Here is a 56871-nt window from a genome sequence, read left to right on the forward strand (position 1 = left end):
GGTTTTGTGGGTGTGTTATTTTTTATAATATCACTGCAAAATTCTTTAATTTAAGACCCCGCGGTGCTTCGCGCGGGGCTTCTTCATATCGTACAGGGATTTTCCTCGCCGCTACTGGCTTGCTGCAGGTGCCGGATGGTCTCCGAAGATACCGCGCTGGCTGACCTGAATGCCGGCGGGGCCCAGAATGATTGCGAAAAGCACCGGCAGGAAAAACAGGATCATCGGCACGGTGAGCTTTGGCGGCAAGGCGGCGGCCTTCTTCTCGGCTGCATTCATGCGCATGTCGCGGCTTTCGGCGGCAAGCACGCGCAGTGCATGCGCCACCGGCGTGCCGTAGCGCTCCGCCTGGACGAGTGCCTGCGACACCGACTTGACCGAATCCAGGCCGGTGCGGCTTGCCAGGTTCTCGTAGGCCTGCTTGCGCTCCGGCAGATAGGAAAGCTCGGCGTTGGTGAGGATGAATTCTTCCGCCAGCGCTACCGATTGCGCGCCGATCTCGTCGGCGACCTTGCGGAGTGCTGCTTCCACCGACATGCCCGATTCGACGCAGATCAGCATCAGATCGAGCCCATCCGGCCATGCCATCTGGATCGACTGCTTGCGCTTGGTGGCGCGGTTGTTGACATAGATGACCGGTGCGTAGAAGCCGCCATATGCAACGAGGATGCAGACGAACAGCCTGATGACCAATGGCTTGTCGGGCAACCCTCCGAGCACGAAGATGTAGATTGCGGCCAGCGCGAAACCGACAAAGGGAAGCACGAGACGAAAGAAAAGAAAACGTGTCAGCGGATTCTGGCCGCGAAACCCGGCCACCTTGAGTTTCTGCAACGTGCCCTCATCGGCGAGCGCGCGCCTCAGATCCAGCCGGTCGACAATGTTGCGCATACCAACCGACTGTTCCTCGCGCAGGCCCTTGCGACGGCGATCCGCCTCGACTGCTAGCCGGGCGCGCTGTTTGGCACGCAGTTCGTCGCGTTCCAGCGCGACGGTTTTCATGCGTAACTTGAGCTGGTTTCCGCCAAACGCCGGCAGCAAGGTGACGGCGGTCGCAAACACCGCTATTGCGACCAGCAGCGCGATCAGGAAGCTCGGATCCGTCAGGGTTTTGATGACTTGCTCGGTCATGCCAGCATCCTAGACTTCGAAGTTCATCATCTTGCGCATCACCAGGATGCCGATCGACATCCAGACCGCCGAGCAACCAAGGATCAGATTTCCGACGCTGGTGGTGAAAAGCGGCATGAGATAGGCCGGGCTCGACAGGTAGACGAGAAAGGCGACGATGAAGGGCAGCGCACCGATGATCGCGGCGGACGCCTTCGCTTCCATCGACAGCGCCGCGACCTTGGCTTTCATCTTCTTGCGATCGCGAAGCACGCGCGAAAGATTGCCCAGCGCCTCGGAGAGATTGCCGCCGGCCTGCGACTGAATCTGGATGACGATGCCGAAGAAGCTTGCCTCCGTGCAAGGCATGGTTTCGGGCATGCGCAAGGTCGCATCGGGGATCGAGAGGCCCATCTGCTGCGAATCGACGATGCGACGAAACTCGGTCTTCACTGGCTCGGGCGATTCGTTGGCGATCAGGCGTACGGCATCGTTCAGCGGCAGGCCGGATTTGACCGCGCGCACGATGATGTCGAGCGCGTTCGGAAATTCGTTGAGGAACGCCTTGACCCGGCGGGCGCGACGGAACGAGACGAACCAGCGCGGCAGGCCCAGCGCTCCGGCCAGCAGCACGCCCGGCAAGGCGAGCATCGGTGCTCCGGCCACAAAGGCGGCCATCGTCAAAACGAGGCCGCATACGGCGGAATATATATAGAAGCGCTCGATGGTGGTCTTCAGGCCGGCCTGACGGAGTTGGGCTTTCAGCGGCGGCTTTTTGACGGCGCTGTCCTTCGTTCTCTGCTTTGCGTCGAGTTCGTTGAGCGAGTCCTGAACCGACTTGCGCCGCTTGGTGGCTTCCGCCACGCGGTCGCGCGAAGCCTTGACGACCGAGCGATCCGTCTCGGCGGTCCTGATCGTTTCGAGCCGCTTGCCGACCTGTTTCTCGTTGCTGATCCGGGTGAACAGAAATGCATAGGCGACGGCGCCGGCGCTGAAGCCGGCGAGCACGACAAACGCCAGTACTGTGCCGTCAATTCCAAACATTGGCCCGAACCCTTACGCCCCAGGATGCGTCAGTCAGCGCGTTTCTCCATCGCCTCGAGCGCAATGGCGAGGCGCTGCTCCTCGCCATAGTAGCGGGCCCGCTCCCAGAAATGCGGCCGACCGATGCCGGTCGATACGTGCTCTCCCAGCAGCCTGCCATTGGCGTCCTCGCCCTTGATGTTGTAGAGGACGATATCCTGCGTGATGATGACGTCGCCCTCCATCCCGATCACCTCGGTGATGTGGGTGATGCGGCGCGATCCGTCGCGCAGACGCGCCGCCTGGATGATCACGTCGATGGAACCGACGACGATTTCGCGCACTGTCTTCTGCGGCAGCGAATAACCGCCCATGGCGATCATGGATTCGATACGGTTCAGGCATTCGCGCGGACTGTTCGAGTGGATCGTTCCCATCGAGCCGTCATGGCCGGTGTTCATCGCCTGCAGAAGATCGAACACTTCGGGTCCGCGCACTTCGCCGACAATGATGCGCTCGGGCCGCATGCGCAGACAGTTCTTGACCAGGTCGCGCATCGTCACCTCACCCTCGCCCTCCAGATTGGGCGGACGGGTTTCAAGGCGCACGACATGCGGCTGCTGCAATTGCAGCTCGGCCGAGTCCTCGCAGGTGATGACGCGTTCCTCGCGGTCGATGTAGTTGGTCAGGCAGTTGAGCAGCGTCGTCTTGCCAGAGCCGGTACCGCCAGAGATGACGATGTTGCAGCGAACACGGCTGATGATCTTGAGAACTTCGGCGCCCTGCGGTGAGATGGCGCCGAACTTGACCAGCTGATCGAGCGTCAGCTTGTCCTTCTTGAATTTGCGGATGGTGAGCGTGGCGCCGTCGATGGAGAGCGGCGGCGCGATGACGTTGACGCGGGAGCCGTCGGGAAGGCGCGCGTCGCAGATCGGGCTGGATTCGTCGACACGGCGGCCAACCTGGCTGACGATGCGCTGGCAGATGTTGAGGAGCTGCTGGTTGTCACGGAAGCGGATGCCGGTCTGTTCGACCTTGCCGTTGACTTCGATGTAGACGTTCCTGGAGCCATTGACCATGATGTCGGCGATGTCGTCGCGTGCGAGCAGCGGCTCGAGCGGCCCATAGCCGAGCACATCGTTGCAGATGTCCTCGAGCAGCTCTTCCTGCTCGGCGATCGTCATCGCGAAATTCTTGATCGCGATGATGTCGTTGACGATGTCGCGGATTTCCTCGCGCGCGCTTTCAGGATCAAGCTTGGAAAGCTGCGACAGATCGATGGTGTCGATGAGCGCGGAAAAAACCTGGCTCTTGGTGTCGTAGTACGTTTCGCTCTTTTCGCGCTGTACCCGCTTTGGTTCAGGCGCCAATGGCGGTGCCTCGACCGCACGGCGCACCGGCGGCGCGACAGGTGCGCTTAGCGCAGCCGCGGGCCGAGCCAGAACCGCCGTGTCCGCGGAACTTGCAGCTGGCGGCGCAACAGGCGCCGGTGCCGGCTGGCGAAATTCCGGCGTGAACCGGTTGCCGTCGTCGTTGCCTCTTTTACCAAACATGATCGACTACCGATTCCACTGCTGAAGCGTCACTTCTTGTTGCGCGAGAGCTTGCCGAGCAGGTTGCCGAGCCCGGCCTTCTTCTTGACCTTGATTTCGCTGCGCCCGGTCAGCACATGCGCCATTTCGTTGATTATCGCGACAACCGGGTTCTTGGCATCCATTTCGCCGAGCATGCGTCCGTTGTTGGCGGCATTGCCGAACAGCAACGGATCAAAACCAATGACCGACATCGGCGACAGGCCGAGCGGCTCGGCGAAATCGGACGGCGAAATCTCCGGGCGCTTCGGGACGCCGGCCTGGTTGATGATCAGCTTCGGCGGCGGGTCGTTGGGACGAAGCCGTTTGAGCATGTCGACGAGGTTCTTGGTGTTGCGCAGATTGGCCAGCTCCGGCGTCGCCGTGATGACGACTTCGTCGGCCTTGACCAAGGTGTTTTTGGTCCAGCCCGTCCAGGCATGGGGAACATCGAGCACCAAAAGCGGCACGCTGCGCTGAGCGGTGTCGATGAGCTGCGCGAAGGCCTCGGGATCGAAATCATAGACCCGTTCGAGCGTCGAAGGCGCTGCCAGCAGTGACAAATGCTCGGCGCATTGGGTCAACAACCGATCAAGATAGACTTCATCGATGCGCTCCGGTGAAAACACCGCCTCGGCGATGCCTTGCGCCGGATCCTGGTCGAAATTGATGTTGGCTGTGCCGAAAGCCAGATCGAGATCGGCGACGACCACTTCGGATTTGAACAGGGAGGACATCGCCCAAGCCACATTGTGGGCAATCGTCGAGGAGCCGACACCACCCTTGGCGCCGACAAAAGCGATCGAGCGGCCGAGCGGCTCGGCTTCCGGATCGATGAAAATCGACGACACCACGCTGACGATGTCGGCCATCGACACCGGTGCGATCACATATTCGGAAATGCCGTTGCGGATGAGTTCGCGGTAGAGACCGACATCATTGTAATGACCGATCACCACCACCCTGGAAGTCGGATCGCAATATTCCGAGAGTTGGGCGAGTTGCTCCAGCAATTGCTTCGGCTCGCTGCGCGATTCCAGCAGGATCAGGTTGGGCGTTGGCGCCGATTGGTAGAATTCGATGGCGGTAGGGACGCCACCCATATGGACCTTGAGATGCGCCTTCGTCATGCGGCGATCCTCGCCGGCGCGCTCGACCGGATTGGCAACGCCCTCGGTCTCGCAAAATGCCTGGATCGAGATGCGCGGGATCGGCCGCAACGCCTGCATCGCGGCGATATCCTGTTGCGAGGTATCGCTGCCGTCCACCGGGGCATCGTAGGCAAGGTTGCTCATCGTCATGCTCTTTTCCGTGGCCTGTTCAATCCGAGACTGGCGGCTCAGTACGTCACTTCCGAATTGCCGAGGAACTCGTCCGAAATGCCTCTTGCACGATAGACATCGATCACCGCGCCGCGATTTTCAGCATCGATTGTGGAGGGTTTGCGCGGGCCGAGCAGATCGGCCGGATTGGCCATCTGGGAGGCAAGATTGTTCTGATAGGAGCAGCCGAAATCGGCATAGTGCTTGTTTTCCGACGTATCGACGAGGTCGTCGGGCCAGCGTCCGCATTTGTCGGTCTGGGCTCTCACCGAGATATAGGAGACGCGAACCGGGGCGGATGTCTCGCTCGAGCCGGCCTGATAGGAGACCACGACGATGCGGTTGCGCTTGATGCCGCTGGCGACTGCGAGCCTGGCGAAATCACGGCCGGCCGCCGTCGCGGCAATCTCATTGGCCGATCCGCTCGGGACCTGGATCGTCAGCGTCGGGGCGGCGCTCTTGTCATAGCCGTCGAGGAAGCCAAGAAGCGTATCGCGCTGCGAGCCGGTCATGCCGCGGTCACCGGCCCCGACAGGCAGGTCGATCTTCTGATTCTTCTCCGCGATCACGATTGGATGGTTGGTGCGATAGTCATCCGGGATGGCGCCAACCGTGATGCTGTCGCGATGGGCGCAGCCGGCGAGCAGCGCCGCCACTGCAACCGCCACGACCGGAACGGCTCGCCGGCAGACCTGCGAACTGCCAAGGCGCATCCTAGTGGCGATGGTGCTTGCCTTCAATGCTGACTGAGACATGTCCGCTTCCCCGCTTACTTGTAGATGAAGCCGACGACGCCGTGGTAGCGGCCGTTAGGCTTGTCGGTCTGCATAGTGCCGTAGACGCGATTGACGCGGCCGAGGAACATGGCGGCGCCGTCGCTGGCGGCGTTGAAATTGTCGTCCGGCTTGGCAAGGTCGTTGCGCGCCACCGGCTTCACCAGATAGGGCGTGATGATGATGACGAGCTCGGTCTCGTTGCGCACGAAGTCCCTGCTGCGGAAGAGCGCGCCGAGCACCGGTATCTTTGTCAGCCCAGGCAATCCGTTGACGGCTTGCCTGACATCGTCGCGAACCAGGCCGGCGATCATCATGGAGCCGCCAGATGGCAGTTCCACCGTTGTGTCGGCAAGTCGCTTGCGAAGCGAAAGGGCGTTCATGCCGGCACTCGTCACGCCTTCGGACAACGATACGGATCCCTCGGTTGTTGGCTCGGAAACCGAGGTTCGTACTTTCAGGCTTATGCGGCCGGGAGACAACACTACCGGCTGGAATTCCAGGCCGATGCCGTACTCGATCTTTTCGACGGTGTAGGTCTTCAACCCAGTCTGGTTGTCGGTGGATACCTTCTGGTCGACATTTGTCACCATGTTGTATTCACCACCGACCTTGAAGGTCGCCTTCTCCCCAGACACGGCGGTCAGGGTCGGCTCCGCCAAGGTCTTCATGACCCCGGACTGCTCCATGGCGTTGACATAAGCCTGCAGCCCCGACGCGCCGATCTGAAAGCCCGAATTCGACAGTTGCTTGCCGAGACCGGTGAAATTGTCGCTGATCGCGCCATAGCTGATGCCGTTGCTGCCACCGCTGCCGACCATGTTGACGCCGAGCTGCTTCATCACCGAACGGCTGACTTCGGCGACCGTCACCTTCAGCGTGACCTGATCGTCGCCGATGATCTGGAGCAGGTTGACGATCTTGCTGGTTCGGCGCTCCTGGTCCGGATTATTGATGTCGACACCGCTCTGGGCCGAACCGCCGGCCGCGGTCTGCGAATATTGGCCCGTCGTCGCTTCACCGCCCGAAACGAAGATCGTCGCCAGGTCGACCGCGCGTTTTGCGTCCAGCGGCGTGTCGACCGTTCCGGTCAGGACGACGTTGTCATTCAGCAGTTCGACCTTGATGGCCGACGTCGGCAGGAAGCGCCTGATATAATCCTCAAGGCCAGCAACGTCGCGTTCGACGGCCAGATCCAGGCTGACGATCTGCTCGCCATTCGGGCCAAAGACAAAGATGTTCGTATCGCCGACCGCCTTGCCGAACAGGTAGATGCGCCTTGCGGTGCGGGTCACCGCATCGGCCACCGCCGGGTTGGCGACGAGAATGTCATAGGCATCGCTCGGCAGGTCGATGACCACCGACTTGTTGAGACCCAGCTTGACGCGCTGGGTGGCCGTCGATGCCGTGACCTGCGCGTTCTTTGCTTCGACAACGCTGCCTTGCACATTCGTTCCGACGAGCAGCAGGCCGAATGCCGCGGCTGCGATTGCCGGCAGTTTACCACTTAGCCTCATTTCCTTGCCCCTACTTCGGAAACTTCGCCCGACTTGATCAGCCTCACAGTTCCCCTGCGGCCATTGCCGGAAACGAGATAGTCGGCCTCACCCAGATTCTTTTCCTGCGTGTCGGCGACCGCGCGCAGTGCCAGGGTCAGGCGATCCGCCATTTGTTGGGCGACGGTGATGATCTCTGCCTGCTTGGGCGTCAGTTCCAGCGTGGCGGTCTGGCCCACCCTGGTTTTCTTGCCTTCCTCGTCCTCCTGAATGGTCTGGTCGATGGCCAGGACCCGGATGTTCTTGAGGATGGTCTCAGTGTTGAAACCGGCGCCAGCGGCGCTGGCATCGGCCCTGCGAGTCATGATGACATCGACGAAATCGTTCGGAAGAATAAAGCCGCCGGCCGACGTGTCGGCCGAGATGGCCGTAGCGACCGCCCGCATGCCGGAAGGCAGGATCGACGACATGAAGCTTTGCCCCTCGCCAATCAGCTTGGAACGCCGCAGAGGCTCTCCGGCATACATCGCCACACGGGCAATGGAACTTTTCAGCTTGTCCAGCGCCTCTGGCTCGGCGGCGCGGGTGATGAAATTCGCATTGACGCCGTCGGCGGGCCAGGATTGCCAGGCGACGTTGTTTTCGATCGGGTTGCCCATCGGAACGTCGCCCGAAAGCACAAGCACGTCCTGCAGAGCCACCGCCGGGGCCTGGGGGCCGGAATCGACGACGACCTGTGGCGGCGGTGCCACCATGTTTTTCGCGACATAGCCTGCGCCACCCGCCGCGGCCACCGCCACGCTCAGAATTATCAATCGCGATGCTGGCATCTGTCCGAACCCCTGCCCTGGCAAACCACGTAGCCAAGCCGGACTTTGCAGCGGCAATCGTCAAAACAAGGTTAATGTAATACTTACGATCGTGATTAATTTAAGGTTTACATAAATTAGCCGGAATGTGGCCTGGCCGGCCAAAATGGCCGGGCCGGCCTGTTGAGAACCGGTTGCGGCAATGCTGACAGACAACGAAATTAAATCGCGCTCAGGCCGACAGCCTGGTGAGCGCCCATACCATCAAAGGCGAATCCGGATAGGTCAGCAACCCACCAAGGCCGAGCGCTACGCCGTAGGGAACACCTTTTGCCTCGTCAGCGAAATGACGGAGAAACGGATTCTGGCCAGTAACAGCGGCAAGCAGTGACTTCCGGTAGAGGATGATAGCGAGCGTCAGCAGGCCACCGATGATTGTCGAGGCGACAAGATACTCGACGAGATTCACATTGAGACCCATCCACATCGCGGTGGCAGCCAGAAGCTTGGCGTCGCCGCCGCCCATGCCGCCCATTGCAAACAGCCCGAACGTCACGGCCAAGACCAGGGCGCCAGCGGCGAAATGTCCGCCATAGGCCGCCCAGTCCATACCCGTCAGCGGCGCGACCAGCGCGAAGACAACGACAAGCAGCACCGGCACGCGATTGGCGATCGTCATCGACAGCATGTCGGAGATCGCCGCAAACAGCATGCAGAACGGAAAAACGACGAAGATCAGGGCTTCAAGCATCGGCGCCATGCCTATTGTCCGATTTCACGGGGCTCAATCTAGGCATGTTCGATTAACGATTGATGAGGCCCGGAACGAAAAGACGACTGATGTCGGCAGCGGCATGGAAAAAGGGCCGCCACGTGGCGGCCCTTTTCCAAAACGTAATCCAGCGCTCGGCGATAAGGCCGATCAGCTGCGCGTCGTTCAAGGTGCGTCGTTCAAGCGATCGCCGATGTTGGTGAACTTAGCGTTGAGCGCAGTGCCAAGCGTGCCGGCGCCAGTGATGATGGCGAGCGCGATGAGAGCGGCGATCAGACCATATTCGATAGCGGTCGCGCCGGATTCGTCCTTCACAAAACGTGCGATGAGATTAGACATTCGAGAGCTCCTACTCCACGTGTTACAGCACTTCCGTCAACTTCTGTGATGGTTGATCGGATGCTGCCAATCTAGGGAGAAGCTCTTTCGATCGGCTTAATAAACAGCCTTACCGATTCCTTTCCCGGTTCGAACACATTGCGTGGTTAACTTCGGGCTAAAGTACCGCCTAACCTTCCAGATCGGGGTTTGGTGGGCTTGCGACGCCGGCTGGACCGCGTCTCGCGGGCGGCCTTGTCGAGCATTAGACCATTGGCAACATCGCGCGCTTAACCGTTGGTTCACCAATCTCGTTCATGTTCCGTTGATCAGTCTGCCTGCGTGGAGCGCCTCAATGGCCCAGCCGAGATCGTCAATCGTGATTGCCGCGCTTCTTGCCGCCACGACCTTCGTCGCGCCAGCCATGGCCGGCGCCGGCATCGAGGTCACGATGAACCAGGCTAAAATCGTCAAACTGTCGCGTCCCGCGGACACGATCGTGGTCGGCAACCCGGCAATCGCCGACGCATCCGTGCAGGACGCCTCGACGATCGTGCTGACCGGCAAAGGCTTCGGCGTCACCAATCTGGTCGTGCTCGACACCGACGGCAGCCCGATCGTCGACGAGCAGGTTACCGTCGTGCGGCAGGCCGCCTCGTCCGTGCGTATTTATCGGCGCGCCGAAATACAGACGATGTCCTGCACGCCTTATTGCGAAAGCTCCTACAAGAGCGATGCGGAGAAGTCCTCCGAAGCGGAGATGAGCGTCGCCCGGTAGGATGGTGTAGCCGAATGCCGTTCAGGTTATCGGCTGGTTAAAACGCCAGCGCCGACTTTAACGGTCATTCGAACCGGACCTCAATTGGTTTGCGCTAATGCTCCTTCCGAGACCGCATAGAGATCGGCAGGATCAGACATGAGCAAGGAATTCGGCTCCGCAAGCGAACACAAGGCGAGACGCCCAAGGTTTTTCGCCCGTTTTCTTCGCGACCGGCGCGGCGCCACGGCAATCGAATTCGCGATCCTTTCAGTCCCGTTCGCATTGCTTGTCTTTGCCATTCTGGAAAGCTGCATCTCGTTCGCCGCCCAGGAAGTGATGGCCAACATCACCGACGATGTCGCGCGCCAGTTGCGCACCGGCCAGTTAAAGGCAGCCACCGTCACTGAAGACGGGTTGAAGACCACGATCTGCAACAAACTGCAGATCATCGTCGCCCAGGATTGCAAGCTTCAGCTGCTGGTGGACCTTCGCCAATATGCGACATTCGCCGACGCGGCCTTGGCCGGCTTCAAGATCAAGGACAACGATGTCAAGCTGACGAACGGCACCACCGAGCAAAACTTTGTCGTTACGGCGGGTGCGGCGGAGTCGCGGAACATGCTTCGGGTCTTTTACAAATGGCCCATCATGACCGACCTGTTGGCCCAGTCGATGGGCGGCAACAAGACTCTGCATTTCGCGTCCGTGACCTGGCAGAACGAGCCGTTCGACAACTGAGTTCGAGGCGGATGCGCGAGCAGTAAAAGAAAAAGGGCAATGGGCATGATGCGTGCGGGGGCACATCTTGGGACTACGGGAATTTGGCGGAAAGCAAGTCGATTCTGGTCCGATCGCCGCGGCATCGCGGCGGTCGAATTCGCCTTGATCATGCCTATTCTGCTGATCATGTATCTTGTGACAATGGAGGCGTCACAAGCCATAGAGACCAGCAAGAAGGTCAGTCGTATCGGCAGCATGGTGGCTGATCTCGTCACCCAGCAGCCGACCGCCGACCAGACGACTCTCAAAGCCATCATGGAGATCGGTTCCGTCACCCTTCAGCCCTACACCCGCTCGAAACCGAAAATCACCATCACGGCAATACAGGTCCCGACCGACATAACGAGGCCGCTGCAGGTAAAGTGGTCGCGCCAGCTGATCGATGGCCGCGACGGCGCTGGCCCTACCACCACCACAGTTCCACCAAAACTCTTGGTCGCCGACACCTTCCTCATCCGCGTCGACAGCATTCTCACCTACAAGACGGTCCTGGGCCTTGGCTTGGGCTCGACTTTCAACAACCTATCGATGAGCGAAACCTACTATCTGCGTCCGCGCAGAAGCGCGACGATCCCTTGCACCAACTGTTGAACCGAGACGCCGCCAGGCGGTTCGAAGGGCGTTGCGGACGGAGTTCTATTGCCGCGAACCACTGCCCGAGACGAAGCGCACGATAGAAGCCGCCATCTCGTAGTCCTTCGGCGCGACGATAGCGAAGCCGCCGGAATGCTCCGATTCCAGGAGGTCGTAGATATCAGGCGTGGTCGACTTGAGGTTGGTGAGGAACACGGTGAGCCGGCGCTTGGCTTCCGGGTCGAGATCGCTGCGCACCGCGTGGGGGCCATATCTCAGCAGGCCCGACGACCATACGACCCGAAGTGCCGCCGCCGAAAGCCCTGCCGCTTCAAGCCTTGCCTGCGTACCCGATGCTTCCCGCTGGCCGTCGGCAACGGCCGTCACCCAGCCGAACAGGCCATCGGCCTTGCCATCGACCAGCATCGTTTCGGCTGCCGCGGCCGAGTCGGCATGGACCAGAAACGGTGCGTCTTCCGCGACCTTGCGACCTTCTTCGGCCAAGGCCGCCAATGGCAAGAGAGAACCGCCGACGCTGTCCAAAGGCGCCATGGCGATGCGATGGCTCTCCATAGCCGCCAGGTCGGGCGGCTTGCCGTCCCGCGTCAGCAGAACGGAGCGGATGCCGATCGCGCCGTCGGAATCGACCGGAGCCACAAGCGGCTCGATACATAAGCAGCGCTGCGAAGCTGTCGCATAGGCGGTCGCCGAATAGATCGCGTATTCGATGCGGGCATCGGCCTGCGCCTCGATCAACGCGGCATAGTCACGCGCAACGACAAACTCGACCTTCATGCCCAAGGCCTTGGTGTAGGCGTCGGTCAACACAGCCAGCCCCGGAACGGTGTTGCCGGCGCCTGGCTCGGCAACGATGCCGATGCGAAAGGTGCCGATATCATCACGCCAGTCGGCATGCGCCGGATTGGACCAGAACGCGACCTGAACCAGCATGAGGGCAGCAGACGCCTTCAGCGCAACGCTCATGACAAAACCGCCGTCTGTTTTTCTAGACCCATGCCCATGTCCGTCGCATCGTTGCGACACGCCTTCTTGTTTGTGCATGTCGTTGCCCAAAACCGCTGCATCAGACGACGTCACTGGACTATCACGCCTAGCCGTTGCCGTTTGGTTTCCGAATTGCCAATGAAGTCGCGGAACCCTATGTCTGGTCGTTCAAACTGGCAACAACTCGATGGCGCGCGCTTTCCTCTTCGTTCTGGACTCCTTCGGCATCGGCGGCGCGGCCGACGCAGACCGCTACGGCGATGCCGGCGCCAACACATTCGCCCACATCACAGAAGCCTGTGCCGAAGGCCGCGCGGATCGCGAAGGGCTTCGCAGCGGACCGCTGTTTGTCCCCCACATGGCCTCACTCGGGCTTGGCAAGGCTGCCGAAACGGCGACCGGACTGGGCTTTGCCAGCAGCGGGCCGGATCTGCTTGCCACTGCCTTCCACGGCGCGGCGCAGGAGGTTTCGAGCGGTAAGGACACGCCGTCGGGCCATTGGGAAATCGCCGGCCTGCCGGTGCGCCTGGACTGGGGCTATTTCCCGGATACGGTTCCCGCCTTTCCGGCTGAACTGACCGAGGCGATGATCCGCGAAGGCAAGGTGCCGGGCATTCTCGGCAATTGTCATGCGCCGGGCACCGAGATCATCGAGCGCTTCGGCGAGGAGCACATCCGCACCGGCAAGCCGATCTGCTACACGTCCGTCGACTCGGTCCTGCAGATAGCCGCGCATGAAGTCCATTTCGGCCTCGAGCGGCTCTATGAATTCTGCAAGGTGGTGCGCAGGCTGGTTGATCCGCTGAGGATCGGACGGGTGATCGCGCGGCCGTTCGTCGGCGAAACCACCGCCACTTTCGAGCGAACCTACAACCGTCATGACTACGCCGTGCCACCGCCGGAGCCGACCCTGCTCGATAGGCTGACGGCGCGTGGCAGCCGTGTCATCGCTGTCGGCAAGATCGGCGACATCTTCGCCCACCGTGGAATCTCGGAAGTGCGCAAAGGGGCGGGCAACATGGCGATGTTCGACGAGGCGCTGGGCGCGATGGACGATGCCGGCGGCGGCGATCTCGTCTTCGCCAATTTCGTCGACTTCGACACCGAATTCGGTCATCGCCGCGACGTTGCAGGTTATGCTGCCGCGCTCGAAGCCTTCGACCGGCGACTGCCTGAGGCATTTGCAAGGCTGCGGCAGGGCGATCTTCTCATCCTGACGGCCGATCACGGCAACGATCCGACCTGGCAAGGGACCGATCATACGCGCGAGCGCATTCCGGTGATCGGCACCGGACCGGGTTTCAAGGGCGGCGACATCGGGTTGAGAACGACATTCGCCGACATCGGTGAAACCGTGGCCGAGCATCTTGGGCTGGCGCACGGCCGTTACGGCACTTCTTTTTATGCGGCGATTGGCGGTCATGCCTGAATTGCCGGAGGTCGAAACCGTCCGGCGCGGACTGCAGCCGGTTCTGGAAGGCGCCACCATCGCCCGTGTCGAGGCGCGCCGACCGGATTTGCGCTTTCCATTTCCCGAGAAATTCTCGCAGCGGCTGACCGGCAAGACGATCACGGCACTCGGCCGCCGGGCCAAATATCTGACGATGGATCTGGAAGGCGGTCCCGTGCTGATCTGCCATCTCGGCATGTCGGGCTCATTCCGCATCGAGACGGCGGACGGCAGCGGCATGCCCGGTATCTTCCAGCACGACCGCTCGAAGAACTCCAATCACGACCACGTCGTCTTCCATGTCGTATCTCCGGCAGGCGCCCGATCCCGCGTGATCTTCAATGATCCGCGCCGCTTCGGCTTCATGTTGTTTGCGGAAGGGCCGCCGGACGTTCATCCAATGCTGGCCGGGCTCGGCGTCGAACCAACGGGCAACACGTTGGACGGCATGCTGCTTGCCTCGTTGATGAAAGGGCGGCGATCACCGCTGAAGGCAGCGCTTCTCGACCAGAGGCTGATCGCCGGGCTCGGCAACATCTATGTGTCGGAGGCGCTGTGGCGCGCCAGCCTGTCGCCGCTGCGCGAGGCGGGCACGATCGCCAAGCCCGGAAAGAAAGCCAAGGCCCAAAGCGAACACCTCGCCGAAGCCATTCGCTCGGTGATATCAGATGCGATCGCGGCTGGCGGGTCCTCATTGCGGGACTATATGCAGACCGACGGGTCACTGGGCTATTTCCAGCACTCCTTCGCCGTCTACGACCGTGAAGGAGAGGCCTGCTCGAAGCCCAGCTGCGGTGGCCACATCGAACGGATCGTGCAGAGCGGCCGATCGACCTTCTATTGCCGGACATGTCAGCGGTGAGTTAGACGAGCGCGAGCGAGGAGAAGCAGCCATGACCTATGAAACGATCATCACCGAGACGCATGGCAAGGTCGGGCTGATCAGGCTGAACAGGCCGCAGGCGCTCAACGCGCTGAACTCGCAGGTCCTGACCGAAGTGGTCGCTGCCGTGAACGGTTTCAGCGCCGATGCCGGTATCGGCGCCATGGTCATCACCGGTTCGGAAAAAGCTTTCGCCGCCGGCGCCGACATCAAGGAGATGCAGTCGATCTCCTATGCGGACGCCTACGCCCAAGACTTCTTTGTCGGTTGGGAGGAGCTTACCCGGGCGCGAAAGCCTGTTATCGCCGCGGTAGCAGGCTATGCGCTCGGCGGCGGCTGCGAACTGGCGATGATGTGCGATTTTATCATCGCCGCCGATACGGCAAAGTTCGGCCAGCCCGAGATCACGCTCGGCGTCATTCCAGGCATGGGCGGGTCGCAACGGCTGACCCGCTTCGTCGGCAAGGCGAAGGCGATGGACATGTGCCTGACCGGGCGGATGATGGATGCCGCGGAAGCCGAGCGTTCGGGTCTGGTGTCGCGGGTCGTGCCTGCCGGCGACCTTGTCGAGGAGGCGCTGAAGGCGGCAGCCAAGATCGCCAGTTTCTCGCTGCCATCGGTGATGATGGCAAAGGAGGCTGTCAACCGCGCCTTTGAAACGACGCTTGCCGAGGGATTGCGATTCGAGCGCCGCCTGTTTCACTCGCTGTTTGCACTGGACGATCAGAAGGAAGGCATGGCGGCGTTCGCCGAGAAGCGGAAGCCGAATTTCACCAACCGCTGACGCCAATCCTTCGGCTACGAAGAAGAAGGCCGTTGGCCGCCAAAAAGAAGGCCAGGCAGCGTTGACGCGCCGGAAAAGCTGAACTATAAGCCGCACCAACCGAGGTGGCCCCGTGGCTGCCCGTATGTTTTTTGCGCCCTGCGGCATCCCGCATGCGCCCACCAGATCAGAAGAGAGGCATCATGGCCAATACATCCTCGGCCAAAAAGGCAACGCGCAAGATCGTACGCCGCGCAGCGATCAACAAGAACCGCCGCTCCCGCGTCCGCACCTATATCCGCCAGGTCGAAGAGGCACTTGCCTCCGGTGACAAGGCCGCCGCGCAGGCTGCCTTCAAGATCGCGGAGCCGGAATTGATGCGCGCCGCAACCAAGGGCGTGATCCACAAGAACACGGCGTCCCGCAAGGTGTCGCGACTGGCTCAGCGGGTCAAGGTTCTGTCGGCCTGACATTACGTCCCTAGACTGTCGTTCTTTCGAACCCGGCCGTTTGTGCCGGGTTTTTTCGTTTGCCGGCAAGCACTTAAAAAGAATGTCCGGAAACGGCGTCTTATGCGGATTTCACCATTAGGAATACTTTGCCGGCATATGCATGCCTGCTGTTGGTCGGCATGCTTGAAAAGGACTGACCTGAAGATTCTTGGCTATCAGAAATAGTCTATATTTTTCAGATGCTTACAGGCGGTGATCCACAGCTTGTCCACATAGAGCCGGGGCGATGGGGGACAAGTGGCTGTCAAGTAAAATATTTCAGAATATTTCGCGCCGCGCCGGGTTTTTCATATTCGCCGGAAAAGGGTTTGAATCACAATGGCTTTGTTAAAATGTGCCGTTGCGGCACGCCATTCGAACCCGCCTCCACTGACCAGATTCCTTAAAAATCCGTTAGACGTGGTCTTGCCCTATCCACAGCGATTTCGGTAATGTCGATCTATCGAAAGGGACGGGCCTCTGGCCCTTAACCCAGCCTGAATCGGCCAGCTTAAATTGGCGGGATTTGCAACGCGGATCAAGTCCGCGGACGGGTTTGGTTTGTCTTTTTCGATACGGTAGGGGACTGGCGTAACTAGACATGGCAGGTAGACAGCGCGCCGGCGCTCTTTTCGCCGGACGGCTTTGTATTGCCCTGACATACCCAACGCGGACTGGCTTCCATGAGCCGGCACCGGTTCCCCCGGATAATGGGCGACGTTCATCTGCCGGCGGCCGCAGCGGACATCGTAGCAAAGACGCAGTCGCCGGAACCGGATGCAGGAGGCGCATCCCCGGTGGAAAACAGGTACGGAAGGACAAGGAAAAGATCATGCAGAGCGGCATCGAAAGGGAGCTTGCGAGCGACCTCCCATTTCCTGGAACTTTGATCGGAGCAAACGGCATGGCGGTGTCCAGCGACGCGGAACAAAAATTCGACCGGGTCAAGACCCAGTTGAAGGCGCGCCTGGGAGCCGAAGTCTATTCGAGCTGGTTCGGCCGCATGAAGGTCGCGGAAGCTTCCAAGGGCATTGTCCGCATCTCGGTGCCCACCGCCTTCCTGCGCTCATGGATCAACGGCCACTATCTCGACCTCATCTCCGAGCTGTGGAAGCAGGAGGATCCCGATCTCCTCAAGATCGACATCGTCGTGCGCACGGCGACCCGTCAGGGACGCAGCCAGGCCGAGCCGGAGGCGGTGCCGGCACGCAAGATGACGCGGCAGACGCTGACGGCGCTTGCCGCCGGCACGGTCAGCCCCGGCCGGACAGAGCGTGCACCGGTTCCGCGTCCGGGCACACCGGTCGAGAGCGAATTCCGGCACAATGTGCTGGGGTCACCGCTAGATCCTCGCTATACATTCGGCTCCTTCATCGAGGGACCGTCGAACCGGGTGGCCTTCGCCGCCGCCAAGGCAGTGGCGGAATCGCAGTCGAGCGCGGTGCGCTTCAACCCACTTTTCCTTCACGCGACCGTCGGGCTCGGCAAGACACATTTGCTGCAGGCCATCGCCGCGGAATCGCTCAAGCAGAATCCCAAGTCGCGCGTCGTCTATCTCACGGCCGAGTATTTCATGTGGCGTTTTGCCACCGCGATCCGTGACAACAACGCGCTGACGCTCAAGGAACAGCTGCGCGACATCGACCTGCTCATCATCGACGACATGCAGTTCCTGCAGGGCAAGTCGATCCAGCATGAATTCTGCCACCTGATCAACATGTTGCTCGACAGCGCCAAGCAGGTCGTCGTTGCCGCCGACCGGCCGCCGTCGGAACTGGAGTCGCTCGAACCGCGGGTCCGTTCGCGCCTCAATGGCGGTGTCGCGCTTGAAATGTCGGCGCCCGATTTCGCCATGCGCCTTGGCATGCTCAAATTGCGCCTTACCACCGCCAGGATCGATGATGCGTCGCTGAACATTTCGGAAGAGATCCTCAATCACGTTGCCCGCACCGTGACCGGCAGCGGACGCGAACTGGAAGGCGCATTCAACCAGCTGCTGTTCCGTCAATCCTTCGAGCCGCAGATCACCATCGATCGGATCGACGAGATACTCGGCCACATCTATCGCACCGGCGAACCGAAGCGGGTCCGTATCGAGGACATCCAGCGCATCGTCGCGCGCCACTACAATGTGTCGAAGACCGAATTGCTGTCCAACCGGCGCACGCGCACCATCGTCAAGCCGCGGCAGGTGGCCATGTACCTGTCGAAGGTGATGACGCCGCGCTCGTTGCCCGAAATCGGACGGCGTTTCGGCGGCCGCGATCACACCACGGTGCTGCACGCCGTGCGCAAGATCGAGGACCTTTCCGGCAACGACAACACCCTGGCGCAGGAACTCGAGCTCTTGAGGCGGTTGATCAACGACCAGGCCTGACCGGTTCGGGCGAGCCCGAACCGGAACAACACCGGAATTCAATGGCTTGCCAGGGCGGGCCGGTGCCCGGAATGGGCTCGCGGCGCCACCTGGAAGCGACCCGAATTTCGGTTTTACAACACCGGCTCGCGGGCTACGTGCCCTTTATCCCCAGAAAGCCCGCGCAGCCGACCCTAACCGGTGGCGCGGGCTTGCGTTCGCCGGTTTTTTCCTGTCAGTTTACTTAGATTCTGAGCCTGTTCAGACCTTTCACGGGACGCCGCTCATTGGTGACCCGTCATTCATTCAAGCGAGCCTGTTTCGTCATGCGTGTTATCCTGGAACGGTCAAATCTTCTGAAGTCGCTCAACCACGTCCACCGTGTGGTCGAGCGGCGCAACACCATACCGATCCTGTCCAACGTGCTGCTCAGCGCCGAGGGCGCCAGCCTTGAAATGAAGGCGACCGATCTCGACCTCGAGGTGACGGAAGCGACGCCCGCCAAGGTGGAGCGCGGCGGGGCGACGACGGTTCCGGCACATCTGCTCTACGACATCGTGCGCAAGCTCGCCGATGGCGCCGAGGTGATGCTGAAGACGGACGAGGACGGCAACGCCATGACGGTGACGTCAGGCCGCTCAAGCTTCCGCCTCCAATGCCTGCCACAATCCGACTTCCCCGAGCTTTCGGCCGGATCGTTCTCGCATATCTTTCGTCTCGACTCGGTTGCCTTGAAAGGCCTGATCGAGAAGACCCAGTTCGCCATCTCCACCGAAGAGACACGCTATTATCTGAACGGCATCTACCTGCACACGCATGAGGTCGGCGGCAAGCTGAAGCTGCGCTCGGTGGCGACCGACGGCCACCGCCTGGCGCGCGCCGAGATCGACGCACCGGCGGGTTCCGAGGGTATGCCGGGCATCATCATTCCACGCAAAACGGTGAGCGAGCTGCAGAAGCTGGTCGACGATCCGGATGTCGCGGTCACCACCGAACTGTCGGACACCAAGATCCGCTTCACCATCGGCAGCGTGATTTTGACCTCGAAGCTGATCGACGGCACCTTCCCCGACTATCAGCGGGTCATTCCGACCGGCAACGACAAGAAGCTGATCATCGACCGCCAGAGTTTTGCTGCCGCTGTCGATCGCGTCTCGACCATCTCCTCCGAGCGCGGCCGCGCGGTGAAGCTTTCGATCAGCGAGGGCCAGGTGACGCTTGCGGTCAACAATCCGGATTCGGGCAGCGCCACCGAGGAACTGGCCGCCGACTATTCGTCCGATCCGATCGAAATCGGCTTCAACGCCAAGTATCTGCTAGACGTTGCCGCGCAACTGACCGGCACGGAGGCCAAGTTCATGCTGGCCGATGCCGGTTCGCCGACGCTGATCCACGATATGGCCGACGAAACCGCACTCTATGTGCTGATGCCGATGCGGGTGTAGCCGGGGTCGAGTCATCGATCCGGCTCTGCGGCCGGGACCGGCCCTGAGAACGATGGTTACGGCTACTTCCAGAGCAATTCCAGGAAAAGTGTGAAACGGTTTTCCGTCCGGAATTGCGTCAAAACAAAGAGATAGAGCGGCTTGGCGTTTCCTTGAAACGAGGAATCGCTCGACAGGCGGATAGCGGTTGCCGGCACAGACCCACATAAGTAAGCTTACGCTTACTAATTTTCGCAACTACGCGGCGCTGACGATCGATCTGGCGCCGGGTGCTGTGGTTTTTTCCGGCGACAACGGTGCCGGCAAGACCAATCTCCTCGAAGCGATCTCCTTTTTGACACCGGGCCGTGGCTTGCGCCGCGCCCCTTACGCTGATGTCGCGCGCGAGGGTGGCGACGGCGGCTTTGCCCTGCATGCCCGGCTCGACGGGCCTGATGGCCAGGTCGAGATTGGAACAGGCATTTCCGGCGGCGACAACCCCGGCGAAGGCGGCAGGCGAGTGCGCATCAACGGAGCTCCGGCGCGTTCGGCCGAGGACATGCTGGAATGGCTGCGCGTGGTGTGGCTGACGCCGGCGATGGATGCGTTGTTCACCGGACCGGCCGCGGATCGCCGGCGCTTTCTCGACCGGCTGGTGCTGGCGATCGACCCAGGACACGGGCAGCGTGCGATCGACTACGAGAAGGCGATGCGCGGTCGTAATCGATTGCTTACCGAAGGATCCCGGGACGACCGCTGGTTCGACGCGATCGAGACGCAGATGGCCGAAACCGGTGTGGCGATCGCCGCGGCGCGGGCCGAGATGGTGCGTCTGCTTGCCGCCATGATCGACAGGCTGCCCGATACGGGGCCGTTCCCGCAGGCCGATATCGGCCTTTCGGGCGACCTGGAAGCCGAAATTGCCGCCGCGCCGGCAGTCGATGTCGAGGAGCGCTTCCGCCGGACGCTTGCCGACGGCCGCGACCGCGACCGTGCCGCCGGGCGCACGCTCGAAGGACCACATCGTTCGGACCTGGTGGTTCGGCACCGTCCCAAGGCGATGCCGGCCGAACTCTGTTCGACAGGCGAACAGAAGGCGCTGCTGGTCGGCATCGTGCTGTCGCATGCCCGGCTGACCGGCGAAATGTCGGGCATGACGCCGATCCTGCTGCTCGACGAGATCGCCGCGCATCTCGATGGCGGGCGCCGCGCGGCGCTGTTTTCGATCCTGGAAGAATTGAACTGCCAGGTGTTCATGACAGGAACCGACGCGGCGCTGTTTTCCAGTCTCACGGGGCGTGCGCAATTCCTGACCGTCGACCACGGTACGGTTGGGCCAACCGAAGGCCCCTGACAAGGTTTTTCCGGCACTATATGATCCGGCAATGACCCCTGCCGCCCTGACCGCCGACGAGATCGAACGCTATGCCCGCCACATCGTGCTGCCCGAGATTGGCGGCGCCGGCCAGCAGAGACTGAAGCAGGCGCGGGTGCTGCTCATCGGCGCCGGCGGCCTGGGCGCGCCGGTGCTGGAATATCTTGCCGCCGCCGGCGTCGGCACGCTCGGCGTGGTCGATGACGACACCGTTTCGCTGTCCAACCTGCAGCGTCAGGTCATTCACGGCACCGATACCGTCGGCATGCTGAAAACCCAGAGCGCCGAAGCGGCGATCGCCCGCATCAATCCCAACACCATTGTCGAAACGCACACGTTCCGGCTGACCGCGGATAACGCCGCTGCCCTCGTCGCCGGTTATGACATCGTCGTCGACGGTTCCGACAATTTCGAAACCCGCTATGTGGTGGCCGATGCCTGCGCGAACGCTGGGAAACCGCTGGTGCATGCCGCCGTCGGACGCTTCGATGGCTCCGTCACGGTGTTGAAGCCATTCGAGGACGGCAAGGACGGCAGCCCCAACCCGGGCTACCGCGATCTGTTTCCCGAGGCGCCACCGCCTGGCCTGGTGCCGTCCTGTGCCGAAGCCGGCGTGCTTGGCGCGCTGACCGGTGTCGTCGGCACGCTGCAGGCAATGGAGGCGATCAAGCTGATCACCGGCGTCGGCGAGCCGCTGGTCGGCAGGCTGCTGCTCTATGACGCGCTGGCGGCGCGCTTCGACACGATCCGCTACAAGAGAAACTGACCCGTGGAGCAGGCCGAAGCTGTCTCCATCACGCAGATCCCGGCCGATTTCGACCGTTGGAACGATGTGCTCGCACTGATCATGCATGCCTTCGCCTCGATGGACGGCGTCATCGACCCGCCCTCCTCGGCCAACCTGCTGACCGCCGACATTCTGCGGGACAAGGCGCGGCAGGAGACCGGCTTCGTGGCGCTCAACGGCGACAGGATCGTCGGCTGTGTCTTTGCTCTTGAAAGGGTGGCGGAACTCTATGTCGGCAAGCTCGCCATCGCGCCGGATTGCCAGGGACAAGGCATTGGCCGGCGGTTGATGCAGGCGGTCGAAGATCTTGCCCGCAGCCGCGGCAAGGTGGCAATCGAGCTTCAGACGCGGATCGAGCTGACCGCAAACCATGCAGCCTTTAGCCGCCTCGGCTTTCACGAAACCGAGCGGACGGCGCATGAGGGCTACGACAGGCCGACCTCGATCACCATGCGCAAGGCTGTTGAGTAACCCTTATCTTACGCTCAGGATCGTGCGCGCAAACAGCATTACGTCCGCAGCGGCAGCACGCGGTCCGGTGGGCGGTGGCCATCGACGAAGGCGCGGATGTTGATGATGACCTTTTCGCCCATGTCGATGCGGCCCTCGAGCGTCGCCGAGCCCATATGCGGCAGAAGCACGACCTTGTGCTTGGCGGCGAGCTTCAGCAGCTTGCCGTTCAGCGCCGGCTCGTGCTCGTAGACATCAAGGCCGGCGCCGGCAATCTTGCCGTCCTGGATCAGCTTGACCAGTGCTTCCTCGTCGATGATGTCGCCGCGCGCGGTGTTGACGATATAGGCCGTGGGCTGCAGCAACGCCAGCCGCCGCGCCGAAAGCAGATGGAAGGTTGCCGGCGTCGATGGGCAATTGACCGAAATGATGTCCATGCGGGCCAGCATCTGATCGAGGCTTTCCCAATAGGTCGCCTCCAGCCCGTCTTCGACGGCCGGCAGCACGCGATGGCGGTTGTGGTAATGGATCGACAGACCGAAGGCCTTGGCCCGCCTGGCGACGGCGGTGCCGATGCGCCCCATGCCGACAATACCCAGCCGTTTGCCCCAGATGCGCCGGCCAAGCATCCAGGTCGGCGACCAGCCGGCCCATTTCTTGTCGCCGGTGAGCACGTTGGCCCCTTCCGCCAGCCGCCGCGGCACCGCCAGCATCAGCGCCATGGTCATGTCGGCGGTGTCCTCGGTCAGCACATTGGGCGTGTTGGTGACGGTGATGCCCCTCTTGGCCGCGGCCTCGACATCGATCTTGTCGACGCCATTGCCGAAATTGGCGATCAGCTTGAGGTTGTCGCCGGCCTGGGCGATCAGTGCCGCATCGATGTGATCGGTCACCGTCGGCACCAGCACGTCGGCCTCCTTGACCGCCGCAACCAGTTCCGGCTGCGTCATCGGCCTGTCCTCGACATTCAGCCGGGCGTCGAACAGTTCGCGCATGCGGGTCTCGACCGGGTCGGGCAGCTTTCGCGTGATGACGACGAGAGGCTTCTTTTTGCCTACCATTGTTTCCTCGTACCCCGATCTCGTTGAGACCTCTTTAACCAAGACCGGCGAAACTGAAAGCCGGTCGCGGTGCCGATTAACCCATGTAACAAGCGGTGCCGCCGAAGACAAAGAAAAAGGGGCGCCGATGCCGCCAGGCAAGCGCCGAAAGGAATGAAAGTGTCTGGTTTCGCGTCGTTTCGCCTGACCCTCAGCGGAGCACTTCTCGGCGCTTTGCTTTATTCTCCGCTTGCCGCGGCGCAGAGTGCCGCAGCACCTGCCCAGAGCGTCGTCACGCTCGGGCCGAGCGGTTTGCCGCTGCCGCGATTCGTCAGCCTGAAATCCGGCCGCGTTAACTCGCGCGTCGGCCCCGGCGCCAACTACTCGGTCGACTGGATGTATATGAAGGCCGGCCTGCCGATGGAGATCATCCAGGAATTCGACACATGGCGGCGCGTGCGCGATGCCGATGGTTCGGAGGGCTGGATCAACCAGTCGCTGCTTTCCGGCCGGCGCACGGCAATCGTCGCACCGTGGCAGCGCGGCAAGGGCGCCCAGATCAATCTTCTCAACAGCCCCGACAAGGACGCAAGGGTGATCGCGATGGTCGAGCCTGGTGTCATGGGCACGATCAAATCCTGTGACGGCCAGTGGTGCGAAATGACGTTGGATGGTCACACCGGCTGGCTTGCCCAGTCGGTTGTCTGGGGTGCCTATCCCGGCGAACGGGTCAAGGACTGACCACCTCACCGAGAGAGTCAGAAGGACGCGGTATCCGATATAGGCCCGGCAATCACGGCAACGACAAGAGGCGCTTCGCGCTCTGGCTTCGCGCTCTGGCTTCGCGACGCCATCGCTGCTGCCGAGCTGTGGATCATCCATGAGATCGATCCGCAGGCCCTGCTCCAGAAAGGCGGGATCATCACCATTCGGCTTCGTCAACTGCTTTGGTTCCATCCCCGATACATGGCACGCCTGTTGCTGACCGATCCCAGCGCCGTGCCAGAAGCGCCGTTGAAGTTCGTGGTCAGCGAACAAGCAACCGGCGTGATGGTCCGCGCCTTGAACCCGGTTTTGGTGTTCTCGCCCTATCCCCGGCTTTTTGGTCTCGCACAAGAACTGTTCGACACGACGGAACGAATGCTACAGACGGTTTCCGCGATGCCGGTGTCGAGCGGCGGTATCTGACGGAGCAACGAGCGGTATGGCCGCCTGTATCAGACGGTAGTCGTTTGGCGCCCGATGCGGCCGAGATGGGTGTCCTGAAAGCCGGTTGGCAGCTTCAGGCCGTAACCCAGCGCACGGTCGATGGCGATGTGGGCGATCCAGATCAGCGCAACCGCCATCGCGGCCGCATTGCCCCCCATGTGCCCGGCGAGCAGCAGCAGCACGGGCACGATCAGAATATGCAACGCGTTGTAGGCAAGGGCACCGACGCGCGGTCCCGCCAGATAGCCGAACATCGACAGATCCGGCGCCAGGATAAGCAACCCGAAGAGCCACCAGGAAACGCCGGTCGACGCATAAAACACGACGGCGCCCACCGTAACGATTGCCCATTCGAGCCGTATCGTCAGATCAAGCGGCTTCAATCCCTCGCCGGTCATTCGCGGCGCTTGGGGCGCAGCCTCACCACGATGTCGACATTGGCGATCTCCATGCCCTCCGGCGGCTCCGGCAGGTTGGCAACGGTCACCGGACCGCTGTCTATGTCGAATATGCGGTTCTCGCCTTCGATGTAGAAATGGTGATGGTCGGAGGTGTTGGTGTCGAAATAGGTCTTCGCGCCCTCGACGGCGAGGATGCGCAACAGTCCCGCCTGGGTGAACTGGTGAAGGGCATTGTAGACGGTGGCCAGCGATACTGGCACGCCGGCGGCGACGGCCTCCTCGTGCAGTTCCTCGGCCGACAGATGACGGTCGCCCTTGGCGAAAAGCAGGTCGGCCAGCGCAATGCGCTGACGCGTCGGCCTCAGGCCGGCTTCACGGACCCGCTTGTCCACAGCGACATTTTCCTTCCGGCCGTCCAGGTCCATCTTCTCGTCGAACCCCACAGTTCCGCCCCAAGACACGTCCAGAATGGCAAAATAATGAACTTCTGCCGATACCGGACCTTTCAGGAGATATATTCTGTCGTCCGAATGCGATCAATAGCGCGCATTGACCCAGGCAGACGAGCAGGTTAAGCGCAAACGCCGGTTTCCGGCCTGAAACAGATTGTGTTAGGAAGCCAACGACAAGGGCACCCGATAGCCCGAAACGGTATGGGGATGAGGTTGATGACGGGTAAATCCAGCTACGAGTATGACGAATTGCTGGCCTGCGCCCGCGGCGAGTTGTTCGGACCGGGCAATGCCCAGCTTCCCTATCCTCCCATGCTGATGTTCGATCGTATCACCGAGATCAGCGAGACGGGCGGCGCCTTCGAGAAGGGTTTCATCCGCGCGGAATTCGACATCAAGCCGGACCTGTGGTTCTTTGCCTGCCATTTCATCGGCAATCCGATCATGCCGGGGTGCCTCGGCCTCGATGCCATGTGGCAATTGACGGGCTTCTATCTTGGCTGGCTCGGAGAACCCGGCAAAGGAATGGCGCTGTCGACCGGTGAAGTGAAATTCAAGGGCATGGTCACGCCCTCGGTGAAGAAGGTCGAGTATGGCATCGACTTCAAGCGCGTGATGCGAGGCCGGCTGGTGCTCGGCATCGCCGATGGCTGGCTAAAGGCGGATGGCGAGCCCATATACGCGGCAACGGATCTGAAGGTCGGTCTGTCCAAGCAGTCGGCGGTCGTTTGACCGCAGCCCTGGCCGCCCCCCCTGGCCAGCATCCCTGGAAGGAGTTGCGAATGAGACGTGTCGTAGTCACAGGCCTCGGCATCGTGTCGTCGATCGGCAACAATGCCAACGAGGTGCAAGCCTCGCTGTATGACGCCAGATCCGGCATCAGCTTCTCCGATTCGTTCGCCGAGCATGGCTTCCGTTGCCAGGTCTGGGGCGCGCCGACACTCGATCCATCGGCCATGATCGATCGCCGGGCGATGCGCTTCCTAAGCCAAGGTGCGGCCTGGAACCACGTTTCCATGGATCAGGCGATCGCGGATGCGGGCCTCGAAGAGAGCGACATCACCAATGAGCGTACCGGCATCGTCATGGGATCGGGCGGACCATCCACCCGCACCATCTTCGAGGCGGCCGAGACCACTCTGAAGAACGGCAGTCCCAAGCGTATCGGTCCGTTCGCGGTGCCGAAGGCGATGTCGTCGACCGCATCGGCAACGCTTGCCACCTGGTTCAAGATCCACGGCGTCAACTATTCGATCTCTTCGGCCTGTTCGACCTCGGCGCATTGCATCGGCAATGGCTACGAACTGATCCAGTGGGGCAAGCAGGACATGGTCTTTGCCGGCGGCCACGAGGATCTCGACTGGACGATGTCGGACCTGTTCGACGCCATGGGCGCCATGTCGTCGAAATTTAATGACAAGGCATCGACTGCTTCGCGCGCGTATGACGCCAATCGCGACGGCTTCGTCATCGCCGGCGGCGCGGGCGTGCTGGTGCTGGAAGAGCTCGAGCATGCCAAGGCGCGCGGCGCCAAGATCTACGCCGAGATCGTCGGCTACGGCGCGACCTCGGACGGCTACGACATGGTTGCCCCTTCAGGCGAGGGCGCGGTCCGCTGCATGCGCCAGGCACTGGCCACCGTTTCCACGCCGGTCGACTACATCAACACCCATGGCACATCGACGCCAGTGGGCGATTCCAAGGAAATGGGCGCGATCCGCGAGGTGTTCGGCGAAAAGATGCCCTACATCACCTCGACAAAATCGCTGACCGGCCATTCTCTGGGCGGGGCCGGCGTGCAGGAATCCATCTACTCGATCCTGATGATGCAGGGCGGTTTCATCGGCGAAAGCGCCCATATCGAGACCCTAGACCCCGAATTCGAGGGCATGCCGATCGTGCGAAAGCGCATCGACAACGCCAGGATCGACACTGTTTTGTCTAATTCGTTCGGCTTCGGCGGCACCAACGCGACGCTCGTTTTCCAGCGCTATTCCGCATAAGGCCAGCGTTGTTTTTTAATAAGGATTGCCGGCCATGGACGGATTGATGAAGGGCAAGCGCGGGCTTGTCATGGGTGTCGCCAACGATCATTCGATCGCCTGGGGCATTGCCCGGAAATTGTCCGAACATGGGGCGGAGCTTGCGTTCACCTATCAGGGCGATGCCTTCGGGCGCCGGGTCAAGCCGCTGGCCGACAAGCTCGGTGCCTCGCTGGTGGTGCCGTGCGACGTCGAGGACAGCGCTTCGGTCGCCGCCACGTTCGAGACCCTGGGCAAGGAATGGGGCGGGCTGGATTTCGTCGTCCACGCCATCGGCTTTTCCGACAAGAACGAGCTGAAAGGCCTTTACGCCGACACCAGCCGGGACAATTTCGTCCGCACCATGGTGATCTCCTGCTACTCCTTCACCGAGGTCGCCCGCCATGCCGCCGCACTAATGCAGAACGGCGGATCGATGATCACGCTGACCTATGCGGGATCGGTCCGCGTCATGCCGAACTACAATGTCATGGGCGTCGCCAAGGCAGGGCTGGAGGCCAGCGTGCGCTACCTCGCCAACGACTACGGTCCGCGCGCCATCAGGGTGAACGGCATATCGGCTGGACCGGTGCGCACGCTTGCCGGCGCCGGGATTTCCGACGCCCGCCACATGTTCTCCTACCAACAGCGCAACTCACCGCTGCGCCGCACGGTGACCATCGACGAAGTCGGCGGCTCCGCGCTTTATCTGTTGTCGGATCTGTCTTCCGGCGTTACCGGCGAAATCCACTATGTCGATTCCGGCTATCACATCGTTTCCATGCCGACGCTCGACGAATTGAAGCAGACCGACGGCGGACGAGACTAATGCATGTCGCCCAAGAGTGCGCAGCGGTCTTGGGACAACGACATTAATAAAACAAAAGCTTAAAATGCGCCGACGGAATCCGTTTCAACGCGACGCGCTTTAACCCTCTCAAGAAATACTTTCGGTCCAATAAAATTGGACGCATTCGCGGAAACTCATTTTAAGGAGATATCCGCTAGAAAGCCTCGTACTCTGGGGATCTTTCAATGTCCGCCGCCAGCAACCCGAAGCGAACACCGGTGTTCCGACTGCTTACCATAGCAAGCTCGGGTCTCGGCAGTTTCGTCCTCGGACTCTGGGGCCTGAAGCTCGGTCTCGGCGATGGCTTTGCCGGCATCTCGGCGGACATGATGGTCGCGATGTTGGCCGCCCTTTGCGCACTGGCGGCGTCGGTAGCCGCGATGTCCTTCTTCGCCGGCGTCGATGAATCGGTGGATTTCGTCTTCAAGGAAACCCATTTCGACAAGCTGACCGGCCTTTTGGCGCGCCCGGCAATGGTCGGCAAGATTGCCGAGGCGGCATGCGCGACAAGCCGGACCGGCGAGCCGATGTTCCTCATCGATATCGATATCGACCGGTTCAAGCAGATCAACGACGCCATCGGCTACAGCCAGGGCGACGAGTTGATCCGCGCCTTCACCAAGCGCTTGAAGACGTGCATGCCGCAGCGCGCGCTGATCGGACGCATCGGCGCCGGCGAATTCGCGATACTGCTCCCTGACAACCAGGTTTCAGGGTCATTGGAAAGCACCGTCGAGAGGCTCATCGACGAGATGATGGAGCCCTATGAGCTCACCACCCACATGCAATCGGTCAGCCTGTCGGTGGGCATCGTAGCGATGCCAAAGGACGGCGTCGATCCCGTCCTCATCCTGCGCCGCTCCAATCTGGCGTTGCAGAATGCGCGCGCCAGCGGCATCGGCAACTGGTCTGTCTTCCATGCCGAAATGGGTAGGGTCGCCGATCATCGCCAATGGATCGAATCCGAACTGAATACAGCTTTCGAGCGCGGTGACTTCGATCTTCACTATCAGCCGCAGCTCGATCTCCCGACCGGCCGCATCGTCGGCTACGAAGCGTTGATTCGCTGGCGGCATCCCGAACGCGGCATGATCCCGCCGATGGAGTTCATCCCGATCGCCGAGGAAACCGGCATGATCGGCCCGATCGGCGAATGGGTGCTGCGCAAGGCCTGCAGCGACGCCCGGCATCTGCCCGACGACTGTTTCGTCGCCGTCAACATCTCGCCCGTGCAGTTCATGACCAAGGACTTCGTCGGTATCGTGCGCGACACCATGACGAGCACCGGCATCAAGCCGTCGCGGCTAGAGCTGGAAGTGACAGAGACGGCGATGATGCAGGATCGCGACCGCGCCGCCGCCATCCTGAAGCAGCTTGCGGACATGGGCATCTCGGTCGCAGTCGACGATTTCGGCACCGGCTATTCTAATTTGAGCTACCTGATCGACTTCTCGTTCGGCAAGCTGAAGATCGACCGGTCCTTCGTCAGCCGCCTCGATACCGATTCCAGCTCCGGCGCGGTCGTCTCGACCATCGTCGGGCTTTCGCGGGCGCTCGGCGTCAGCATCATTGCCGAAGGCGTCGAGACCGAAAGCCAGGCGACGCTGCTCAGGGCGGCTGGCTGCGAGGTAGTGCAAGGCTACCTGTTCGGCCGGCCGGCACCACTCAAGTTCAGGGTTGGCGACGCGCATGTCACCGACGAAGTCCGGCGCGTAGCCAATCTGCATTGACGCCAGGCGGAAAATCTGGCGCCGCAGACGTCCTTCGCGGGCCTCGATCAGCGATGTCATGATTCCAGCCGTTGCAGGAGTGCATCTCGATTGAAACGATATCCTCTTCTCCAGGGCTGTCTCGGCATACTGATGGTGTCCGTGCCAAGTGCACTTCTGCTGCTTGCGCTGGTTCGGCCTTGGAATGGGACCCTCGCCGCATCCGATCTTTGGACCGTGTTCGCCGCAAGTCATGGTCCAGGTTTGCTTTTTCTGGGCATTTTCATTTCGCTTTGTTCGTTTCGACTTCACGCCAAATGGGTATGAGCGATCGGCTTCGTCGGCTGTGCTTTGCTGAATGTCGTTTTGTGGGGAGGACTGGCGCTCATTTCGCCTCCCCCTCCACCTAGCGCGTGGGAGCACTACATCGACTTGACTGGCGTGCTGGCCATAGTCGCCATTCCAGCTGTCGCAATTTCTGCGATAGCCGGTGTCCTCTTCAGCAAATTGAAATCGTCGCGGCGCTTTAGCGGCGCGCCGACAATATCTTGAACATGCCGTCGCGAGCGAGTTCGGCATGGCTCGAAAAGGCTGCCGACAGGATCGGCTCATAAGGAAGCTGGCGGTTGGCGACCATGAACAGCCGCCCGCCGGGTTTCAGGGCCTTGGCCGCCGCGCGTATCATCCCGGCCCCGATCTCGGGCTCGGCCGCACGGCTGCGGTGAAACGGCGGGTTCATGGCGATCGCGTCGTAGCGCTTCTCGACCGGTTCCTTCAGCAGATCGGTCCAGAAGAAATTCCTGGCGATCGACTGGCTAACCCCTGCCAGATTGAGCTTCGCGGCTTCGAGCGAAGCGAAATCGGCCTCATGGAGGTCGAGCGCCAAAATGCCGGGTGAACGGGCGGCGATCTCGGCGGCCACATAGCCCCAGCCGGCGCAGAAATCGGCAACGCTGCCACGCAGATCATTGGGCAGGTTCTCGACCAGCAATCTCGAGCCGGTATCGATCCGGTCGAAGGAAAACATGCCGGGCGCGGTATGGAACCGGCCTTCGACCAGCAAGGCGGGATTGGCGGCATGCAATTCTTCCGCGGCGGCCAGATCGGCGGGACGGCGAAACCAAAAGGCGATGCCGTGATATTTCGGCAGATGACCTTCAAGCGGCACAAGCTCGTCAACGCGCTTGCGCAGGCTGGCAATGCCATCGTCCTTGCCGCCGGCAACGACGACCAGGCCGCCTGGCGCCACGCGCTCAAGTGCCTGCGCAATGCGCACTTCGTTCAGCCCGCGATGCCTTCCGGCTAGCACGAGTGCCATATCAAAACCGTCGCCTTCCGCTTGTGCGGTGACGATGACGCCGGAGGTCTGCAGCGCGCGAAAATGCGGCCGGAAGCCTTGCACGAGATGAAGCGCGGCCTGGAAACCTTCGGGCAACCGAAAACCCGGTTCGGCGCCGAGAAAGAGAACGCGCTCACCCTTCTGCGGCAAGGCGACAGCCTCGGCCTCGAACGGATGAAAAAGCGTCTTCAACGCCTCAGCAGACATTCCCATGCCCCCTTCAAATGAAAACGGGCGCGACCTACCGGCGCGCCCGCTTCGATTGTGTGTTCAGGCCGATCAGGCGGCGTTTTCTTCGCCTTCGGTCTTCTTGTCGCGGGCGAGTTCCTTGCCGGTGGCCTGGTCGACGACCTTCATCGACAGGCGGACCTTGCCGCGCTCGTCGAAGCCCATCAGCTTGACCCAGACCTTGTCGCCTTCCTTGACCACGTCCGAGGTCTTGGCGACCCGGTCGTTGGCAAGCTGCGAGATGTGGACGAGGCCGTCACGCGGACCGAAGAAGTTGACGAAAGCGCCGAAGTCGGCGGTCTTGACGACCGTGCCTTCGTAGATTTCGCCGACTTCCGGCTCGGCGACGATGGTGTGGATCCACTTCTTCGCCGCCTCGATCTCCTTGGCGTTGGACGAAGCGATCTTGACCGTGCCGTCGTCCTCGATGTTGATCTTGGCGCCGGTCTTCTCGACGATCTCGCGGATGACCTTGCCGCCCGATCCGATAACGTCGCGGATCTTGTCGGTCGGAATGTGCATCACTTCGATGCGCGGCGCGAACTCACCGAGTTCCGCACGCGCGCCGGTCAGAGCATGCGCCATCTCGCCGAGGATATGCTGGCGGCCATCCTTGGCCTGGTCCAGCGCGATCTTCATGATCTCCTCGGTGATGCCCTCGATCTTGATATCCATCTGCAGCGAGGTAATGCCGTTGGCGGTGCCGGCGACCTTGAAGTCCATATCGCCGAGGTGATCTTCGTCACCCAGGATGTCGGACAGAACCGCGAAGCGCTCGCCTTCCTTGATCAGGCCCATGGCGATACCAGCGACTGGCTTGGCCAGCGGCACGCCGGCATCCATCAGCGCCAGCGAGGTGCCGCAGACGGTGGCCATCGACGACGAGCCGTTGGACTCGGTGATCTCCGAGACGACGCGCAGCGTGTAGGGGAACTGGTCGGCACTCGGCAGCATCGGGCGAATGGCGCGCCAGGCGAGCTTGCCATGGCCGATTTCGCGACGGCCTGGCGAACCCATGCGGCCGGTCTCACCGACGGAGTAGGGAGGGAAGTTGTAGTGAAGGAGGAACTTCTCCTTGTACATGCCGGTCAGCGAATCGACATACTGCTCGTCCTCGCCGGTGCCGAGCGTGGCAACGACCAGCGCCTGGGTCTCGCCGCGGGTGAACAGCGCCGAACCATGGGTGCGCGGCAGGACGCCGACTTCCGAGACGATCTTGCGGACCGTGCTCAGGTCGCGACCATCGATGCGCGAGCCGGTGTCGAGGATGTTCCAGCGCACGACCTTGGCCTGGAGTTCCTTGAACACGGCACCGATCTGCTCGGAGGTGTACTTGGCGTCTTCGCCTTCAGCCGGGGCAAACGCGGCCTTGACCTTCGCCTTGACGGCGTCGACGGCGGCGTAGCGCTTCTGCTTGTCGACGTTCTTGTAGGCAGTGCTGAGCTCGTCGCCGACGATCTTCAGCATCTCGGCTTCAAGGGCGGAATAGTCCGGCGCGGTGAAGTCGCGCGGCTCCTTGGCGGCAACTTCGGCCAGCTTGATGATGGCGTCGATGACCGGCTGGAAGCCCTTGTGGCCGAACATGACGGCGCCGAGCATCAGCTCTTCGCCGAGTTCCTTGGCTTCGGACTCGACCATCAGCACGGCGTCGGTGGTGCCGGCGACGATCAGGTCGAGCTTCGATTCCTGCATCTCATCGACATGCGGGTTGAGCACATACTCGCCGTTGATGTAGCCGACGCGGGCGCCGCCGATCGGGCCCATGAAGGGCACGCCCGAAAGCGTCAGGGCAGCCGATGTGGCAACGATCGACAGGATGTCGGGATCGTTCTCGAGATCGTGCTGGACGACGGTGACGACGATCTGGGTGTCGTTCTTGTAGCCCGCGGCGAACAGCGGGCGGATCGGGCGGTCGATGAGGCGGGAAACCAGCGTTTCCTTCTCGCTCGGACGGCCTTCACGCTTGAAATAGCCACCCGGGATCTTGCCGGCGGCGTAGGTCTTTTCCTGGTAGTTGACGGTCAGCGGGAAGAAATCGAGGCCGGGCTTCGGCTCCTTCATCGAAACGACGGTAGCGAGAACCTTGGTCTCGCCGTAGGTGGCGAGCACCGCGCCGTCAGCCTGGCGGGCGATCTTGCCGGTTTCGAGGATGAGCGGACGACCGCCCCATTCGATTTCCACTTTGTGGTGATTGAACATATCTTGTCCTTAATATGAGGAAAGGGCCGCGCCGTTTCACGGTGCGCGGATGCCCTTTCCCTGGCTTCCTTTCTCGGGCAGCCACGGGCAAGACAACGGGAGGCTCGGGTAATTTCGGCGCGGGCGAGCGCACGAGCGTCCTGCAATCCTGCCCCATGACCGTCCATGGGCGGTTTCGAGTGCCCTCTGCACGATCGAAACCGGGTCTGGCCAGTCGATGCGACTGGCAGAATGCGCGACCGGCGGACTCTCCGAAGAAAGCCCGCCGGTCAATTCGTCAACGGCGCAGACCGAGCTTCTCGATCAGCGTCTGATAGCGCGCGTCGTCCTTGCGCTTGAGATAATCAAGCAGGCTGCGGCGCTGGGAGACGAGAGCGAGCAGACCACGGCGGGAATGGTTATCCTTCTTGTGGTCCTTGAAATGGTCGGTCAGGTTCTTGATGCGCTCGGAAAGGATGGCCACCTGGACTTCCGGAGACCCGGTATCGCCCTTGGCGGTTGCGAATTCACCCATCAATTCCTGTTTGCGCTCGGCAGTAATCGACATCGTGTTTTTCCTTATCTGTTTGAGGAAACGGGTCGCCCTCAGCCGGGATGTCGTCCAGCAGGGGCCGGTGCAGGCAAAGCGTCTTAGCGCTATGCTGCGGCGCATATAGTGCAATTCCCCGGAAAACACCAGCCCAATTCACAAGCCGGCTTTTCAGGCAAAAATGGCCGGTTCTATCCTTGTCAGAGCCATTTCTTCCATTTGAAGAAGGCAATCAGCCCGAACGCGACAAGCGCCATGAACAGAAGCGATAAGGGATAGCCGTAGTACGCCTTCAGTTCCGGCATGTTCCAGGGCGAAGACCCTGGATCGAAATTCATGCCCCAGATGCCGACCAGGAAGGTCAGCGGCATGAAGATGACCGAGACGATGGTGAGATAGCTGATGACGTCGTTGGTGCGCGCCTGGCTCAGCGACAGATGCATCTCGATCAGGCCGGTCAGCATGTCGCGCTGGGTTTCGACCAGTTCGATCAGCCTGAGCGAATGGTCGAGCGTGTCGTTGAGGAAGATCTTGGTTTCGGCCTTCACGTAGGGCACGTCGTTGCGGATCAACGTCGCCAGCGCGTCGCGCATCGGCCACAGCACCCCTTTCAGCACATTGGCATCGCGCCGCAATTCATGCAGCTGCCGCATTTGATGCTTGTGCGGCGAATGCAGCATCTCGTCCTCGATGCTGTCGACCATCTCACCGGCCGACTCGATCGGCGGGAAATAACTATCGACGACGGCGTCGATCAGCGCATAGGCGAGGTAGTCGGCACCGCGCGCGCGCAACCGGTTGGGCGCCGAACTTTCGATGCGCTTGCGCACGGGATTGAAGGGATCCCCTTCACGTTCCTGGAAGGTGACGACGAAGTTGCTGCCGAAGAAGACGGCGATCTGCTCATAGCGGTGCGACGTGACATCGTCGATCATCCTGACGACGACGAAGGCATGGTCCTCGAAGAAGTCGACCTTGGGCCGCTGGCCGGTGTTGACGACGTCCTCCAGTGCCAGCGGATGCAGGCTGAAAATGCGGCCGATCTCCTCGATCAGCTGGATGTTGGCGAGGCCGGTACAGTCGAGCCAGATGACCGGCCATTTGTCGCAATGGGTGTTGAGGTCGTCGATGCTGGCATTTTCGATGGTCTTGAATTTTTCGGGCGAGATCAGCGTCAGCCTGAGTTCGCTGCGCCGCGCCGACGGGTCGGCGATCAACGTGCCCGGCGACGCGCCGACCGGCGGCCGCCGCGTCTTCACCGGCGCCCGCTTCTTGATCGCCTCAGCCTTTGCCATGGAGCCCCTCTAACGCTATGTCCCGCAGACATTAGATGAGTGCGCTCAGCCGGCAAAGACCCGCTTGGGCTTGAACATGCCTTGCTCGATCGCTCCGATGGCGACCAGCTTGCCGCGCGCCGTGGCGCAGGCTTCCTCGGCTTCCACCGGTGCGTCGCGGCCACGAATGATGACCGGATTGCCAAGGCGGATCTTGGTCGCCGCATCGTCGCTGATGGCGATTTGCGGCAGGCAGTCGAGGGCAGCCGATGTATCGACCAGAAGCGCGTCGATGGCGTCGAAGTCGATTGGCGCTTCCACCGCGTCAGCGACTTCTGTCGTGTCGGCGGCTTCTATCGTGTCGGCGACATCCGTCGCCTCCGAGCTGTCTTCATCCTGTACGCCGAAACGGGCGGCTTCCAGCTCGGCGATGGTGACGAAATCCTCCGAGGTGAACGGCTCGACCTCGACCCGGCGCAATTCGGAAATATGGCCGAAGCAGCCGAGGTCGCGGCCCATGTCGCGGGCCAGCGAGCGCACGTAAGTGCCCTTGCCGCATTCGACTTCGAAAACCGTATGGTCGGCGTTGTGCCCGACAATATCGAGCCGGCCGATCTCGACCTCGCGTGGTGGAATATCGACTGTCGCGCCATCGCGGGCCAGATCGTAAGCACGCTCACCCGCGATCTTGATGGCCGAGAATTGCGGCGGCGTCTGCATGATGACGCCGGTGTATTTCGGCAGCAGGGTAAGCACCTCGGCTTCCGACGGCCGCAGGTCGGACTCCTTGGTCACCGGACCTTCTAGGTCATCGGTGGAGCGCTCCTGCCCCCACGCCACGGTGAAGCGATAGATCTTGGCGCCGTCCTGCACGTAAGGCACGGTCTTGGTGGCCTCGCCAAGCGCGATCGGCAGCATGCCGGAGGCGAGCGGGTCGAGCGTACCGGCATGGCCGGCCTTTTCCGCCTGGAACAGCCATTTGATCTTGGAGACGGCTTCGGTCGAGCCCATGCCGACCGGCTTGTCCAGGATCAGCCAGCCCGAGATCGGCCGGCCTTTCTTCTTGCCGCGACGCGCCACTATTCGATGTCCTTGTTGTCGTCTTTGTCCTGGTCTTCAGGACCCAGATCGCGCGCTACCTCGGGCGACTTCAACAGGTCGTTGATCCTGGCGAAATTATCGAAGGAGGTGTCGAGCTTGAAGCGGAACTCCGGCATGAACTTCATCTGCCGCAATGCGCCGGAGACACGGCCACGGACGAATTTCGCATGCTTGTTCAGAGCCTCGACCACCGCATCGGTATCCTTGGCGCCGAGCGGCGAGACGAAAGCCGTGGCGACCTTCAGGTCGGGCGACATGCGCACTTCCGAGACCGACACCACGGTGTTCTCGATCAGCGGATCGATGATCTCACCGCGCTGCAAGGTTTCGGACAGCGCATGGCGCACCTGTTCGGCGACGCGCAGCATGCGCTGGGATGGGGTGGATGCTGTTGGACGGGGCATTTTTCTCAATCCTGAAAGCGTGAAGCGCGGGATGGGACCGCGCCGCATGTCTCATATGGGCCATTCTCAATAGACCTTGGGCGGCGGCCTTTCGACCACCGCCCGTATAAACAGTCACTCCAACTCAGAGCGTCCGGGTCACCATCTCGACGCGGAAGCACTCGATGACGTCTCCGACGCGCATGTCCTCGTAGTTCTGGAAGGCCATGCCGCATTCCTGACCGCCTGGGACTTCCGAAACTTCGTCCTTGAAGCGCTTCAGGGTCTTCAGCGTGCCTTCGTGGATGACGACGTTGTCGCGGATCAGGCGCACGCCCGCACCACGCTCGACCTTGCCTTCGGTGACACGGCAGCCGGCGATCTTGCCGACCTTGGTGATGTCGAAGATTTCGAGGATCTGCGCATTGCCGATGAAGGTCTCGCGACGCTCCGGCGACAGCAGGCCCGACAAAGCCGCCTTCACGTCATCGACGAGATTGTAGATGATCGAGTAGTAGCGGATCTCGATGCCCGCTGCCACAGCTGCGGCACGCGCCTGGACGTTGGCGCGGACATTGAAGCCGATGATCGCGGCACCGGAAGTCTCCGCCAGAGAGACGTCGCTTTCGGTGATGGCGCCGGCGCCGGCATGGACGATGCGCGCACGCACTTCGTCGGTACCGAGCTTGTCCAGCGCCGCGTTGATCGCCTCGATCGAGCCCTGCACGTCGCCCTTGATGACCAGCGGGAATTCCTTCAGCCCGCTCGTCTGCAACTGCGACATCATCTGCTCGAGCGAACCGCGCTGGCCGGCATGCTTGGCAACCGCCTTCTCGCGCGCCAGACGCTGGCGATATTCGGTGATCTCGCGGGCACGGGCCTCGTTGTTGACCACGGCGAAGCGATCGCCGGCCTGCGGCGTACCCTGCAGGCCAAGCACCTCCACCGGCATCGCCGGCGGCGCTTCCTTGATCTGCGTGCCACGATCGTTGACCAGCGCGCGCACCCGGCCCCATTCGTTGCCGGCAACAAGGATGTCGCCTGGCATCAGCGTGCCGGTCTGCACCAGCACGGTGGCGACGGGACCACGGCCCTTGTCGAGCTGGGCTTCGATGACGACGCCTTCGGCGGTACGATCCGGATTGGCCTTCAGGTCGAGAATTTCGGCCTGCAGCAGGATCGCCTCGAGCAGCTTGTCGAGATTGGTGCCCTTGGTCGCCGACACTTCGACGTCCAGAACTTCACCACCCATGGATTCGACGAAGACCTCGTGGCGCAACAGTTCGGAGCGCACTTTCTGCGGATCGGCATCATGCTTGTCGATCTTGTTGATCGCCACGATGATCGGAACGCCGGCCGCCTTGGCATGGCTGATCGATTCGATCGTCTGCGGCATGACGCTGTCGTCGGCCGCAACCACCAGGATGGCAATGTCGGTCGCCTGGGCGCCACGAGCACGCATCGCCGTGAAGGCGGCGTGGCCGGGCGTGTCGATGAAGGTGATCTTGTGACCGTTCTTCTCGACCTGGTAGGCGCCGATATGCTGGGTGATGCCGCCGGCTTCGCCGGAGACGACGTTGGCGTTGCGGATGGCATCGAGCAGCGAGGTCTTGCCGTGATCGACGTGGCCCATGATCGTCACGACAGGCGGACGCGACACCAGGTCCTCGGCATTGTCGGCGATGTTGAACAGGCCTTCCTCGATGTCGGACTCGGCAACGCGGCGAACCGTATGGCCGAATTCGGTAGCAACCAGTTCGGCCGTGTCGGCGTCGATGACGTCGCCCGGCTTCAGGATCTGGCCTTGCTTCATGAAGAACTTGACCAGGTCGACCGCACGCTCGGACATGCGTTGCGCCAATTCCTGGATGGTAATCGTCTCTGGCAGGATCACTTCGCGCATGACTTTCTCGCGCGGCTCATTGTGCATCGCGCGCTTGAATTTTTCCTGGCGTCGACGCATCGACGACAGCGAACGGGCTCGCGCATCTTCGTCGGACAATGCTGAATTCAGCGTCAGCTTGCCACGGCGGCGGTCTTCCTCGCTCTTGGTCGGCTTGGCCGGGCGCGCCACTTCGGGCGTGACCGGACGGCGCACCGGCACACCGGCACCGGTCCGCTTCGGCTTGACCTGTTCCTCGTCATCGGTCGTCGCCAGTTCGGCGGTCAGCGGCGCGCGGCGGCGCGCCTCTTCCTCGGCCCGACGGCGGGACTCGGCCTCGGTCTGCAACCGCGCCTCTTCCTCGGCCTGGCGGCGTGCGGATTCATCGCGTTCGCGCTTGCGGCGCTCTTCATCCTCGGCACGGCGCTTGGCATCCTCGGCGGCGCGCTGACGGTCCTCGACCTCACGAACCTTCGAGCCCTCGAGCGCCCTGCGGCGTGCTTCCATTTCACTGCGCGACAGTTCGTTGAGCACCATGCCGCTGCGCTCGACCGGGGCCGGTGGCGGGGGTGGCGGCGCCTTCGGCGCTTCCTGCACGACGGGTGCGGCCACGACCGCCGGCTTCGGTGTGAAGACGGGGGCTCCAACCGGCTCCGGCTTGTCGCCGGGCATCGAGAACTTGCGCTTCTTGGTTTCGACGACGACCTGCTTGGTGCGGCCGTGCGAGAAGTTCTGGCGCACAGTGCCCTGTTCCATACCGGGGCGCTTCAGCGTCAAGGTCTTCTTCGGCGTCACACTCAGCGTATTGTCGTCACCCGATTTCGTATCGCTCATTCCATATCCTCTGCGGCATCATCTTCGTCAGCAACAGCCGCAAGCATTGCCAGATCGTCCGGGGAACCGCCCCGATACCGGTCGAGCGCAACCATGCGCTTCTGGACCGCCCTGCCCGCGTCTCCCGCGAGAACGGCAGCATGTATCACATTTGTACCCCCCAATGCCAAGCTCAACTCGGCCTCGGAGAAAAGTTTGTAGGCAAGGATAGCAGGGCCGCCGAGATGGACTGTCGCCCGTCGCGCTTGGCTGATCTTGCGCACACCGTCGTCGGACGCCTCGGTCGCGTGAAGCACGAAAAGCGCCAATCCGCCGCGTACAGCGCTCTCGACCTTGGTGGCACCCAGCGCAATCGCGCCCGCCTTGCGGGCAAGACCAAGCATGCCCAAGGCGTATCTGGAAAGCAACCCGTCGACCATGCCGCCAAGATCGAGCGGCACGACCACCTGTGCCTTGAAGGCGCGAGCGAAAAGGTTCTTCGCCGCAGCCTTGTCGATATGTAGGCGGTCGGCGCTCACCCAGCAACCGCGGCCGGGCAAATTTCTCTTGATGTCGGGAACGACAGCCGAATCCGGGCCGACGACGAACCGGATCAATTCATCCGGTTCGGCCTGCCTGCGGGTGACGATGCAGGTGCGATCGTTCATCTCGTCCAAGGGCGGGTTCGGTGCGATGCGGTTTCACCTCACGCACCAACGGCTTCGTCAGCCGATTCTTCTTCGGCCGCAAGCTCGTCTTCGGTGATCCACCCAGCCTTGAGGCGGGCGGCAAGAACCATCTGCTCGGCATCGGCGCGTGTCACGCCATGATTGGCCAGCACGCCGGGGAATACCTTGGTTTCGCCGTCCTTGCGTTCCTTCCAGCCGGTCAGGTCGTCGGCGGCATAGCCGGCAAAGTCCTCGATCGTCTTCACGCCGTCCTCACCAAGCGTCACCATCATGGCAGTGGTGACGCCGGGGATTTCGCGCAGTTCGTCCGAGACGCCGAGCGCCTTGCGCTTGTCGTCGTGTTCGGCTTCGATCTTCTCCAGATATTCGCGAGCGCGGGTCTGGATCTCCGAAGCGGTGTCTTCGTCGAAGCCGTCGATCGAGGCGATCTCGCCGGAATCGACATATGCGACTTCCTCGACGCTGGTGAAGCCTTCGGAGGCGAGCACCTGGCCGACCATCTCGTCGACGTCGAGGGCTTCCATGAACAGCGACGAGCGCTCGACGAATTCCTTCTGCCGACGCTCGGATTCCTCGGCCTCGGTCAGGATGTCGATATCCCAGCCGGTCAGCTGCGAAGCCAGCCGCACGTTCTGGCCGCGGCGGCCGATGGCCAGCGACAGCTGGTCGTCGGGAACCACGACTTCGATGCGTTCGGCATCCTCATCGAGCACGACCTTGGCGACTTCCGCCGGCTGCAGCGCGTTGACGATGAAGGACGCCGCCGATGGGGACCACGGAATGATGTCGATCTTCTCGCCCTGCAATTCGCCGACGACGGCCTGGACGCGGCTGCCGCGCATACCGACGCAGGCGCCGACCGGATCGATCGAGCTGTCGCGCGATATGACCGCGATCTTGGCGCGCGAGCCGGGGTCGCGGGCGACCGACTTGATCTCGATGATGCCGTCATAGATTTCCGGCACTTCCATGGTGAACAGCTTGGCCATGAACTGCGGATGGGTACGCGACAGGAATATTTGCGGGCCGCGCTGCTCGCGGCGCACGTCGTAGACGTAAGCGCGGACGCGGTCGCCGTATTTGTAGTTTTCGCGCGGGATCAATTCGTCGCGACGGATGATCGCCTCGCCGCGGCCGAGATCGACGATGACGTTGCCGTATTCGACGCGCTTGACTGTGCCGTTGACGATCTCGCCGATGCGGTCCTTGTATTCGTCATACTGGCGATCGCGCTCGGCCTCGCGGACCTTCTGCACGATGACCTGCTTGGCCGACTGGGCAGCGATGCGGCCGAAATCCATCGGCGGCAGCTGTTCGGCGATGAAGTCGCCAAGCTGGGCGTCGGGATTGCGCTCGCGGGCCGAGGAAATGGCGATCTGCGTGGCGTAGTCGTCGACCTTCTCGACCACTTCCATCAGCCGCTGCAGCTTCATCTCGCCGGTGTTCGGGTTGATGTCGGCGCGGATGTTGGTCTCCTGGCCGTAACGCGAACGTGCCGCCTTCTGGATCGCATCGGCCATGGCGGCGATGACGATCGACTTGTCGATCGACTTTTCACGCGCGACCGCGTCGGCGATCTGCAGCAGTTCAAGTCTGTTGGCGCTTACAACCATCGTTTTTCTCCAGAGCCTGTTTGCCGGACCTTTGCGCCCGGCAGCTCAATCATAGTTCCTGTTCGTGTTCTTCGGTGGCGTCCGCTTCCGTACCCGACTCATCGTCGTCCGGTTCGCCGCGACGTTTTTTGGCTTCTTTGCGCGCCCTGTTGTCCTTCGACAGGGCATCGCGGATGAGATCGTCGGTCAGGATCAGGCGCGTTTCGGAAATCGCGTCATAAGGGACACGAACCGTCGGCTCCTCGCCATAGGCGGCCTTTTCGCGCTCGATCAGCACATCGTCTTCGCCGGCCTCGACGATCTTGCCCTTGAACCGCTTGCGGTCGGCAACGACGATCGATGTTTCCATCTTGACCAGATGACCCTGCCAGGTCGTGAAATCCGATTTGCGGACCAGCGGCCGGTCGATGCCGGGCGACGAGACCTCAAGGTGATAGGCCTTTTCGATCGGATCATCGACGTCGAGCGCCGGCGACACCGCGCGGCTGACCTCTTCGCAATCCTCGACGGTCATGGTGCCGTCCTCGCGCTCGGCCATGATCTGCAGCGTCAGCCCGTTCTGGCCCGACAGATGCACCCGCACGAGGCGGAAGCCGATGCCGCGCAGAACCGGCTGGACGATCAGCGCGATGCGCGCATCGATGCCGCTTTCGCGGATGATGCGATCGTCGCCCTCGCTTGCCGTTGCAGTCATTGAGATCCTGTCGCTCTATCCGAAGTTATCGGCAGGTAATAAAAAAGAGCGGGACCGGGTGGACCCACTCTTCGTCATACCGACCAAGAATTTGAGGCTGATATAAACGATCGCGGCCGGTGTTTCAAGCCCGCCGTGCGGGTCGCAGGGCAGAGAACTCGGGTTAACGGGTTCCTTCGCAGCCTTCGCCAGCGCGTTGGCTGACGGAGCATCAAACGAAAAACCCGCCTGTGCGGCGGGTTACTGGCGCAAATCAGCACCATGGATGAATATGTACCATAGCTGAGGGCACGGAGTCAAGAAAAAATTCCTATCGTGAAAGGCTGCCGGCACAAAAGTTGCCGACACCGCCGAACGGGCTGTCGTCAGGTTTTTGTTGACCTGAGTTCGGAGCCCTATGCGGGTCGGGCAATGCCGCCGTCGAGGCGGCCGGCGCCAGCATTGCATGGGGCGCATGGCGCCTATGCGGCAACACCCATGTGATTGGGGCTGAACGCGCCTATTTATGTTGCGCTGCACAAATGTGGCCGCGCGCCACTCGTGCGCGAAAGGACATGATCATGAGCAACCGCAAGATATATTCGGCAATCGGCGATTTCTTCACCGTATTCGGCAGCGCCGTGGCCGCCTCACGGGCCGTCGAAGCCGGCCGCAGGCCGCGCGCCAACGACCTGCGCAACCTCGGCGTCGAACCTGCCGCCTTCGACCGTATCGGCCGCCGTTTCTAAGACCCGTTAGCCCCACGCGGGAACGTGAGGTTCCCTTCGAGGCAAAGCGCCCTTCAAGCCACCGGCTATTTCCGAACGAAGGTAAGATAGGCCGGCCGCCGGCCCTCTCGAATGGCCTTCGCCTCGTAACGCGTGCCCGGCCAGCCGTCATAAGGCCGATGCCAGTCCGCCGCCTCCGAAGCTTGCCATACGAACGCGCCATGCGCACGGCAACGCAGCAAGGTCCAATTGACATAGGTGTCGATATCGGACGCAAAGCGGAATTTTGAACCCGGCTTCAGCACACGCGCGAACCGCTCGAGATTGACCGGGCTGACGAAGCGCCGCTTCCAATGTTTCTTCTTCGGCCAGGGATCGGGATAGAGCAGGTCGATGCCGTCGAGCGAGGCTTGTGGCAGCCAATCGAGCAGCCGGGTGGCGTCGTCGTCATAGACCCGCAGATTGGCGAGCGGCTTCTCCCGCACCGCCATCATCATCTTGGCCATGCCGTTGACGAACGGCTCGACGCCGATAAAGCCGATCGAGGGCGCCTCGGTCGCGCGATGCAGGAGATGTTCGCCACCGCCGAAGCCGATTTCGAGGCGAACCGCCGAAACATCGGCTTCAAACAGAGTGGACAGATCGGCCGGCGGCCCGGCCGATAGATCGAGCCGATATATGCCGAAACCGCTTTCCAATGCGGCTGCCTGCTGCGGACGCATAGTCTTGCCGCGCCGGCGACCGAAGAAGGCTTCGGTCGCGCGGCTTGGTCTGTCCTTCGGGGCCATGGCGGGACTTTGCGGCGCCGCTATCAGGCGGCGACCGCGTCCTTGAGCGCCTTGGCGAGGTCGGTCTTTTCCCAGGAGAAAGACCCGTCGCGGCCGGCCTTGCGGCCGAAATGGCCGTAGGACGACGTCTTGGCATAGATCGGCTTGTTGAGATCGAGATGGCGGCGGATGCCGGACGGCGACAGATCCATCACGCTGCGCAGCGCCTCCTCAAGCTTTGCCTCGTCGACCTTGCCGGTGCCGTGCAGGTCGACATAGACCGACAGCGGCTGGGCAACGCCGATGGCGTAGGAAAGCTGGATGGTGCAGCGGTCGGCGAGTTTCGCCGCCACGACATTCTTGGCCAGATAGCGCGCCGCATAGGCCGCCGAACGATCGACCTTGGTGGTGTCCTTGCCGGAGAAGGCGCCACCGCCATGGGGTGCGGCCCCACCATAGGTGTCGACGATGATCTTGCGGCCGGTCAGGCCGGCGTCACCGTCCGGCCCGCCGATGACGAACTTGCCGGTCGGGTTGATGTACCACATGCAGTTGTCGGCGATCTTCAGCTCGCCCAAGGCCTCGCGGATATAGGGTTCGACGACCTTGCGGACCTTCTTCGAATCCCAGCTCGCATCGAGATGCTGCGTGGACAGCACGATCTGCGTCGCCTCGGCGGCCTTGCCGTCGACATAGCGAACGGTGACCTGGCTCTTGGCATCCGGCCCGAGCCTGCCGGCTTCACCGCTGCCTTCGTGACGGGCAGCTGCCAGCAGTTCGAGGATCTTGTGGCTGTAGTAGATCGGTGCCGGCATCAGATCCGGCGTCTCACGGCAGGCATAGCCGAACATGATGCCCTGGTCGCCGGCACCCTCTTCGCCCTGACGGTCGGAGGCGTTGTCGACGCCCTGGCCGATATCCGGCGACTGGCCGTGCAACAAGACCTCGATCTTCGCCGTTTTCCAGTGGAAGCCGGCCTGTTCATAGCCGATTTCGCGGATCGCCTTGCGGGCGACCGATTTGAACTTGGCCGGATTGACGACCGGATGGCCTGCGGCATCCGTGAGGATGTTGCCTGCCTTGTCCTTCTTCAGCAGCGTCTCGGGGACGCGCACCTCGCCGGCGATAACAACGCGGTTGGTTGTCGCAAGCGTCTCGCAGGCGACACGAACTTTCCATGGGTCCATGCCGGTCTTCTTGGCTTCGCGATAGACCAGATCGACGATCTCGTCGGAGATCCGGTCACAGACTTTGTCGGGATGGCCCTCGGCAACGGATTCCGAGGTAAAGAAGTAGTTCTGCCGCGTCACGGGTGTCCCCTCTTGAAAAACGATCGGCAGGCTGCCGACTTTGGCGCGCCACGTGTTAGCGGGGCAAAGCGCCGCTCGTCAAGCGGTGCTTCGGTTCTGGCATGAATGTCGATGCGGTTATCTTGGGCCACCGGCGGCAAGGCGCCGCCGGCCCAAGCGTGATTGCGGATCAGTCGGCATCGTCGGTGGAGAGGGACTTGACCAGGTCTATGATCCGGCGGCGCACCTTGGCGTCGGCGATCTTGACAAAGGCCCGGTTGAGCTGAAGTCCTTCCGGACTGCCGCAGAATTCGACGGCGAAAGCCATCGACGCATCCTCGGCAAATCCACGGCCCGCCACGGCCTCCTGACCGGGCGCATCCTCGAAAAAGAAGGCGACAGGCACGCCGAGGATGGACGCGATCGCCTGCAGACGGCTGGCGCCGACGCGGTTGGTGCCCTTTTCATATTTCTGAATCTGTTGAAATGTGATGCCGAGATTTTCTCCCAGCTTCTCCTGGCTCATTCCCAGCATGTTGCGGCGAAGCCGGATGCGACTGCCGACATGGATGTCGATCGGATTCGGTTTCTTCTTGTTGTCTTCTGTCATTTTTTCCTCGCCGAATTTTTTCGGCTTCTCTATTTTTTCCTGCCCAAACGACGCCGGAGGCAACTGCCCCAACAGAACGATCCACCGACTTCGAGAAATTTCAGGCGCTTACAGTATGAGTTTCTAATGTGCGGGCTGTCAATTCACCCGTAGCCTTTGCCTTACGTTCAACAGTGTGGCGGCGATGGCAAACAGCAACATGATCAGCATTCCGTTAATGCGCCGTTGGCCGGGAGATATGACCGCCTGTTCGGAAATCGGTACATGGGCATCGATGGCGCCGCGGGCGTCGATTGCCAGCGCATCGACGATGCGCCCGCGCGGATCAACGACGGCCGAGATGCCGTTGTTGGCAGCGCGCAGCAATGGCAATCCATTCTCCACAGCACGGATCTGGGCCTGCCTGAAATGCTGATACGGACCCGGCGTGTCGCCGAACCACGCATCATTGGTAACGTTCACAATAAGCTGTGCTGACGTAGCGTCAACTGCTACGAGATCGGGAAAGATCACCTCATAACAGATAAATGGCAACGCACGGATGCCGTCGGGCAGGGCGATGGCGTGCCGCTCATTGCCGGCCGCAAAACTCATCGGCCCGGCAACCAGTTGCTCGATGCCGAAACGCTCGAGCAGATCGGAGAAAGGCAGGTATTCGCCGAACGGTACCAGGTGAACCTTGTCGACTGCATCAGTGATTTCACCCTTGTCGTCGATCGCCACCACGGAGTTGTAGTAGCGGCTGTCGGCATTCGCGGCCGAGCCGCCTTCCTCGCGGACGACGCCGGCGATCAGCCTCTGGCCGGGTCCCAGCATGTCGCCTAGCGCCGTCAATGCGTCCGGACGCTCGGTGAAGAGGAACGGCACCGAGGTTTCGGGCCACAGGATCAATTGCGGCTTTTCATGGCCCGACACCGGCGCCTTGGCCGATAGCCCCATCAAGGTTGCGAAGATGCGGTCGCGCACCGAGGCGTCCCACTTTTCCGACAGGTCCACAGCCGGCTGGACGATGCGGACATCGAGGCTGCGCGCCGCCGGCTTTTCGGGAGCGGCAAGCCTGACATAGCCGAAGCCGACATGGGCGGCGGCAAGCACGACAAACAGCGCCGCGCCGAGGCGCAGATGCCGGCGCGTCGCCAGCAGCGCCGGCAGCGCGAAGACGAACACCGCGAGCGCGTTCATGCCGATCATGCCGGTCACCGAGACGCTTTGCATCAGCAACGGTACGGGCATGGCCGCGTAGCCGATGGCATTCCAGGGAAAACCAGTGAACAGGAAGTCGCGCAGCCATTCCGCCAGCGCGAAGCCGAAGGCAAGGGCGGCGATGCGGCCGATGTCGCTGCTCCACAACAGCCGCGCAACCATGGCCGCGAAGCCGTAGAAAAAGGCGAGTGCGAAGGGGATGCCGACCACCGCGAAGGGAAGCGCCCAGGCAAAGCTGTCGGCCTCGACCAGCAGCGCCGAGCCGATCCACCACAGCCCGGCAAGGAAATAGCCGAAGCCGAACCACCAGCCGACGGCGAAGGCCGGCCGCAAGCGACGGAACAGGCTGCCTGAAGCTTCGCCGGTGGCGCCGTCGAGCAGCCAGACCAGCAGGGGAAACGAGATGAAGCAGGCGGCGAAGAAATCGTAGGGCGCCTGGCCAAGCACGGCAAAAGCGCCTGCGATAAACGCCACGAGCGCGCGCCGCCAACCCCAAAGCAGAATTATCCGGCCGGTCAGGCGCTCCATGCATACTTCCGAGTCGCGCGAATCACGACGCAAGATTTAACAGGCCGCGGTCCGCGCTCCAAACGCCGGATGGATGGCCGTGATGCAAGCTCCGGCCACCGTCCTACCGGTGCCAGCCCTCGATCCGCAAGCCGCTCAGCCGTTCCGCCTCTTCACGGGAAACCGAGCGGATGGTCTGCGTGAAGGTCCAGACATGGCCCTCGGGATCGCGCGCCCGATACTGGCGCTCGCCGTAGAACTGATCCGCCGGCTCCTGGATTATGTCAGCACCGGCTGTCCGAGCCTGCTCGCAATGGGCATCGATGCCGTCCTTCAGCCTGATATAGACTGACTGCGTGTTCTTGCCGGCGACGGAAGCCGGGCTGGCGACGTAATCGGTCCATTCGGAATCGACGATGATGTAGCCGTCGCCGAACCGCATCTCGGCGTGAACAAGTCTTCGCTCGGCATAGCTGACCACCATGCTGCGCTCGAAGCCGAAGGCTGCTTCAAGCCAGTCCAGCGCGGCACGAGGATCCCTATAGAACACCCCCGACCCCAAGGTGGCGTGCTTGAAGGGATCTTCGATCGTCATCCCTAAGCGCTTAGATCCTTGTTTTGTCGCATGATGTCTATCCGAAAAATCTGCAACTTTTCAGCATCATGCTTAAGCCTGCTCGGTGCGTGCGGCGCGCCGCCGGCGCTCGCCCTTCTGGCTCTGCACGATGCGCACGCGCTTAACGCGGCGCGGATCGGCATCGAGCACGTGGAACTCGAAGCCCGGAATGGCCTGCACCACCTCGCCACGCGCAGGAACGCGGCCAAGCGTGTTGAAGATCATGCCGCCGATGGTGTCGACATATTCGCCATGTTCGCCGGCGGCGAAATCCCCGCCGATCATCTTGGCGACATCGTCGATCTCGGCCTTGCCGTCGACGATGAACACGCCGTCACCGCTCTGAGTGATCATCGGCTCATCGTCGTCATGCTCGTCCTCGATGTCGCCGACTACCATCTCGACGATGTCCTCGAGCGAGGCAAGGCCGTCGGTGCCGCCATATTCGTCGATGACCAGGGCCATCTGCGTGCGCGTCGTCTGCATGCGGCCCATCAGGTCGGAGGCAAGCATCGACGGCGGCACGAACAGCACCGGGCGGATCAGATTGAGATCGCCAATGGTACGCGCAAGGTCGACCTGTGCGAGATCGAGAACCGTGGCGACGGGGGTTTTTCTGGTCGTGCGGCCCTTCTTGACGCGCGCGATCTTGGTGATGTGGGCCAGTACGTCACGGATATGCACCATGCCGCGCGGATCATCGAGAGTCTCGGAATAGACCGGCATGCGCGAATGGCCGGATTGTTCGAAGGTACCTAGGAGATCGCCGAGCGTCGTCGTGATCTCGACTCCCTGGATGTCGGTACGCGGCACCATGACGTCCTCGACGCGCACCTCGCGCAGCCGCAGGATGTTGTTGAGCATGGCGCGTTCGCCGGGCGAGAAGGATTCCCCATCGCTCGTCGTTTCAGCAAGCGCGCCGGCAATTTCCTCACGCAGGCTGGTTCCGTTGCGCTGCCTGAACAGGCCTAGAACGCGGTCGAACAGGGAGGGACCGGCGGGCGATGTTTCGCTGGCAACGCTGCCGGTGCTGGCAGCACCAGTGGTAACGGGACTCGGACTTGATCCCTCTTCCGACGTATCGGAAGCCTTGGTCGCACTGCCGGTGTCGGGGCGGGCGGCAGTCTCTGGTTTGTCGTTCATCGTCGTCCGGTCAATTGGTCAGAAGTAGTTACGCGTAGGGATCGGGAATGGCAAGCCTTGCGAGCGCAGCACGCTCGGTGGCTTCCATCGCCTCCGCCTCGGCGTCGGTCTCGTGATCGTAGCCCAGCAAGTGCAGCAAGCCATGGATGACGAGATGGGTGATATGGTTCTCGACAGGCTTGTCTTCCAGTGCCGCTTCACGCGCGACCGTCTCGGCGGCGAGCACGATATCGCCCAGCATCGGCGGCAACGGGGCCCCTTGCAACAGCGGAAAAACCGGGAAAGACAAGACGTTGGTCGGTTTATCCTTGCCGCGCCAGCCGGCGTTGAGGGTGCGGATATGGGCGTCGTCGGAAAAAACGAGGCTAAGTTCGGAACGGCCGGCCACGCCGGTTTCAGCAAAAACAGCTGCGACGGCATGGTTGACCAGCCGCGTCAGGCTTGCCTCATCGGGCCATTCGCCCGCTTCGACAGATATATCGATGTCGACGGGAACATTCCCGTCGCCGGATATTATGTCCTCAGGCATGAAGCCGCATCGTCAAAATCAATTCTCGGCACCGAGGCCGCGCGCCAGTTTGGCGTCGCGGTCATAGGCCCTGACGATTTCCGCCACCAGCGGATGGCGGACCACGTCGCCGTCGTTGAAGCGCACGGTCACCGCGCCCGCCACGCCGTCCAGCACACGCAAGGCTTCGACGAGGCCTGATTTGGTGTTGGACGGAAGGTCGATCTGGGTCGGATCGCCGGTGACGATCATACGCGAGTTCTCGCCCAGACGGGTCAGGAACATCTTCATCTGCATCGGCGTGGTGTTCTGCGCTTCGTCGAGGATGACGGCGGCGTGTGCCAACGTGCGGCCGCGCATGAAGGCGAGCGGCGCGATCTCGATGACTTCGGCGGCGATGGCGCGCTCGACCTTGTCGGCCGGCATCATGTCGTAAAGCGCGTCATAGAGCGGCCGCAGGTAAGGATCGACCTTCTCCTTCATGTCGCCCGGCAAGAAGCCGAGCCGCTCGCCGGCCTCGACCGCCGGCCGCGACAGAATGATGCGTTCGACCATGCCGCGCTCTAGCAGCATCGCCGCATGCGCCACCGCCAGATAGGTCTTGCCGGTGCCGGCCGGGCCGATGCCGAACACCAGTTCCGACCGTTCCAGCGCCCGCATATAGGCGTCCTGGTTGAGCGAGCGAGCATAGATCGTCTTCTTGCGGGTGGCGATCTGGGCGGCGGAGACCTTGCCCTTGCGCTCCAGCGTCGGCAGGGTCAGCTGATCGTCGGCGGCGATTGCCATGCGCACGGCGCCATCGACGTCGGACTGGCCGATATCGGCGCCCTTCTGGAGAATGCCGTAGAGATTGTCCAGGGCGCGGCGCGCCTGCTCGGCGGCTGACGCCGAGCCCTTGATGGTCAGCTGGTTGCCGCGCGAGCGGATGTCGATGCCGAGCTTCTGCTCGAGCCTGGCGAGGTTTTCGTCGAACTGACCGTAAAGGGCGCTGGCAAGCTTGTTGTTATCGAAAGTCAGAACGATATGCGCCATATCAGAAGCCCCGGATGCAGTGGTCTGAGGCATATTCTTCACTTCCGCAGCGCTCAACCGTCTCTCCTCATCTGCCGAGACCCTCAGGCCAATTCGGCGAACAGGCTGTTGTAGCCCGTCTTCGTGATTCGCACCTGGATAATGTCACCGATTTCGCCGGCCTTTTCATCAACAATAACCGGCTGCAGCCACGGCGAGCGGCCGACCTTCTGGCCGGACTGGCGGCCGGGCTTCTCGATCAGCGTGCTGATGGTGCTGCCGACGAGGCTCAAACCAAAATCCTGCTGCTGTTTAACAAGCAGAGCCTGCAGCCGCTGCAGACGCTCGTCCTTGACCGTTTCCGGCACATGATCGGGCATTTCAGCGCCCGGCGTGCCGGGGCGCGGCGAATATTTGAACGAGAAGGCCGAGGCGTAATTCACCCGGCGCACCAGTTCCATCGTCGCCTCGAAATCCGCTTCGGTCTCGCCGGGGAAGCCGACGATGAAGTCGCCGGAAAGCGCGATGTCAGGCCGGGCCGTGCGGATGCGGTCGAGCAGCGTCAGATAATCTTTCGCCGTATGCCTGCGGTTCATCGCTTTGAGGATGCGGTCGGAGCCTGATTGCACCGGCAGATGCAGATAGGGCATCAACGCCGGCAGATCGCGATGGGCGGCGATGAGTTCGTCGTCCATGTCGCGCGGGTGGCTGGTGGTGTAGCGCAACCGCGCCAGGCCGGGGATTTCGGCCAGCCGGAACAGCAGGCGGCCAAGGCCCCACTCCTCGCCGTTCTCGCCCCGGCCATGCCAGGCATTGACGTTCTGGCCAAGCAGCGTCACCTCGCGCACGCCGGCATCCGCCAGACGCTCAGCCTCCGCAACGATCTGCGCCACCGGCCGCGAGACTTCCGAGCCTCTGGTGTAGGGCACGACGCAGAAGGTGCAGAATTTGTCGCAGCCTTCCTGCACAGTGAGGAAGGCGGTGACGCCGCGCTTGATGACCTCGGCGCGCTTCGGCTGCGGCAGATGCTCGAATTTGTCCTCGATGGCGTAGTCGGTCTCGACGATCTTTTCGCCGCTGCGCACCCTCGCCAGTACATCAGGCAGCCGGTGATAGGTCTGCGGGCCGATGACCAGATCGACGGCTGGCGAACGGCGGATGATCTCGGCGCCTTCGGCCTGCGCCACGCAGCCGGCGACGCCGACCAGCATCTCGCGGCCGGCCAAAGCGCGTTCGGCTTTCATATCGCGGATACGGCCGAGTTCGGAATAGACCTTTTCCGCCGCTTTTTCCCTGATATGGCAGGTATTGAGCAACACCAGGTCGGCCTCGCCGATGGCATCGGTCGCGGAATAGCCGTCGGCGGCAAGCGCATCGGTCATGCGCTGTGAATCATAGACGTTCATCTGGCAGCCATAGGTCTTGATGAAGACTTTTTTCGCTGCCGTTGAAAGCACCACCGGCTGTCCGGCCGCGGTGGGGATGTCGTCGCTTTCGATCGTGTTCAAGTCCATCTGGCGGCTTCTAACGCCTTTCTGTGACAAAAAACAGACGATTCTCGGCATGCGCCTGCAGGTGCATGCCGGGCTAGCGCCCGCGGGCGCAGCCGGACTAACGGCTCGGGCGCGGATCGGCAAGCGCTGCCTGCATCATCCCGCGCACCTGGCCTTCCATCAGTTTCGACGTTTCCTTGCGGTTCGAACCCTTGGAAAAGGCGATCGGTTCGCCGAAATGCACCTCGACGTCGAGGGCGCCCTCCGCCAGCAGCACTTTGAGATGCGGCATCAAATCCTCATCGCCGATCCAGGCGGCAAGCGGGCGGTGGCGGCGGCCGAGCGGCACGCCATGCAGGCGCGTATAGGCAATCGCCACCGGCTGGATGAAGACCTGCTCCGCCGCGCCTTCCGAAATCGCCATCGAGGCAGCGCCAAACAGCGTGCTCTTGAACGGCAGGACGATGTTGCCGTCGCCCGTCGAGCCCTCGGCGAACAGCACCATGGCATCGCCCTTGGCCATGCGGCTGGCGATCTCGCTTGCCTGGTCGCCCGACGAACGCTTACGCTCGCGCTCGATGAACACGGTGCGTTGCAGCTTCGACAGCATGCCGATCAGCGGCCAGCCTTCCATGTCGGCCCTGGCGATGAATTTCACATCGGCAAAAGAGCCGAGCACCATGATGTCGGTCCACGAGATGTGATTGGATGCCACCAGCAAAGGACGCTTGGTCGATAGCGTTCCCTTGACATGGACACGCATGCCGAGTGCCCTGATGATCAGCCTGTGCCAGATCTTGAGGATAAAGGTTTCCGGCCACCAGCCGGTCTTCATCGACAGGATCTGCAACGGCACGAGGACCACCGACCCGGCGACAACGAGGCCCAGCGCCAGGAAAATCCTGATTTTCTTGATCATCGCCCTACCCCGGCCGTCTCGCTAGCGAAGATCGCGGCGCATAACAAGCGCGCCGGTCGGTCCGTGTTCCGGCGACCTGTAGTAATTCGGTCGCTTGCCGACCTCGCGGAAGCCGAGCCGCCGATAGAGCGCGATCGCCGCGACATTGGTCTCGTCGACCTCGAGGAACAGCGCTTCGGCACGCTGCGCGTGCAGTTCGCGCAGTACCGCGTCCATCAATTGCCAGCCGAGCCCCTGCCGGCGATGCGATCGTGCCACCGCGACGGTGAGGATCTCGCCTTCGCCGGCCGCGAGCCTCGCCAGCACGAAGCCGACCGGAGGCTTGGCGCCCTGTCCGGTTTCACGCGCGGCATAGCCGAATACGGTGTCCTGTTCGAGCAAGGCGGCGAATTCGCCATCGGTCCACGGGCGCACAAAGTCCTCGCGATGCAGCAGCGAGACCGCCGGGCTGTCGGCGATCTTCAGCGGCTCGAGCGCGTAGTCCCGGCGGCGTGGTTGGAGAAAAGGTATGCGCATCAACTCTCTTGCCTTGATAGAATGAATCCCGCCTGCGGCTTGGCGTCAGCGCCGCGCAGATAGAGTGGTTTCGGCCTTTCGCCGGGACCCTTGGCGGCAGCCAGGCGGGCATATGTGACAATATCGGCGGTGGCCGTCTGAGGGCCGATATCGAAGGCGCGTCCGGCCGACGCGGCGATCAGCGCCGCCGCGGTTCCGGTAAGCACCGACGAGCTTTCCGTCGCCATGGTGACGACATCAGCCAGTGTGGCCACAGCCGGACCGTAAGTCAAAGCTGACATTTCATCGTAGAGGGCGGCATGGATTTCCTCGCGACCCGCATCGAGCGCCGCCAGTACGGCGCGACCGGGAAATGCTGCTGCCGCCTCAGCAGCCAGCGCCTCGAGCGTCGTCACCCCGATCGCCGGAATCTTGAGCGCCAGCGCCAGGCCGCGCGCGGTCGAGACGCCGACGCGCAGACCGGTGAAAGAACCCGGGCCAACGGAAACGGCGATGGCGCCAAGACCGGCATAGTCGGTCGCACTTGCCTTCAGCGCTTCGGCGATGATGGTCATCAGGTGCTCGGCATGACCCTTGCCGAGATCGAGCACCGAACGGCCAAGCTCCTGCTTCGCCGCCGCGTCATAGACGCAAGCGGCGCAGAGGTTGGCGGCACAGTCAATGGCAAGCAGTTTCATGAAGCGACCGGTTCGAAAAACAATTCCCTGTGCCCGCCACGGCCCGCCACCGCAAGGGGATAGTTCATAATTCGTTAAGCGGCTTCGCTTCGGCCCGGCAGGAAATATCTACGCAACCTGTTCGATGCGCAGCATGTGGTTGTCCCAGACATAGTCCGGTTCGGAGCGTGTCGCACCGCTGCCCTCGACGATTTCGCCGGCGCCTGTGGTGGCCATGAAGCCGGTTCCGTCGGGCGCCACGCCGCAAACCTCGACCAGTGCGCTGGCCGAAACGACCCGGCTGCTCGTCGCATCGATCACGACAAGCGAATTGCCTTCCGGCGACGAGACGGCGACGGTGCCGGCAGCCGGATTGGCGGCGACCGAACCGATATAGTTGCGGAAGCCGGACAGCACGTCCTGCGGCATGTCGAGCAGCTGCAAGTCCTTGCCGCGCGCGGCGCGGCCGACAAGCGGCGGACGATCGGTGCCCGGCCCCCGGTATTGGCAGCCGAACCAGACGGTGCCGGACGGGTCGGTGTCCATATGCCGGATCGACAGCTGATGCAGTGCCGCCGGCAATTCGTGCTTCTCGATGAGGTCGCCGGTGACGCGGTCGATGAGCACATAGGACGGCTTCATGGTCGCGATGTTGAGCTCGGCGCGGCCGTAATCCGGATGGGTCTCGATGCCGCCATTGGCAACCGCGATCGTCCTGCCGTCACCCAGCAGCAGAAGCTCGTGCGGACCCATGCCATGGGTCGGGAATTCACCGATGCGGTTGAACTTCGCCCGCGCATCGTAGATGCCGACCACGCCGGCGGCGCTGTCGAAGTCGTTTTCGGTGGCGTAGAGCAGCGCCCCGTCGGGCGAGAACATGCCATGCCCAAAGAAATGCCGGCCGGCGATGCTGGCGATGGTCAGCGGTTCGTCGCGACCAGAATGATCGAACACCACGGCGAACGTGCCGGGCTGGCGGGCGAAGACCACCGAACGCTTCGATATGGGATCGAATGTGACGTCATGGCCGCGATCGGGCAGGTCGATCGCGTGCAGGACCTTGCCGGCTTCGGACAGCACAGCGGCGCCATAGCTGCCATCGCGCTTGACGAACGCGGTGGCGAAGACGGCGTCGGCCGCAAGCGTCTTTGCCCAGGCCGACGGCGCTACGGCAGCGGCAAAGCCAATGCCTGCGGCCCTGAGAAAATCGCGCCGGTCGACGAGGGAGGTTTTCAAGAGGCGATCCTCCCCTGCACTGGCTCGCTCCAAGACAGGGTGATTTTTGCGGATCGGAGCTGACGCTTGGCACCTACCGGTTCTTGGAATGATCTATCGCAGACGTTGGAAGTTGGCCGAAGCCTCCGGAATTTCGTCATCCACGGGCGGAGCAGGAGCGAAGCTCCGTCGCGGAGACCCGAGGATCCACGCCGTGACCTCGACCGTCGGGTGCATGGATCCCGGGGTCTGCGCTGCGTCGCTTCGCTCCTTGCTTCGCCCCAGGATGACGAAACTATGGGCGTTTTGGCCAATCCCGAAATCATGCTCAGTCCCCATCCAACGACGAGAAGCCGGCAGTCAGACCAAATTCGGCGGTCAGCCTGGTGCCGATCAGGGTCGACAGGCTGGAGGTGATGAGCGCGAAATGGTCGAGTTTGTCACGCAGTGCCGGATCGGCAAGCGCCTTGTCGATCGGGCCCTGGATGGACTTCGCGGTAGCGACACCATTGACCAGTTGGATGTGGATCGATTCCGCCATCCAGCGCACATCGACCGGCAGCGCGTCGCCAAGCTTCGAGGCCTGGAACAGCGTGTCTATCCCGGACAGATTGCCGGCCAGCGAATTGGCGGTGTTCCGCGAGCGCCAGTAGATCGCCTGTTTCGGCTTGTCCGCATCCGGCTTGCCGCCGAAAAACCCTTTCAGGCGCACATCGCGAACCATTTCCAGTTCATTGATGAAGACGCCGACCAGTTCGGTCACCGCTTCGTTGCCGTCGCGGTAGAGCGGGTTCTGTGGCCCCGGATTGGCCCAAAGGGCAGCAAATCCGTTGGGCTTGTTCCAGGCATCGTTGACGTCGCCGGCCATGGTTTCGATGTTGCCGGCAATCGCGGCGCCATAGGCACAACGATAAGGATCGTCCCTGCCCGTCAGTGCATCGGCGCCGTCGCCGTAAAGCACGAATTCCAGCGCGCCCAGCCCCTGCATGGCGAC

Annotated in this window: 56 protein-coding genes and 1 pseudogene (1 of these 57 only partly in view); 20 read left to right on the forward strand and 37 right to left on the reverse strand. The window is 62.1% G+C overall.

The features are described 5' to 3' along the window. Positions 1-111: 111 nt before the first annotated feature. The 9 genes from NKI73_RS11735 to NKI73_RS11775 form a co-directional block, all read right to left on the reverse strand. The gene (locus NKI73_RS11735) at positions 112-1131 is read right to left on the reverse strand and encodes a type II secretion system F family protein (protein WP_352629675.1); all 1020 of its coding nucleotides are present in this window, start codon (positions 1129-1131) and stop codon (positions 112-114) included. 9 nt (positions 1132-1140) lie between these two features. Then, positions 1141-2154: a type II secretion system F family protein gene (locus tag NKI73_RS11740; protein WP_352629677.1), complete on the reverse strand. Its 1014-nt coding sequence runs from the start codon at positions 2152-2154 to the stop codon at positions 1141-1143. A gap of 29 nt (positions 2155-2183) precedes the next feature. Next, complete coding sequence (locus tag NKI73_RS11745; RefSeq protein WP_352629680.1) at positions 2184-3686, reverse strand: TadA family conjugal transfer-associated ATPase; 1503 nt, start codon at positions 3684-3686, stop codon at positions 2184-2186. A 29-nt stretch (positions 3687-3715) separates the two neighbouring features. Then, entirely contained in the window at positions 3716-5005 is a 1290-nt protein-coding gene (locus NKI73_RS11750) for a CpaE/TadZ family protein (RefSeq protein WP_352629681.1), read from the reverse strand. A 38-nt stretch (positions 5006-5043) separates the two neighbouring features. After that, positions 5044-5781: a CpaD family pilus assembly protein gene (locus NKI73_RS11755; RefSeq protein WP_352629683.1), complete on the reverse strand. Its 738-nt coding sequence runs from the start codon at positions 5779-5781 to the stop codon at positions 5044-5046. Positions 5782-5795: 14 nt separating this feature from the next. Then, complete coding sequence (locus NKI73_RS11760; protein ID WP_352629685.1) at positions 5796-7316, reverse strand: type II and III secretion system protein family protein; 1521 nt, start codon at positions 7314-7316, stop codon at positions 5796-5798. Further along, entirely contained in the window at positions 7313-8125 is an 813-nt protein-coding gene (gene cpaB / locus NKI73_RS11765; RefSeq protein WP_352629687.1) for a Flp pilus assembly protein CpaB, read from the reverse strand. Before cpaB ends, NKI73_RS11760 begins: the two co-directional genes overlap by 4 nt. A 211-nt stretch (positions 8126-8336) precedes the next feature. Beyond that, the gene (locus NKI73_RS11770; RefSeq protein WP_352629953.1) at positions 8337-8855 is read right to left on the reverse strand and encodes an A24 family peptidase; all 519 of its coding nucleotides are present in this window, start codon (positions 8853-8855) and stop codon (positions 8337-8339) included. 186 nt (positions 8856-9041) lie between these two features. Next, positions 9042-9215 carry a Flp family type IVb pilin gene (locus tag NKI73_RS11775; protein ID WP_352629689.1) on the reverse strand — a complete coding sequence of 58 codons (174 nt, stop codon included), beginning with the start codon at positions 9213-9215 and terminating at the stop codon, positions 9042-9044. A 334-nt stretch (positions 9216-9549) separates the two neighbouring features. Here NKI73_RS11775 and NKI73_RS11780 point away from each other — a divergent pair, with 334 nt between their 5' ends. From NKI73_RS11780 to NKI73_RS11795, 4 genes and pseudogenes are all read left to right on the forward strand, one after another. After that, the gene (locus NKI73_RS11780; protein WP_352629691.1) at positions 9550-9972 is read left to right on the forward strand and encodes a pilus assembly protein N-terminal domain-containing protein; all 423 of its coding nucleotides are present in this window, start codon (positions 9550-9552) and stop codon (positions 9970-9972) included. A gap of 138 nt (positions 9973-10110) precedes the next feature. Beyond that, positions 10111-10260: pseudogene (locus tag NKI73_RS11785) on the forward strand (TadE/TadG family type IV pilus assembly protein); the annotation flags it as partial. 30 nt (positions 10261-10290) lie between these two features. Next, positions 10291-10692: a pilus assembly protein gene (locus tag NKI73_RS11790; RefSeq protein WP_352629967.1), complete on the forward strand. Its 402-nt coding sequence runs from the start codon at positions 10291-10293 to the stop codon at positions 10690-10692. A 45-nt stretch (positions 10693-10737) separates the two neighbouring features. Continuing rightward, complete coding sequence (locus NKI73_RS11795) at positions 10738-11325, forward strand: TadE/TadG family type IV pilus assembly protein (RefSeq protein WP_502909560.1); 588 nt, start codon at positions 10738-10740, stop codon at positions 11323-11325. 45 nt (positions 11326-11370) lie between these two features. Here the strand turns inward: NKI73_RS11795 and NKI73_RS11800 are convergent, their stop codons facing one another. Beyond that, positions 11371-12291: a phosphate/phosphite/phosphonate ABC transporter substrate-binding protein gene (locus NKI73_RS11800; RefSeq protein ID WP_352629695.1), complete on the reverse strand. Its 921-nt coding sequence runs from the start codon at positions 12289-12291 to the stop codon at positions 11371-11373. Between the two features lie 208 nt (positions 12292-12499). Here NKI73_RS11800 and NKI73_RS11805 point away from each other — a divergent pair, with 208 nt between their 5' ends. The 9 genes from NKI73_RS11805 to NKI73_RS11845 all read left to right on the forward strand — a co-directional run bounded on the left by NKI73_RS11805 (position 12500) and on the right by NKI73_RS11845 (position 22312). Beyond that, the gene (locus tag NKI73_RS11805) at positions 12500-13741 is read left to right on the forward strand and encodes a phosphopentomutase (protein WP_352629697.1); all 1242 of its coding nucleotides are present in this window, start codon (positions 12500-12502) and stop codon (positions 13739-13741) included. After that, positions 13734-14624 (forward strand): bifunctional DNA-formamidopyrimidine glycosylase/DNA-(apurinic or apyrimidinic site) lyase, encoded by an 891-nt coding sequence (gene mutM, locus NKI73_RS11810; RefSeq protein ID WP_352629699.1) that lies wholly within the window; start codon positions 13734-13736, stop codon positions 14622-14624. Before NKI73_RS11805 ends, mutM begins: the two co-directional genes overlap by 8 nt. Before the next feature lie 31 nt (positions 14625-14655). Next, on the forward strand, positions 14656-15429 hold the full coding sequence (locus tag NKI73_RS11815; RefSeq protein ID WP_352629701.1) for an enoyl-CoA hydratase: 774 nt from the start codon (positions 14656-14658) through the stop codon (positions 15427-15429). Between the two features lie 182 nt (positions 15430-15611). Next, positions 15612-15878, forward strand: a complete 267-nt coding sequence (gene rpsT, locus NKI73_RS11820) for a 30S ribosomal protein S20 (RefSeq protein ID WP_013533694.1) — start codon at positions 15612-15614, stop codon at positions 15876-15878. A gap of 853 nt (positions 15879-16731) precedes the next feature. Beyond that, positions 16732-18276 (forward strand): chromosomal replication initiator protein DnaA, encoded by a 1545-nt coding sequence (gene dnaA / locus NKI73_RS11825; RefSeq protein ID WP_352629703.1) that lies wholly within the window; start codon positions 16732-16734, stop codon positions 18274-18276. Positions 18277-18581: 305 nt separating this feature from the next. Next, positions 18582-19700: a DNA polymerase III subunit beta gene (gene dnaN, locus NKI73_RS11830; protein ID WP_352629705.1), complete on the forward strand. Its 1119-nt coding sequence runs from the start codon at positions 18582-18584 to the stop codon at positions 19698-19700. Between the two features lie 187 nt (positions 19701-19887). Beyond that, complete coding sequence (recF, locus tag NKI73_RS11835; protein ID WP_352629707.1) at positions 19888-21033, forward strand: DNA replication/repair protein RecF; 1146 nt, start codon at positions 19888-19890, stop codon at positions 21031-21033. A 31-nt stretch (positions 21034-21064) separates the two neighbouring features. Next, positions 21065-21820, forward strand: coding sequence for a molybdopterin-synthase adenylyltransferase MoeB (locus tag NKI73_RS11840; RefSeq protein WP_352629709.1), 756 nt, complete (start codon positions 21065-21067; stop codon positions 21818-21820). 3 nt (positions 21821-21823) lie between these two features. Continuing rightward, positions 21824-22312 (forward strand): GNAT family N-acetyltransferase, encoded by a 489-nt coding sequence (locus tag NKI73_RS11845; protein WP_352629711.1) that lies wholly within the window; start codon positions 21824-21826, stop codon positions 22310-22312. A 38-nt stretch (positions 22313-22350) separates the two neighbouring features. On the opposite strand, the gene NKI73_RS11850 is transcribed toward NKI73_RS11845, so the two are convergent. Further along, entirely contained in the window at positions 22351-23352 is a 1002-nt protein-coding gene (locus tag NKI73_RS11850; protein WP_352629712.1) for a 2-hydroxyacid dehydrogenase, read from the reverse strand. Between the two features lie 159 nt (positions 23353-23511). On the opposite strand from NKI73_RS11850, the gene NKI73_RS11855 reads away from it, so the two are divergent. Together NKI73_RS11855 and NKI73_RS11860 are read left to right on the forward strand one after the other, a co-directional pair. Beyond that, the gene (locus NKI73_RS11855; protein WP_352629714.1) at positions 23512-24072 is read left to right on the forward strand and encodes an SH3 domain-containing protein; all 561 of its coding nucleotides are present in this window, start codon (positions 23512-23514) and stop codon (positions 24070-24072) included. Between the two features lie 111 nt (positions 24073-24183). Continuing rightward, on the forward strand, positions 24184-24519 hold the full coding sequence (locus tag NKI73_RS11860) for a DUF302 domain-containing protein (protein ID WP_502905647.1): 336 nt from the start codon (positions 24184-24186) through the stop codon (positions 24517-24519). A gap of 29 nt (positions 24520-24548) precedes the next feature. Here the strand turns inward: NKI73_RS11860 and NKI73_RS11865 are convergent, their stop codons facing one another. Next, the gene (locus NKI73_RS11865; protein WP_352629957.1) at positions 24549-24923 is read right to left on the reverse strand and encodes a DUF4260 domain-containing protein; all 375 of its coding nucleotides are present in this window, start codon (positions 24921-24923) and stop codon (positions 24549-24551) included. Positions 24924-24934: 11 nt separating this feature from the next. Next, a complete protein-coding gene (gene irrA / locus NKI73_RS11870) occupies positions 24935-25366 on the reverse strand; it encodes an iron response transcriptional regulator IrrA (protein ID WP_024503471.1) in 432 nt (143 codons plus the stop codon). A gap of 243 nt (positions 25367-25609) precedes the next feature. Here irrA and fabA point away from each other — a divergent pair, with 243 nt between their 5' ends. From fabA to NKI73_RS11890, 4 genes are all read left to right on the forward strand, one after another. Next, the gene (fabA, locus tag NKI73_RS11875) at positions 25610-26125 is read left to right on the forward strand and encodes a 3-hydroxyacyl-[acyl-carrier-protein] dehydratase FabA (RefSeq protein ID WP_352629717.1); all 516 of its coding nucleotides are present in this window, start codon (positions 25610-25612) and stop codon (positions 26123-26125) included. Between the two features lie 50 nt (positions 26126-26175). Beyond that, positions 26176-27396, forward strand: coding sequence for a beta-ketoacyl-ACP synthase I (fabB, locus tag NKI73_RS11880; protein ID WP_352629720.1), 1221 nt, complete (start codon positions 26176-26178; stop codon positions 27394-27396). Positions 27397-27430: 34 nt separating this feature from the next. Further along, on the forward strand, positions 27431-28243 hold the full coding sequence (gene fabI, locus NKI73_RS11885; protein ID WP_352629722.1) for an enoyl-ACP reductase FabI: 813 nt from the start codon (positions 27431-27433) through the stop codon (positions 28241-28243). Positions 28244-28449: 206 nt separating this feature from the next. Next, a complete protein-coding gene (locus NKI73_RS11890) occupies positions 28450-29994 on the forward strand; it encodes a putative bifunctional diguanylate cyclase/phosphodiesterase (RefSeq protein ID WP_352629723.1) in 1545 nt (514 codons plus the stop codon). Between the two features lie 505 nt (positions 29995-30499). Here NKI73_RS11890 and NKI73_RS11895 read toward each other — a convergent pair. From NKI73_RS11895 to rimP, 10 genes are all read right to left on the reverse strand, one after another. After that, entirely contained in the window at positions 30500-31519 is a 1020-nt protein-coding gene (locus tag NKI73_RS11895) for a class I SAM-dependent methyltransferase (protein WP_352629727.1), read from the reverse strand. Between the two features lie 72 nt (positions 31520-31591). Beyond that, positions 31592-33739: a polyribonucleotide nucleotidyltransferase gene (gene pnp, locus NKI73_RS11900; protein ID WP_352629728.1), complete on the reverse strand. Its 2148-nt coding sequence runs from the start codon at positions 33737-33739 to the stop codon at positions 31592-31594. 277 nt (positions 33740-34016) lie between these two features. Further along, positions 34017-34391 carry a 30S ribosomal protein S15 gene (gene rpsO / locus NKI73_RS11905; protein WP_274533684.1) on the reverse strand — a complete coding sequence of 125 codons (375 nt, stop codon included), beginning with the start codon at positions 34389-34391 and terminating at the stop codon, positions 34017-34019. A gap of 77 nt (positions 34392-34468) precedes the next feature. Then, on the reverse strand, positions 34469-35563 hold the full coding sequence (gene corA, locus NKI73_RS11910) for a magnesium/cobalt transporter CorA (protein WP_352629730.1): 1095 nt from the start codon (positions 35561-35563) through the stop codon (positions 34469-34471). A gap of 45 nt (positions 35564-35608) precedes the next feature. Continuing rightward, positions 35609-36622 (reverse strand): tRNA pseudouridine(55) synthase TruB, encoded by a 1014-nt coding sequence (truB, locus tag NKI73_RS11915; protein WP_352629732.1) that lies wholly within the window; start codon positions 36620-36622, stop codon positions 35609-35611. Next, positions 36622-37047, reverse strand: coding sequence for a 30S ribosome-binding factor RbfA (gene rbfA / locus NKI73_RS11920; protein WP_352629734.1), 426 nt, complete (start codon positions 37045-37047; stop codon positions 36622-36624). Before rbfA ends, truB begins: the two co-directional genes overlap by 1 nt. Positions 37048-37171: 124 nt before the next feature. Next, complete coding sequence (infB, locus tag NKI73_RS11925; RefSeq protein WP_352629736.1) at positions 37172-39742, reverse strand: translation initiation factor IF-2; 2571 nt, start codon at positions 39740-39742, stop codon at positions 37172-37174. After that, positions 39739-40389 carry an RNA-binding protein gene (locus NKI73_RS11930; protein WP_352629738.1) on the reverse strand — a complete coding sequence of 217 codons (651 nt, stop codon included), beginning with the start codon at positions 40387-40389 and terminating at the stop codon, positions 39739-39741. Before NKI73_RS11930 ends, infB begins: the two co-directional genes overlap by 4 nt. 38 nt (positions 40390-40427) lie before the next feature. Continuing rightward, positions 40428-42023: a transcription termination factor NusA gene (nusA, locus tag NKI73_RS11935; RefSeq protein WP_352629740.1), complete on the reverse strand. Its 1596-nt coding sequence runs from the start codon at positions 42021-42023 to the stop codon at positions 40428-40430. A 49-nt stretch (positions 42024-42072) separates the two neighbouring features. Continuing rightward, positions 42073-42717, reverse strand: coding sequence for a ribosome maturation factor RimP (rimP, locus tag NKI73_RS11940; RefSeq protein WP_352629742.1), 645 nt, complete (start codon positions 42715-42717; stop codon positions 42073-42075). A 560-nt stretch (positions 42718-43277) separates the two neighbouring features. Here rimP and NKI73_RS11945 point away from each other — a divergent pair. Beyond that, positions 43278-43445 (forward strand): hypothetical protein, encoded by a 168-nt coding sequence (locus NKI73_RS11945; protein ID WP_352629745.1) that lies wholly within the window; start codon positions 43278-43280, stop codon positions 43443-43445. Between the two features lie 65 nt (positions 43446-43510). On the opposite strand, the gene trmB is transcribed toward NKI73_RS11945, so the two are convergent. The 14 genes from trmB to NKI73_RS12015 form a co-directional block, all read right to left on the reverse strand. After that, positions 43511-44212, reverse strand: a complete 702-nt coding sequence (gene trmB, locus NKI73_RS11950) for a tRNA (guanine(46)-N(7))-methyltransferase TrmB (protein ID WP_352629747.1) — start codon at positions 44210-44212, stop codon at positions 43511-43513. A gap of 23 nt (positions 44213-44235) precedes the next feature. Next, positions 44236-45501, reverse strand: a complete 1266-nt coding sequence (metK, locus tag NKI73_RS11955) for a methionine adenosyltransferase (protein WP_352629748.1) — start codon at positions 45499-45501, stop codon at positions 44236-44238. A gap of 169 nt (positions 45502-45670) precedes the next feature. Next, entirely contained in the window at positions 45671-46090 is a 420-nt protein-coding gene (locus tag NKI73_RS11960) for a helix-turn-helix domain-containing protein (protein ID WP_352629751.1), read from the reverse strand. Between the two features lie 138 nt (positions 46091-46228). Further along, positions 46229-47821, reverse strand: coding sequence for an apolipoprotein N-acyltransferase (gene lnt, locus NKI73_RS11965; RefSeq protein WP_352629753.1), 1593 nt, complete (start codon positions 47819-47821; stop codon positions 46229-46231). Positions 47822-47924: 103 nt separating this feature from the next. Next, a complete protein-coding gene (locus NKI73_RS11970; RefSeq protein ID WP_352629755.1) occupies positions 47925-48395 on the reverse strand; it encodes a VOC family protein in 471 nt (156 codons plus the stop codon). Positions 48396-48467: 72 nt separating this feature from the next. Continuing rightward, positions 48468-49559, reverse strand: a complete 1092-nt coding sequence (locus NKI73_RS11975; protein WP_352629757.1) for a hemolysin family protein — start codon at positions 49557-49559, stop codon at positions 48468-48470. 28 nt (positions 49560-49587) lie between these two features. Continuing rightward, positions 49588-50088, reverse strand: a complete 501-nt coding sequence (gene ybeY, locus NKI73_RS11980) for an rRNA maturation RNase YbeY (protein WP_352629759.1) — start codon at positions 50086-50088, stop codon at positions 49588-49590. A gap of 18 nt (positions 50089-50106) precedes the next feature. Continuing rightward, a complete protein-coding gene (locus NKI73_RS11985; RefSeq protein WP_352629959.1) occupies positions 50107-51132 on the reverse strand; it encodes a PhoH family protein in 1026 nt (341 codons plus the stop codon). Between the two features lie 50 nt (positions 51133-51182). Then, entirely contained in the window at positions 51183-52592 is a 1410-nt protein-coding gene (gene miaB / locus NKI73_RS11990; RefSeq protein WP_352629761.1) for a tRNA (N6-isopentenyl adenosine(37)-C2)-methylthiotransferase MiaB, read from the reverse strand. Positions 52593-52689: 97 nt separating this feature from the next. After that, positions 52690-53490 carry a lyso-ornithine lipid O-acyltransferase gene (olsA, locus tag NKI73_RS11995; protein ID WP_352629763.1) on the reverse strand — a complete coding sequence of 267 codons (801 nt, stop codon included), beginning with the start codon at positions 53488-53490 and terminating at the stop codon, positions 52690-52692. A 21-nt stretch (positions 53491-53511) separates the two neighbouring features. Next, complete coding sequence (gene rimI, locus NKI73_RS12000; RefSeq protein WP_352629765.1) at positions 53512-54006, reverse strand: ribosomal protein S18-alanine N-acetyltransferase; 495 nt, start codon at positions 54004-54006, stop codon at positions 53512-53514. After that, positions 54006-54683, reverse strand: a complete 678-nt coding sequence (tsaB, locus tag NKI73_RS12005; RefSeq protein WP_352629767.1) for a tRNA (adenosine(37)-N6)-threonylcarbamoyltransferase complex dimerization subunit type 1 TsaB — start codon at positions 54681-54683, stop codon at positions 54006-54008. The genes rimI and tsaB overlap by 1 nt, the downstream gene beginning before the upstream one ends. A gap of 108 nt (positions 54684-54791) precedes the next feature. Further along, positions 54792-55898, reverse strand: a complete 1107-nt coding sequence (locus tag NKI73_RS12010) for a DUF1513 domain-containing protein (protein WP_352629769.1) — start codon at positions 55896-55898, stop codon at positions 54792-54794. Between the two features lie 307 nt (positions 55899-56205). Continuing rightward, positions 56206-56871, reverse strand: partial view of an imelysin family protein gene (locus tag NKI73_RS12015; protein ID WP_352629771.1) — the 3' portion only. The gene runs 414 nt beyond the window's last position; the window shows 666 of its 1080 coding nt (coding positions 415-1080); its start codon lies off the right edge, out of view; the stop codon is at positions 56206-56208.

Origin of the sequence: Mesorhizobium sp. M0496 (assembly GCF_040321205.1) — a bacterium.
Classification (GTDB): domain Bacteria; phylum Pseudomonadota; class Alphaproteobacteria; order Rhizobiales; family Rhizobiaceae; genus Mesorhizobium.

Coding starts and splice junctions, on each gene's coding strand:
- rimP (WP_352629742.1), bottom strand. CDS start 42,717: ATGACTGCAACGGCAAGCGAGGGCGACGATCGCATCATCCGCGAAAGC.
- NKI73_RS11775 (WP_352629689.1), bottom strand. CDS start 9,215: ATGTCTAATCTCATCGCACGTTTTGTGAAGGACGAATCCGGCGCGACC.
- rpsT (WP_013533694.1), top strand. CDS start 15,612: ATGGCCAATACATCCTCGGCCAAAAAGGCAACGCGCAAGATCGTACGC.
- NKI73_RS11755 (WP_352629683.1), bottom strand. CDS start 5,781: ATGTCTCAGTCAGCATTGAAGGCAAGCACCATCGCCACTAGGATGCGC.
- NKI73_RS11790 (WP_352629967.1), top strand. CDS start 10,291: ATGGCCAACATCACCGACGATGTCGCGCGCCAGTTGCGCACCGGCCAG.
- fabA (WP_352629717.1), top strand. CDS start 25,610: ATGACGGGTAAATCCAGCTACGAGTATGACGAATTGCTGGCCTGCGCC.
- NKI73_RS11850 (WP_352629712.1), bottom strand. CDS start 23,352: ATGGTAGGCAAAAAGAAGCCTCTCGTCGTCATCACGCGAAAGCTGCCC.
- NKI73_RS11795 (WP_502909560.1), top strand. CDS start 10,738: ATGATGCGTGCGGGGGCACATCTTGGGACTACGGGAATTTGGCGGAAA.
- rimI (WP_352629765.1), bottom strand. CDS start 54,006: ATGCGCATACCTTTTCTCCAACCACGCCGCCGGGACTACGCGCTCGAG.
- NKI73_RS11780 (WP_352629691.1), top strand. CDS start 9,550: ATGGCCCAGCCGAGATCGTCAATCGTGATTGCCGCGCTTCTTGCCGCC.
- trmB (WP_352629747.1), bottom strand. CDS start 44,212: ATGGCCCCGAAGGACAGACCAAGCCGCGCGACCGAAGCCTTCTTCGGT.
- NKI73_RS11890 (WP_352629723.1), top strand. CDS start 28,450: ATGTCCGCCGCCAGCAACCCGAAGCGAACACCGGTGTTCCGACTGCTT.
- infB (WP_352629736.1), bottom strand. CDS start 39,742: ATGAGCGATACGAAATCGGGTGACGACAATACGCTGAGTGTGACGCCG.
- dnaN (WP_352629705.1), top strand. CDS start 18,582: ATGCGTGTTATCCTGGAACGGTCAAATCTTCTGAAGTCGCTCAACCAC.
- NKI73_RS11930 (WP_352629738.1), bottom strand. CDS start 40,389: ATGAACGATCGCACCTGCATCGTCACCCGCAGGCAGGCCGAACCGGAT.
- NKI73_RS11895 (WP_352629727.1), bottom strand. CDS start 31,519: ATGTCTGCTGAGGCGTTGAAGACGCTTTTTCATCCGTTCGAGGCCGAG.
- NKI73_RS11985 (WP_352629959.1), bottom strand. CDS start 51,132: ATGCCTCAGACCACTGCATCCGGGGCTTCTGATATGGCGCATATCGTT.
- fabB (WP_352629720.1), top strand. CDS start 26,176: ATGAGACGTGTCGTAGTCACAGGCCTCGGCATCGTGTCGTCGATCGGC.
- olsA (WP_352629763.1), bottom strand. CDS start 53,490: ATGATCAAGAAAATCAGGATTTTCCTGGCGCTGGGCCTCGTTGTCGCC.
- irrA (WP_024503471.1), bottom strand. CDS start 25,366: ATGGACCTGGACGGCCGGAAGGAAAATGTCGCTGTGGACAAGCGGGTC.
- NKI73_RS11740 (WP_352629677.1), bottom strand. CDS start 2,154: ATGTTTGGAATTGACGGCACAGTACTGGCGTTTGTCGTGCTCGCCGGC.
- lnt (WP_352629753.1), bottom strand. CDS start 47,821: ATGGAGCGCCTGACCGGCCGGATAATTCTGCTTTGGGGTTGGCGGCGC.
- NKI73_RS11760 (WP_352629685.1), bottom strand. CDS start 7,316: ATGAGGCTAAGTGGTAAACTGCCGGCAATCGCAGCCGCGGCATTCGGC.
- NKI73_RS11975 (WP_352629757.1), bottom strand. CDS start 49,559: ATGAACGACAAACCAGAGACTGCCGCCCGCCCCGACACCGGCAGTGCG.
- nusA (WP_352629740.1), bottom strand. CDS start 42,023: ATGGTTGTAAGCGCCAACAGACTTGAACTGCTGCAGATCGCCGACGCG.
- NKI73_RS11960 (WP_352629751.1), bottom strand. CDS start 46,090: ATGACAGAAGACAACAAGAAGAAACCGAATCCGATCGACATCCATGTC.
- corA (WP_352629730.1), bottom strand. CDS start 35,563: ATGGCAAAGGCTGAGGCGATCAAGAAGCGGGCGCCGGTGAAGACGCGG.
- tsaB (WP_352629767.1), bottom strand. CDS start 54,683: ATGAAACTGCTTGCCATTGACTGTGCCGCCAACCTCTGCGCCGCTTGC.
- NKI73_RS11840 (WP_352629709.1), top strand. CDS start 21,065: ATGACCCCTGCCGCCCTGACCGCCGACGAGATCGAACGCTATGCCCGC.
- NKI73_RS11770 (WP_352629953.1), bottom strand. CDS start 8,855: ATGCTTGAAGCCCTGATCTTCGTCGTTTTTCCGTTCTGCATGCTGTTT.
- miaB (WP_352629761.1), bottom strand. CDS start 52,592: ATGGACTTGAACACGATCGAAAGCGACGACATCCCCACCGCGGCCGGA.
- dnaA (WP_352629703.1), top strand. CDS start 16,732: ATGCAGAGCGGCATCGAAAGGGAGCTTGCGAGCGACCTCCCATTTCCT.
- ybeY (WP_352629759.1), bottom strand. CDS start 50,088: ATGCCTGAGGACATAATATCCGGCGACGGGAATGTTCCCGTCGACATC.
- NKI73_RS11735 (WP_352629675.1), bottom strand. CDS start 1,131: ATGACCGAGCAAGTCATCAAAACCCTGACGGATCCGAGCTTCCTGATC.
- NKI73_RS11750 (WP_352629681.1), bottom strand. CDS start 5,005: ATGACGATGAGCAACCTTGCCTACGATGCCCCGGTGGACGGCAGCGAT.
- NKI73_RS11745 (WP_352629680.1), bottom strand. CDS start 3,686: ATGTTTGGTAAAAGAGGCAACGACGACGGCAACCGGTTCACGCCGGAA.
- NKI73_RS11800 (WP_352629695.1), bottom strand. CDS start 12,291: ATGAGCGTTGCGCTGAAGGCGTCTGCTGCCCTCATGCTGGTTCAGGTC.
- NKI73_RS11805 (WP_352629697.1), top strand. CDS start 12,500: ATGGCGCGCGCTTTCCTCTTCGTTCTGGACTCCTTCGGCATCGGCGGC.
- NKI73_RS11815 (WP_352629701.1), top strand. CDS start 14,656: ATGACCTATGAAACGATCATCACCGAGACGCATGGCAAGGTCGGGCTG.
- rbfA (WP_352629734.1), bottom strand. CDS start 37,047: ATGCCCCGTCCAACAGCATCCACCCCATCCCAGCGCATGCTGCGCGTC.
- cpaB (WP_352629687.1), bottom strand. CDS start 8,125: ATGCCAGCATCGCGATTGATAATTCTGAGCGTGGCGGTGGCCGCGGCG.
- NKI73_RS11970 (WP_352629755.1), bottom strand. CDS start 48,395: ATGACGATCGAAGATCCCTTCAAGCACGCCACCTTGGGGTCGGGGGTG.
- pnp (WP_352629728.1), bottom strand. CDS start 33,739: ATGTTCAATCACCACAAAGTGGAAATCGAATGGGGCGGTCGTCCGCTC.
- mutM (WP_352629699.1), top strand. CDS start 13,734: ATGCCTGAATTGCCGGAGGTCGAAACCGTCCGGCGCGGACTGCAGCCG.
- rpsO (WP_274533684.1), bottom strand. CDS start 34,391: ATGCGCCGCAGCATAGCGCTAAGACGCTTTGCCTGCACCGGCCCCTGC.
- NKI73_RS11945 (WP_352629745.1), top strand. CDS start 43,278: ATGAGCAACCGCAAGATATATTCGGCAATCGGCGATTTCTTCACCGTA.
- fabI (WP_352629722.1), top strand. CDS start 27,431: ATGGACGGATTGATGAAGGGCAAGCGCGGGCTTGTCATGGGTGTCGCC.